The organism is Microcoleus sp. D2_18a_D3 (assembly GCF_036702455.1).
Taxonomy (GTDB): domain Bacteria; phylum Cyanobacteriota; class Cyanobacteriia; order Cyanobacteriales; family Microcoleaceae; genus Microcoleus.
In genome coordinates this window covers 1-53,346 of record NZ_JAUBTK010000054.1, presented here as the reverse complement: position 1 = coordinate 53,346, position 53,346 = coordinate 1, and the positions used below count along the sequence as shown (strand labels likewise).

General features: G+C 46.1%; 36 protein-coding genes and 1 CRISPR repeat array. Of the genes, 24 read left to right on the top strand and 12 right to left on the bottom strand.

Annotated elements, in window-relative coordinates; translation table 11 throughout:
• Window positions 1-373: 373 nt before the first annotated feature.
• Window positions 374-3,025, bottom strand: coding sequence for an alanine--tRNA ligase (alaS, locus tag QUB06_RS22550; protein WP_333437166.1), 2,652 nt, complete (start codon window positions 3,023-3,025; stop codon window positions 374-376).
• A 124-nt stretch (window positions 3,026-3,149) separates the two neighbouring features.
• Here alaS and QUB06_RS22545 point away from each other — a divergent pair, with 124 nt between their 5' ends.
• The 9 genes from QUB06_RS22545 to QUB06_RS22505 all read left to right on the top strand — a co-directional run bounded on the left by QUB06_RS22545 (window position 3,150) and on the right by QUB06_RS22505 (window position 18,707).
• On the top strand, window positions 3,150-4,418 hold the full coding sequence (locus QUB06_RS22545) for a transposase (protein ID WP_333437165.1): 1,269 nt from the start codon (window positions 3,150-3,152) through the stop codon (window positions 4,416-4,418).
• A 657-nt stretch (window positions 4,419-5,075) separates the two neighbouring features.
• Window positions 5,076-5,372 (top strand): hypothetical protein, encoded by a 297-nt coding sequence (locus QUB06_RS22540; protein ID WP_333437164.1) that lies wholly within the window; start codon window positions 5,076-5,078, stop codon window positions 5,370-5,372.
• Window positions 5,373-5,542: 170 nt separating this feature from the next.
• Complete coding sequence (locus tag QUB06_RS22535) at window positions 5,543-6,151, top strand: hypothetical protein (RefSeq protein ID WP_333437163.1); 609 nt, start codon at window positions 5,543-5,545, stop codon at window positions 6,149-6,151.
• A gap of 6 nt (window positions 6,152-6,157) precedes the next feature.
• Window positions 6,158-8,860, top strand: coding sequence for an OmpA family protein (locus QUB06_RS22530; RefSeq protein WP_333437162.1), 2,703 nt, complete (start codon window positions 6,158-6,160; stop codon window positions 8,858-8,860).
• Between the two features lie 2 nt (window positions 8,861-8,862).
• A complete protein-coding gene (locus QUB06_RS22525) occupies window positions 8,863-9,399 on the top strand; it encodes a Rab family GTPase (protein WP_333437161.1) in 537 nt (178 codons plus the stop codon).
• Window positions 9,396-10,952, top strand: coding sequence for a PAS domain-containing sensor histidine kinase (locus tag QUB06_RS22520; protein ID WP_333437160.1), 1,557 nt, complete (start codon window positions 9,396-9,398; stop codon window positions 10,950-10,952). The genes QUB06_RS22525 and QUB06_RS22520 overlap by 4 nt, the downstream gene beginning before the upstream one ends.
• 57 nt (window positions 10,953-11,009) lie before the next feature.
• Window positions 11,010-13,835, top strand: coding sequence for an adenylate/guanylate cyclase domain-containing protein (locus QUB06_RS22515; RefSeq protein WP_333437159.1), 2,826 nt, complete (start codon window positions 11,010-11,012; stop codon window positions 13,833-13,835).
• A 44-nt stretch (window positions 13,836-13,879) separates the two neighbouring features.
• On the top strand, window positions 13,880-17,584 hold the full coding sequence (locus QUB06_RS22510; protein WP_333437158.1) for a PAS domain S-box protein: 3,705 nt from the start codon (window positions 13,880-13,882) through the stop codon (window positions 17,582-17,584).
• Between the two features lie 4 nt (window positions 17,585-17,588).
• Window positions 17,589-18,707, top strand: coding sequence for an ATP-binding protein (locus QUB06_RS22505; protein WP_333437157.1), 1,119 nt, complete (start codon window positions 17,589-17,591; stop codon window positions 18,705-18,707).
• Window positions 18,708-18,714: 7 nt separating this feature from the next.
• Here QUB06_RS22505 and QUB06_RS22500 read toward each other — a convergent pair whose 3' ends face one another.
• Window positions 18,715-19,956 carry an FAD-binding oxidoreductase gene (locus QUB06_RS22500; protein WP_333437156.1) on the bottom strand — a complete coding sequence of 414 codons (1,242 nt, stop codon included), beginning with the start codon at window positions 19,954-19,956 and terminating at the stop codon, window positions 18,715-18,717.
• Between the two features lie 211 nt (window positions 19,957-20,167).
• Between QUB06_RS22500 and QUB06_RS22495 the strand changes: the two genes are divergently transcribed.
• On the top strand, window positions 20,168-20,446 hold the full coding sequence (locus tag QUB06_RS22495) for a hypothetical protein (RefSeq protein ID WP_333437155.1): 279 nt from the start codon (window positions 20,168-20,170) through the stop codon (window positions 20,444-20,446).
• A gap of 50 nt (window positions 20,447-20,496) precedes the next feature.
• Window positions 20,497-21,036: a DUF2231 domain-containing protein gene (locus tag QUB06_RS22490; RefSeq protein WP_333437154.1), complete on the top strand. Its 540-nt coding sequence runs from the start codon at window positions 20,497-20,499 to the stop codon at window positions 21,034-21,036.
• A 567-nt stretch (window positions 21,037-21,603) separates the two neighbouring features.
• On the opposite strand, the gene cutA is transcribed toward QUB06_RS22490, so the two are convergent.
• The 4 genes from cutA to QUB06_RS22470 all read right to left on the bottom strand — a co-directional run bounded on the left by cutA (window position 21,604) and on the right by QUB06_RS22470 (window position 25,843).
• The gene (gene cutA / locus QUB06_RS22485; RefSeq protein WP_333437168.1) at window positions 21,604-21,873 is read right to left on the bottom strand and encodes a divalent-cation tolerance protein CutA; all 270 of its coding nucleotides are present in this window, start codon (window positions 21,871-21,873) and stop codon (window positions 21,604-21,606) included.
• Window positions 21,874-21,917: 44 nt separating this feature from the next.
• Complete coding sequence (locus QUB06_RS22480; RefSeq protein WP_333437153.1) at window positions 21,918-22,814, bottom strand: pentapeptide repeat-containing protein; 897 nt, start codon at window positions 22,812-22,814, stop codon at window positions 21,918-21,920.
• Between the two features lie 254 nt (window positions 22,815-23,068).
• On the bottom strand, window positions 23,069-25,573 hold the full coding sequence (locus tag QUB06_RS22475) for a VIT domain-containing protein (RefSeq protein WP_333437152.1): 2,505 nt from the start codon (window positions 25,571-25,573) through the stop codon (window positions 23,069-23,071).
• A 45-nt stretch (window positions 25,574-25,618) separates the two neighbouring features.
• Window positions 25,619-25,843, bottom strand: coding sequence for a hypothetical protein (locus QUB06_RS22470; protein ID WP_333437151.1), 225 nt, complete (start codon window positions 25,841-25,843; stop codon window positions 25,619-25,621).
• Window positions 25,844-25,873: 30 nt separating this feature from the next.
• On the opposite strand from QUB06_RS22470, the gene QUB06_RS22465 reads away from it, so the two are divergent.
• The 3 genes from QUB06_RS22465 (at window position 25,874) to QUB06_RS22455 (ending at window position 29,501) form a co-directional block, all read left to right on the top strand.
• Window positions 25,874-26,830 (top strand): Rpn family recombination-promoting nuclease/putative transposase, encoded by a 957-nt coding sequence (locus tag QUB06_RS22465; protein WP_333437150.1) that lies wholly within the window; start codon window positions 25,874-25,876, stop codon window positions 26,828-26,830.
• A 106-nt stretch (window positions 26,831-26,936) separates the two neighbouring features.
• Window positions 26,937-28,595, top strand: a complete 1,659-nt coding sequence (locus QUB06_RS22460) for a CTP synthase (RefSeq protein WP_333437149.1) — start codon at window positions 26,937-26,939, stop codon at window positions 28,593-28,595.
• 483 nt (window positions 28,596-29,078) lie between these two features.
• Window positions 29,079-29,501, top strand: a complete 423-nt coding sequence (locus tag QUB06_RS22455) for a hypothetical protein (protein WP_333437148.1) — start codon at window positions 29,079-29,081, stop codon at window positions 29,499-29,501.
• A gap of 151 nt (window positions 29,502-29,652) precedes the next feature.
• Here QUB06_RS22455 and QUB06_RS22450 read toward each other — a convergent pair whose 3' ends face one another.
• From QUB06_RS22450 to QUB06_RS22435, 4 genes are all read right to left on the bottom strand, one after another.
• Entirely contained in the window at window positions 29,653-30,540 is an 888-nt protein-coding gene (locus QUB06_RS22450; protein ID WP_333437147.1) for an ROK family protein, read from the bottom strand.
• A 224-nt stretch (window positions 30,541-30,764) separates the two neighbouring features.
• Window positions 30,765-31,472 (bottom strand): tetratricopeptide repeat protein, encoded by a 708-nt coding sequence (locus QUB06_RS22445; RefSeq protein ID WP_333437146.1) that lies wholly within the window; start codon window positions 31,470-31,472, stop codon window positions 30,765-30,767.
• A gap of 152 nt (window positions 31,473-31,624) precedes the next feature.
• Entirely contained in the window at window positions 31,625-32,848 is a 1,224-nt protein-coding gene (locus tag QUB06_RS22440; protein ID WP_333437145.1) for a murein transglycosylase A, read from the bottom strand.
• Window positions 32,841-33,098, bottom strand: coding sequence for a hypothetical protein (locus QUB06_RS22435; RefSeq protein WP_333040861.1), 258 nt, complete (start codon window positions 33,096-33,098; stop codon window positions 32,841-32,843). Before QUB06_RS22435 ends, QUB06_RS22440 begins: the two co-directional genes overlap by 8 nt.
• Before the next feature lie 431 nt (window positions 33,099-33,529).
• On the opposite strand from QUB06_RS22435, the gene QUB06_RS22430 reads away from it, so the two are divergent.
• The 3 genes from QUB06_RS22430 to carB all read left to right on the top strand — a co-directional run bounded on the left by QUB06_RS22430 (window position 33,530) and on the right by carB (window position 38,052).
• On the top strand, window positions 33,530-33,655 hold the full coding sequence (locus QUB06_RS22430) for a hypothetical protein (protein WP_333437144.1): 126 nt from the start codon (window positions 33,530-33,532) through the stop codon (window positions 33,653-33,655).
• Window positions 33,656-33,749: 94 nt separating this feature from the next.
• Window positions 33,750-33,989 carry a hypothetical protein gene (locus tag QUB06_RS22425; protein WP_333437143.1) on the top strand — a complete coding sequence of 80 codons (240 nt, stop codon included), beginning with the start codon at window positions 33,750-33,752 and terminating at the stop codon, window positions 33,987-33,989.
• Between the two features lie 751 nt (window positions 33,990-34,740).
• Window positions 34,741-38,052 carry a carbamoyl-phosphate synthase large subunit gene (gene carB / locus QUB06_RS22420; protein WP_333437167.1) on the top strand — a complete coding sequence of 1,104 codons (3,312 nt, stop codon included), beginning with the start codon at window positions 34,741-34,743 and terminating at the stop codon, window positions 38,050-38,052.
• A gap of 286 nt (window positions 38,053-38,338) precedes the next feature.
• Here carB and QUB06_RS22415 read toward each other — a convergent pair whose 3' ends face one another.
• Window positions 38,339-38,593: a DUF6737 family protein gene (locus QUB06_RS22415; RefSeq protein WP_333244344.1), complete on the bottom strand. Its 255-nt coding sequence runs from the start codon at window positions 38,591-38,593 to the stop codon at window positions 38,339-38,341.
• Window positions 38,594-38,645: 52 nt separating this feature from the next.
• A complete protein-coding gene (locus tag QUB06_RS22410; RefSeq protein ID WP_333437142.1) occupies window positions 38,646-39,248 on the bottom strand; it encodes a Uma2 family endonuclease in 603 nt (200 codons plus the stop codon).
• Window positions 39,249-39,495: 247 nt separating this feature from the next.
• Between QUB06_RS22410 and QUB06_RS22405 the strand changes: the two genes are divergently transcribed.
• The 7 genes from QUB06_RS22405 (at window position 39,496) to QUB06_RS22375 (ending at window position 47,311) form a co-directional block, all read left to right on the top strand.
• Window positions 39,496-40,158: a VWA domain-containing protein gene (locus QUB06_RS22405; protein WP_333437141.1), complete on the top strand. Its 663-nt coding sequence runs from the start codon at window positions 39,496-39,498 to the stop codon at window positions 40,156-40,158.
• A gap of 211 nt (window positions 40,159-40,369) precedes the next feature.
• Window positions 40,370-41,143 carry a PP2C family serine/threonine-protein phosphatase gene (locus QUB06_RS22400; RefSeq protein WP_333437140.1) on the top strand — a complete coding sequence of 258 codons (774 nt, stop codon included), beginning with the start codon at window positions 40,370-40,372 and terminating at the stop codon, window positions 41,141-41,143.
• A gap of 167 nt (window positions 41,144-41,310) precedes the next feature.
• The gene (locus tag QUB06_RS22395; RefSeq protein ID WP_333437139.1) at window positions 41,311-41,979 is read left to right on the top strand and encodes a hypothetical protein; all 669 of its coding nucleotides are present in this window, start codon (window positions 41,311-41,313) and stop codon (window positions 41,977-41,979) included.
• 151 nt (window positions 41,980-42,130) lie between these two features.
• A complete protein-coding gene (locus QUB06_RS22390) occupies window positions 42,131-42,823 on the top strand; it encodes a hypothetical protein (RefSeq protein WP_333143201.1) in 693 nt (230 codons plus the stop codon).
• Window positions 42,824-43,174: 351 nt separating this feature from the next.
• Complete coding sequence (locus tag QUB06_RS22385) at window positions 43,175-44,182, top strand: ribonuclease III domain-containing protein (RefSeq protein WP_333437138.1); 1,008 nt, start codon at window positions 43,175-43,177, stop codon at window positions 44,180-44,182.
• A 33-nt stretch (window positions 44,183-44,215) separates the two neighbouring features.
• Window positions 44,216-44,911: a Uma2 family endonuclease gene (locus tag QUB06_RS22380; RefSeq protein WP_333437137.1), complete on the top strand. Its 696-nt coding sequence runs from the start codon at window positions 44,216-44,218 to the stop codon at window positions 44,909-44,911.
• Window positions 44,912-45,193: 282 nt separating this feature from the next.
• A complete protein-coding gene (locus tag QUB06_RS22375; RefSeq protein ID WP_333437135.1) occupies window positions 45,194-47,311 on the top strand; it encodes a DNA-binding protein in 2,118 nt (705 codons plus the stop codon).
• 276 nt (window positions 47,312-47,587) lie between these two features.
• A CRISPR array of direct repeats spans window positions 47,588-53,221; the repeat unit is 37 nt; unit sequence GCCGCAATTAACCAAACTCCCTATCAGGGATTGAAAC.
• Window positions 53,222-53,346: the final 125 nt, after the last annotated feature.

The following is a 53,346-nucleotide window of genomic DNA, read 5'->3' as shown; positions in this document are numbered from 1 at the left end:
TTTAATAATTTTAGGAATCGCGTATTAGCTTGCTTTTCTGATTAGATAAACTTATAACCATAAGTTCAGGAGAGCCGTATGATTTTACATTTTTGCGGGGAAATCAAGGGAGTTTTTAACCGCAGATGTTGGCGGATGGACGCGGATCAACGCAGATGTAAGGGCCAAAATATGCGGTAGCAGCCTGCGGAGATTCTGGCAGACGGAAGCGATCGAATTGAGGATTAGGCCTCGATCCCCCCTAGCCCCCCTTAAAGAAGGGGGGGACAAGATTCCGATCAAAGTCCCCCTTCTTAAGGGGGATTTAGGGGGATCGAGACTCGGCGATAAACGAGAGATACAAAGAGTTTTTATTTCCTACAAAAAACCCAGATTAACCCAACCCTTCAAGCAACAAATTGCGAGCACTTTCCAACGCTTCCTGCAACTTACTTGCATCGCGTCCCCCAGCCTGCGCCAAATTAGGCCGCCCGCCGCCTTTTCCGCCGCAAATTTGAGCAATTCCCCCGATAAACTTGCCAGCTTGCAATCCTTTCTTATTAACTTCAGGACTAAAAGCAGCCACCAAACTTACCTTGTCGGGTTCAGGAATTGAGGCCAAAACAACCGCAGCATTTCCTAACTTTTGCTGCAATCTTTCTGCCGCAGTTTTCAGCGCTTCTGTATCCACATCACCCAATTGAGCTACAATGATTTTGAATTCGCCGAGATCCTCAGCCGCACTCAGCAACTGGTCGGATTTCGCGATCGCCAATTCCGACTTCACAGCAGCCAAATGTTTCTGAGTATCCTTCAACTCATTCTGCAAATTAGTAATCCGGTTCGGCAATTCTTCAGGCTTCGCCTTAAATCGATCGCCCAAATCGCGCACTACCTTATCCCGCACGTTCAAATAGTCCAAAACAGCTTGACCGGAAACCGCTTCAATCCTGCGAGTTCCCGCCGCTACCCCCGCTTCAGAAACAATCTTAAACAGCCCGATTTCTGCCGTATTGCTGACGTGAGTTCCGCCGCACAATTCCATCGAAACCCCCGGAAAATCGATAACCCGCACCACGTCGCCGTACTTCTCGCCAAACATCGCAGTTGCGCCTTTTTCCCTCGCTTGGGCGATCGGCATTTCTGCAACGACCGCAGCGTGCGCTTCAGCAATCCAACTATTAACTAAATCCTCAATTTTCTGCAACTCTTCTGCTGTGACAGCGCGCGGAGAATTGAAATCAAACCGCAATCTTTCTGACGATACCAGCGAACCAGCTTGCGAAATCGAATCGTCCACAATTTTTCGCAAAGCTGATTGTAATAAGTGAGTTGCTGTGTGGTTAGCCTGAATTCGGCGGCGACCGCTATTGTCAATCTTCGCAGTAATACTATCGCCAACTTTCAGGGTTCCCCGTTCCACAAAGCCGAAATGCACGAAGAAATCCGATTCCTTCTTCACATCATCAACTCTTACCAACAAACCATCACCATTATCTCCGCTTTTCAAATAACCTTTATCCCCAATTTGTCCGCCGGATTCAGCATAAAACGGCGTTTGGTTCAAAACAACTTGTACCTCAGTGCCTGCGGCTGCTTCCTCCACAGATTTGCCGTCAACCAAGATAACTTCCACCTCAGCTAAACTCGACAATTCAGCATAACCAACAAATTCAGTTCCCTGGATTGTTTCAGCCAACTTATCCAAAGAACCCTGCACGGTTAAATCGATTGTTTGGCGAGCATCTTTAGCGCGAGTTTGCTGTTCCTTCATCGCCCTTTCAAAGCCCTCCAAATCCACAGAAATTCCCTGTTCCTCAGCAATTTCTTGAGTCAGTTCTAAGGGGAAACCGTAGGTATCGTAAAGAGTGAAAGCATCTTGACCGCTGATTTGTTGGTTGGTTTGCTGTTTTGTGCGATCGACAATTTCCTCCAGCAGCTTCTCTCCGCGTTCCAAAGTCTTGAGAAACTGCGCTTCTTCCCTTGCCAATTCCGCCTTAATTTGAGCTTCCCGCTGCCGCACGTTCGGATAAGCAGCTTCCGAAAGGGCGATCGCACTTTCAGCCACCCGCACCGTAAATTCGCCCTGAATTCCAATCAGTCGCCCGTGGCGCACCACCCGGCGAATCAACCGCCGCAAAATGTAACCCCGGCCCACATTCGACGCGCGAATTTCGTCCGCAATCATGTGCACCACAGCCCGAATGTGATCGCCAATTACTTTCAGCGAAACCTTGACTTTTTCATCGCTATTGTGGTAATCAATCCCGGCAATTTCTGCGGCCGATTGAATTATCGGAAAAATCAAATCTGTTTCGTAATTATTGGGGACTTTCTGGAGGATTTGCGCCATCCGTTCCAGTCCCATGCCAGTATCAATATTTTGATTTTGCAGCGGTGTTAAATTACCCTCTGCATCTTTATTGTACTGCATGAAAACCAGGTTGTAGAATTCAATAAACCTGCTATCATCTTCGAGGTCAATATTGTCGCCTCTCTCTGGGTGGAAATCATAGTAAATCTCGGAACAGGGGCCGCAGGGGCCTGTCGGGCCGGATTGCCAGAAATTGTCATCTTCTCCCATGCGCTGAATGCGATCGCCCGGAATGCCAATTTCATCGCGCCAAATCGCAAAAGCTTCGTCATCTTCTCGGAAAACACTAACAACCAAATTAGACGCTGGTAAACCGAAAACTTCCGTGGAAAGTTCCCACGCCCAGGCGATCGCCTGTTTCTTGAAATAATCCCCGAAACTGAAGTTGCCCAACATTTCAAAAAACGTGTGGTGGCGGGCGGTGCGGCCGACGTTTTCAATGTCGTTGGTGCGGATGCACTTTTGAGAAGTCGTGGCGCGCGGTGATTCGGCGGCGCGCTGTCCGAGAAATATCGGCTTGAATTGTAGCATTCCGGCGATCGTCAGCAACACCGTCGGATCTTCGGGCACCAAAGAAGCACTCGGCAATATCTTATGTCCCCGCTGAGCATAAAAGTCGAGGAAGGTTTGGCGGATTTGGCTGCCACTGAGAAACTTAGGAGAAATAGACATGACAAAAACACTTAAGTATTGTAAAAGTTTATTGAGTTCATAAGCAATTATAGACAACAATGGTATCATATTGCTATAAATGTTGAACAAGGAATAAGTACAACTCAAAGAACGGAAGTCTCAAATGCAGCTAACAGAGAGGCATATCATTAAATCGACGGAACCTCGTTTTGCCGAAATAGACCAACTAGCATTAAAGTCCAAAAACCTCTACAATGCCACCAATTACGTCATTCGTCAGAGCTTTATTTATGGATGGGGTTATGTCGGTTACAACGAGATGAACCGACTGATGAAGTCTCATGAAGCATACAAGGCTTTGCCTGCCAAAGTAAGTCAGCAAATATTGATGCTGCTAGACAAGAATTGGAAATCGTTTTTTGAAGCCGTTAAAGCTTATAAGAATGACGACTCTAAATTCACGGGTCGTCCAAAGTTACCTAAATACAAAGACAAGGTTAAAGGTCGAAACCTTCTCGTTTACACGATTCAAGCGATTAGCAGTAAACAGTTGAGAAACGGAATCATTAAACTTTCTGGTACTGAACTTTTAATCAAAACGAAAGTAAATCCAGATCGGATATGTCAAGTTAGACTGATTCCTAAATGTGATTCTTATGTGATTGAGGTAATTTATGATGAACCGGAGTCCACCGCTAAAGACAACAACTTTGTAGCCGGTATTGATTTGGGACTCGACAATTTAGTGGCGTTAACTTCAAATCAACCGGGATTTGTCCCTCTGTTGATTAACGGGCGACCATTGAAATCGATCAATCAGTTCTATAACAAGCGTAAAGCACAGTTACAATCCCAATTTAGAGGAAGCCGCAAAACCTCGTCACGCATTCAACGCTTAACCCGCTGTCGCAACCAAAAAGTTGATAATTATTTGCATCATGCTAGTCGTGCGATCGTCGATATTTTGGTCGCGCAACAAATTGGGACGCTAGTAATTGGCAAGAATGTACAGTGGAAAACTGAAATTAACCTAGGGAAGCAGACTAACCAAAACTTTGTCAGTATTCCTCACGCTCGATTAATTGAGATGTTGGAATACAAAGCTTTCTTAGTTGGAATTGACGTAATCGTGCAGGAAGAATCTTTCACATCACGAGCCAATTTTCTGGGCTTAGATCCAATTCCTGTTTACGGAAAAACAGAAAAAAAGCCTGTATTCACTGGTAGGCGAATCAAGCGAGGTTTGTACAAAACATCGGCTGGTCAACTAATTAATGCCGATGTCAACGGATCTTTTAATATTCTCAGAAAAGCAATCCCAAATGCGTTCAGCGATGGGATAGGGAGCTGCGTAGTTCAGCCGAGGCGGGTCAATCCGCTCAAAGTAAAAGTGAAGGGGGAGGGACTGGAAGCCTCCCATGTCTATAAATGACTATACTTTTACCAGCTATGTAAAGATGTAGCAACAATAGAATTTATAGGACTTACGCACGGGTGTCCAGAAACCCGGTTTTCAAACCAAAATACTTGCTTAAAATCCTCAATCTGGGTAGAAAAACCCGGTTTCTTGGTTACGAGTGCGTGAGTGCTAACTTACATCTATTTGGAGATTCATATCATTATACTTAGTAATGTAAAGACCTATCAAGTTTTGCAAATAGTGCTTTACTCCTCCGAAAGGCCATGCTAACTTAATAATAGACACCGGGACAGGAAGAGAAAGGAGGTCGCTATATTTAGAAAGAAAGTTCGAGGATATAGACATGGTGTCTCCGGTCTAGATTCCCAGGCGCAGCAGAAATTAACCGAACACAACTTGGAATAGTGGCGAACTGCCGATCGAGCAGTCAAGCCAAACCGCAGTCAAGTAAGACTTAGTTGTCGTTGCTGATTAAAAGTAAAGCTGCACAAGTTGTAAACCCTAGTAAGTAACAGTTCTCAATCGGAAACACATCTCGTTTGTTAGAAAAAACAAAGTTCTCATATTATTGGGTCTGATCGCTGTCGATCGGGCCCTATGAATTTTTATAGGGCGATCGCAGGAGAAGAGGCTTCGAGGGGAAGAGAGGGGCCGAGTTCGACTGTATAAGTGCTTTCTGCTCAAAGGCAACATCCCTCGGAGCCGATCGGCGAGCGATCGGTGCAGCTTTTGAGTTATATGTTATATATAATGGGACGTGGAGCGCGCGCCCCGCTTTTTGCTGGGGATCAAGCGCTATGGTATCACGCACTGTCCAGATGCGATATCATTGAGGATGTCAGTCAAGACATTAAGACCGACCCCGCTGTGCTGTATAGCAGCAAAATCTACGCTTCTATGAGCTTGCTGCAAGCCAAGGATAGCAAATCGCCCTTTTTGGTGACAAGACCAGGCTCAAAAATTTGAATCTCAGGATATTTAGAGTCAAGACTCTAAAAAATCCCATCCCCGAGGCAGGGGTAAGATTTCAAAAAATAAAAGCCCGCCCACTCAAAAAAGCTAGTGCCACCAACAACGGTAGTAAATCACTAGCACACTTCTTAAACTCACAATCTGCGGAAATTCTAGGTACAAGCATGGCCGAAATAACTAAAGAAGAAATGCGCGAACGGCTGGGAAATATCGACCAGATTCGCGATATAATTTTTGGAGCGCAGCTTAGAGAATACGACAATCGCTTCGATAAAATAGATTCCGACTTGTCGATGATGCAGCAAGATATGCAAGCTCGCATCGAACAAGTAAAAACAGTTCTTTCGGGAGAAATGAGGGCTGCCGTTGATTCGTTAGAAAAGAAAGTTAAATCGCTCAGCTCAAACACCCAAGAAGAAAGCGCAGATATCCGTCAGCAAGTCGATCGCGTTAACCGAAAATTCTCCAGCAGCATTGAAGCCCTCGACGAGGCTATTGACAATCAAACCCGTTCACTTCGCGACGAACTCTCCCAAACCAGAGAGCGACTATCTGAAGAAACCCGCACTTTGAAAACACAGGTTTTTGAAGAACTCGACCGTCGCTTTTCTATGCTCAGAGATGTTAAAGTTTCTAGAGACGACATGGCAGAAATTCTGTTTGAACTCGGTATGAGGCTCAAAGGAACAGAATTTGTGCCCGAACTTAAAGGCGTTGCTGATAATAAGTTAAATAACGAATTTCTGTTGCCGGAGCGCCACCATCACGGATAATAACGCATGGCTTTACCGAAAGAAAATCCGGCTGACGAAAATGAGTTAGAGGGTTTTGTTTCTCAACCTGACGAGTCTGCTGCCGATGCAGCAACCCAGCTAGAACCCTTGCTGAATCTGTTAGTCGATCTCAAAATTATTGCTGGTTCCAACCAGCAAAATGCAGAGCCCGAAGATGACAGCAGTGGCGAAAACAATCAAGCTGGGGCCCTCGGCGGGTTGATGGATTTGTTAGGTATTTCTGAGCAAGCGCCCGAGGAAGTTGCAGCGAGTGTACCCGAAACTGGCAATCGTCGCCAACCGGAGTCTGGCGATTCCCCGCCTGTTGCAGACGAGTTCAAAAGTTTGCTATTCGCTACTCACAAACTCAACACTTCCGAACTGGAAAAAGGCTATTCCTCAGCTAAAACTATAGATGTTTCCGCGATCGCCCAGCCGGATTTGGAGGAGGAATCACAGCCTGTCCAAGAATTGTCTAACTGGACAAGGAAAGATTCTCTACAGGAAGTACAGGCTCAAGAATCCCACGGGAGCGATCGGCATTTACAGGATGTTTCCGCTTCCGAAACCGAGTCAAAATCCTCGGAAATTCCCGATAATCCCATAGTTTCCACAGTCTCAGACTCACCAGAAACTGGATATTTAGATGCTGCGGCGGCTTCTGGTCTAGAAATCCCAAACTTACTAGAACAGCCGACACAAATATTAGGGCAAATTAAACAGGACTTAAATGAAGCCGACAGCGCGATGGAAAGGCTGCAAAACCTGATGTTCGGCTCAAAAATATCGGAGATCGAGCAAGTGAAAAATCTGCTGGCAGAAAACGATTTGCCGGGGGTTCGCCACCTGATGGCCACAATCGACGATAAATTAGAAAAATTGGAGCACCAAATATACGATCCCCAAGAGTTGATTGAGTTGATGCTGCCTTGGATCGCAGAAATTCTCAGCCGCAAAATTGCCGATTCCAGAGAAGAAGTTGTTAAGGCGATCGTCCCAATTATTGACGAAGTGATTAGGGCAAAAACTCAGGAAAACAAGTCGGCAATGAGTGCGGCAATAGCTGAGCTGCTTCCCGACGCACTTGCTCAACAAATAGTGAATTCGCCAGCGGATATTGCTAAGGCGATCGCCCCAGAAATCGGCCTGGCAATTAAAGAGCAAATTCGCCTCGACCAAGAGTCGATCGCCCAAGCCCTCGCACCGGAAATGGGCAAAGCGATTACAGCCCAAATAAAACTTGAACGCGACTCTATGGTGGATGCGCTCTATCCCGTAATTGGCAGTACAATTGCCCGATACATGGCAGAAGCTATCAAGACAATCAATGAAAAAGTGTCAAATGCCATCAGCGTCGAAGGATTCAAAAGAAAAATTCGCTCCAAAGTACAAGGAGTCTCCGAAGCTGAATTAATCCTCCAAGAATCAGTACCCTTCACCGTTCAAGCAGCATTCTTAATTCACAAAGCATCAGGCTTAATAATTTCCGAAGTTCAAAACTCCGAAAGCTACCATTTAGAATCAGAAATGGTAGCAGGAATGCTCACAGCTATTCGCAGCTTTGTTAACGAGTGCATCGTGCAGCCGGGAGAATCTTCCGAACTAAATCAAATTGAATACGGCGCCTCAAAAATTCTGCTAGAAGTAGCGGGATATTGCTACATGGCAGTCGTGATTAAAGGAGAACCGCCAAACTTGTTCATCCAAAAAATACGACAAACCGTTAGTAATCTCATCCTTAATTATGGTCAAGTAATTCACGAGTTTAACGGCGACCCCGATACTATACCGGAGTCGCTGCACCCGTCTATAAAAACTTTATTCGACCCGCTACAAACAGAAAAACCCAAAAAACCCCCGATCGCCCTAGCTGCTATCAGTTTAGCCGCCTTGAGCTTAATCTTAGTACCTTGGGGAATTTATCAGTACCGCAGCAGCGTTGAGCGCCGCCTCGAAGCAAATGCCGTCGCAGCTTTAGGCTCGACTCCCGAATTAGCAGTTTACCGCTTAGATGTGGCAGTTGATGGCCAAACTTTAAAGCTAACCGGAAAGTTGCCAAATCAAGAATTGCGGGCACAAGCTGCAAAAATAGCCGCATCAACTGCACCGAAATTGCAATTAGATAATAGAATAGTAGCTGTAGATGTCCCCCCTGATCCAGTTTTGACTGCGGCCGAGGTGCAGCGGATTACCGCAGTTTTGAACCAGAGAGAGGGTGTGTCTATTTCTACTCGGTATGGCGATCGTAAAGTGACTGTAGAGGGGACAGTTAGAGAGGGTGCAGACGGACAGAAAATAGCTCAGTCCCTGAAGCAAATTCCCGGTGTTCAATCGGTGATGAGCACAGTTAAATTAGATCCGCTGAAAATTACAACCCGCATCTACTTCCAGCAAGGAACGACAACATTAGACTCTACACATGGAGAAATCATCGCCAGTGTCAAAAATTTCATGGAGCAATATCCTCAAAAACAGATTAAGATAATTGGGCACAGCGATCGAACTGGGGAAATTGCTACAAATCAACAGTTGTCGCTCAGGCGTGCCGCAGCAGTGCGAGATGCTTTAGTGCGGCAAGGTGCTGACCCGAAGCGCCTCCAAACGGTTGGCATCCCCCATCCTCCTGCCGACGTGGAACCCAATCAACCGCGAATTTTAAGCAGATGCGTGGTATTTGAACCAATAACTAAGACCATAAACAGTAAATAATTATGTCAGTTACTATATCTAAAAAAATGTGCATGATCGGCGATTTTGGCGTGGGCAAAACCAGCCTGATCCGCCGTTTTGTCGATCGGCAATTCAGCGACCAATACCTCTCCACCGTGGGAGTAAAAATTTCCCGCAAAAACGTAGAATTAGAAGCCGTAAAACAGCGGGAAAACGTGACTGCACAGTTGCTGATTTGGGACTTAGAAGGGCATACAAAATTCAAAGGAATAGCACCGACTTACTTGCAGGGAGCTAGCGGCGTTTTAATCGTTGCCGATGTCAGCCGCTCCGAAACAGTTGAGCGAATCTCCGAACACATTCAGCTTTATTCTTCAGTCAATCCTAAAGGGTCAATTATCGTCGCTTTGAACAAAGTAGACTTGATTGACCAGGAAAAATTGGCGCTGCTAGTCGAAATGTCCCATTCGATAGGTCAAGACAAAGTAATAGCAGTTTGCACGACATCTGCTAAAACAGGCAAAGACGTTGACGAAATTTTCTACAAACTAGCTTACACAATGGTAGAACAAGTATGAACCCCCTGTTAAGAAAGCTCTTGGGCCCGCGGCAAACACAGTATTTTCTAGTAAATCACCATTTCATCATTCAGGAAACCTCCGCCGAAGTGCAGAATTATGCCGATACTCCGGGCGACGCGATACCCGGTGCAGATGCTCGCCTGAGTTTTCCCGAACTGATTGGCATTGAAAATATCCTCATGTCTATCATTATGGGACGGCTGCCTGGTTTTGAAATCAAAGGTATCGCTCGGTTTGCCGACCACAACCGCCCTTTATACTTTGATATGTTGGCTATCAAATATGAAGAAGAACAAGAAGATGTGCCAAGTAAATTGCTAATTTTGATTGAAGATACCACCGAAAAAATGGTGATGAAGCAATCGTTGATTCAGAGGGCAAATGAAGCTAATCTTTTGGTTAGTGCCTTAGCCGCTTCTAAAGATTATATAGATAAAGTTATTCGTTCGATGGGCGATGCTTTGTTGGTGACAACAACATTAGGAACTATCAAAACAATCAATCAATCTGCACAATGGTTATTTGGGTACAGCGAAGCAGAATTGATCGGCCACCCCCTGTCTTTAATATTAGTCGAAGAAACATTAATTTACCAAGCTCGCCACCGCTATATTTTGTCTCAGAAAGAGCTGCGTAGAGAACTAGAAATAGTCTGCACTACTAAAGCAGGAGAAGAAATTTGGGTAGAATTTTCCTGTTCGGCAATTCAGACAGAATTAGAGGGACTTTACGATTTCATTTATATAGGCAGGGACATCACAGAACGCAAACAACAAGAAATAGAAATTCGCCGCTCTTTGGCAAAAGAGCAAGAACTCAGACAGGTAAAATCTCGTTTTTTCTCGATGATTGCTCACGAATTCGGCAATCCTTTAAGTACAGTATTATTTGCTACTAAAATCCTCCAAGACTACGGCGACGAAATCACCCACGCGGAAAAACAACAATACCTGCAACACGTTAAATCAGCATCTCAACAAATGGCTCAGCTATTAGATGACGTGCGGTTGCTCAGCAGCGCCGAAGCCGGAAAACTCGAATTCTATCCCGCACCAGTTGACTTAAAAAAATTTTGCAGTGAGTTAGTAGAATCAATTAAAATTAGTTATGGAAAAAATCATACAATTAACTTTATTTATCAAGAATTAGTTACGCCCGCGCAAAAAAATGATAACCAGTCGCAGGAAACGCAACAGTTGCCCGCACTAGATCCAAAATTGCTGCGGCACATCTTGACAAATTTGCTGTCAAATGCTGTCAAATATTCGCCCCTCGACAGCCATATTTATTTTGAATTAAATTGTCAGAATAATGAAGAAGCTATATTTAAAATTAAAGACGCAGGCATTGGCATTCCTATAGAAGACCAAGAACAACTGTTTGAATCTTATTATCGAGCCAAAAATGTCGGAAAAATACCCGGTACAGGACTGGGTTTATCCATAGTCAAGCAGTGTGTAGATTTGCACGGAGGCCAAATCCAATTTTCCAGCGAGACCGGGTTAGGCACTACCTTTATAGTCACAATTCCCTTTGACAAACAGAGATAAATAGATTAATCTCAAATAATTCGATACAGAGGGCGCAGTCACTACTCAAAATCCAACATGAAAACCCTGTTAAAAAAGCTGTTGGTTCCCCCCCACTTGGAGTACCTAGCACTGGATAAAGACTTTTTAATCCAAGAAACATCTCTCAAAGTGCAACGGTTTGCCGACTGTCCCGAGGAAGTAGTCGCCGGCAACGATGTTCGTATTCCCTTTCCAGAATTGGTGGGAACTGAAGAAATTTTAATCGATATTTTTGAAAGACGTTTGCCAAATTTTGAATTAAAAGGGGTCACGCGGGTATTAGGAAATGACTCGCGGCTTTATTTTGATATGTATATCGTCGAGTTCACCAATGACGATAATTATCAGAGATTAATTATATTTTTTCAAGACGTAAGCGACAGGATGGCTTTAGAACAAACTCTAGTCCAAGCTACCAATGAAATGGATATTTTATTGAGTACCTTAGCCGCTACTAATAATTATGTTGAAAAAATTATTACTTCAATGGCCGAAGTTTTGTTGGTAACAACAGCATCGGGAAAAATAAAAAAAGTCAATCAAGCTGCTCAAGATTTGTTCGGTTACAGCGAATCAGAATTAGTAGGTCAGCAAATAGACGTTCTTGCTGCTGTTGGCGCATCTTTGCAAGCAGTCAGCCAAGATCCGCCTCAACAATCTCCAACTGACACCGAAGTAATTTGCAGGGCAAAAACCGGAGAACAGCTAACAGTTTCGTTTTCCTGTACGGCGATTTTGACTGAAATTAAAGGCATTTCTGAAGCAAGAGCTGCGGTTCAAGATTTCGTGTACATCGGGCGCGATGTGACAGATAGACAGCGGGCCCGCAAGCGACAAATAACTCAGTACATCACCACTCGCATCCTGTCGGCATCCGAAACAATCAAAAAAGCTATAGCAGCAATTCTCCCCGTAATTTGCGACAGCTTGGGATGGGATACCGCCGAACTTTGGATGCCAGAAGCTGGGGAAAAACTGCTGTCAGGAACTAAGAGAATAACTGCAGTTTCCGACCCCAATTTGCTTCGGTGCGTCGCCACTTGGACAAAACGCTCAGTTTCTATCCCCAAATTTGCCGAATTTACCGAACAAATGACCTGTGCATTTGGCGAAGGATTGCCCGGTTTCGTTTGGGCCAGCGGTTCCTCTCAGTGGATTGCAGATGTCACAAAAAGCGACTGTTGTCTGCGCCGAGAAATCGCCGCAGAAGAAGGACTGCACGGAGCTTTTGGTTTCCCCATTTTGGGCGACTACGACCCGGAAAATTGTGCAAAGTCTGTGTTGGGGGTGATGATTTTCTTCAGCCGCGAAGTGCAGTGTTTTGATGAAGAATTGCTCCAGATAATGGCAACAATCGGTAGCCAACTCGGTCAATATATCAAGCGCAAGGAAGCTGAAATAGCTTTGCGGGAAAGCGAAGAACAACTGCGAGACTTATTTGAAAATGCTACTGACTTAATTCAAAGTATTGGAGCCGATGGTCATTTTTTGTATGTAAATCGGGCTTGGCGGGAAACTTTGGGCTACACCGAAGCAGAAATTGCTCAAATGACTATTTTTGATATCATTCATCCCAACAGTTCCGCAGAGTTTCTGGATATATTGTATCAAGCTATTACCAAAAAAACGGTAAATGAAAATACCTTGTATCCAGGCTCTATTCAAGTAATATTTATGACTAAGTATCACGAAAGAATTTTGCTGGAAGGCAGCATAAGCTGTAAATTTGCGGACGGTTCGCTAGTAGCTATTCGCGCTATTTTGCGAGATATTACTGCTCGAAAAATGGCAGAAGACGCCCTCGGGAAATCTGTGTCCCTGCTGCTAGCAACTTTTGATTCTACTGCAGACGGTATTTTAGCTATTGACAGGAACGGAAAAATAGTCACTTTCAATCGACAATTTCTGGAAATGTGGGGCATACCTAATGAAGTGATGGCACTGCGAGACGACGCCACAACGATCGCCTTTGTGCTGAACCAACTCAAAGACCCCCAAGCATTTGAAGAAAGAATACAATCGCTTTACGATCAGCCAGAAGCCGAAAGTTACGACTTGTTGGAATTTCAAGACGGCAGATTTTTTGAACGCTCTTCGCAACCGCAGCGGCTGGGAGATCAAATTATCGGCAGAGTCTGGAGTTACCACGACATAACGGAACGTAAACAAGCAGAAGATGCCCTGCGGGAAGAACAAGAAAAATCAGAAAAGCTGCTGTTAAATATCTTGCCCAAGGCAATAGCAGAACGCCTCAAGCAAAACGAAACTACTATTGCCGAATACTTTCCTGAAGTGACTGTTTTGTTCGCCGACATTGTGGGATTTACAGCTTTGTCTGCCGTCATGAACCCGATCGACCTCGTGGAGCTCCTAAATAAGATTTTTTCAGGATTCGACCTTTTGTGCGAACGGCACGGGTTAGAGAAAATCAAGACCATCGGCGACGCATACATGGCGGTTGGAGGGCTGCCTGAACCCAGGGCAGACCACGCAGAGGCGATCGCCCAAATGGCCCTAGATATGCAAGCAGAAATAGCCCAATTTAATGCTAGCCATAATAAATATTTTAGCATCCGCATCGGCATTCACAGCGGCCCGGTTGTTGCCGGAGTAATTGGCATAAAGAAGTTTATTTATGATTTATGGGGCGACACGGTAAATATTGCTTCCCGCATGGAATCTCAGGGTTTACCTTGGCGAATTCAAGTGAGCGAAACTACTTATAACTTGTTGGAAAATAAATATTTGTTTCAGGAGCGAGGAATGATTGAAGTTAAAGGCAAAGGGCGAATGAAAACTTATATCCTCCTTGGTCGAAAATCAGGCAGCTCATCAGTCATCAGTCATCTGGCTGATGCCTAAAAGTGTTGCTAAAGTTAATTAGCAATACTTTTTGACCAAGACTAATGGAACTAGCTAATTTGTCGGCAAATTTACGATCGCCTTTAGAATCTGTCGATCGCCATCCTGCCACGGTTGCGCCCTCAACTTGCCTCGGTGATGCGATCGCCCTGATGCGTCGGGCGATCGACCCTTGCCCACTGCCTAATTCACCTGCATTTCCCGACTCAAACGAAACTGGAAAAGCATCGATTAGTTGCCTCTTAGTTGTCGATGAAAATCAGCTAGTCGGACTGCTAAGCCCGGAAGATGTGCTAAACTTAGCCTCCGAATATGGATGGCAAGGCATGAAAGTTGCCGACGCAATGACGCGGAATTTAATTGTCTTAAAAGAATCAGAATTTACAGATATTACTACCGCATTCAAGCTCTTTTGTCAATACTCGATCGATTGCTTGCCAATTGTAGATGAACAAGGTCAGCCAGTAGGTTTAGTCAGCGAAAAAAGGATTCGCCCAGCAATGTATAGCTGGATCGAGGCACTGCATCAAGAAGTGGCAAAACTCCAGGAACAATGCGAACTGTTAGAAGGCAATTGTGAACTAGAAAAAGTCAGCGATCGCCAAAATGCCGAAAATGCTATGCGGCAGAGCGAGGCGCGCTACCTGGCGATTGTGGAAGACCAAACCGAACTGATTTGCCGCTACCTCCCAGACGGTAAAATAACTTTTGTCAATCAAGCTTACTGCCGTTATTTCGGCCTGCCGCCGTTCGACTTACTCGGCAAATGCTTCATGTCCCTGCTGCCAGAAGCAGACCGAGAAATTTTTCAACAGCAATATACTTCTGTGTCTCCCGACAACCCTATTTTTACCTGCGAGCACCAAGTAATTTTGCCGAGCGGGGAAATTCGCTGGCAGCAGTGGATCGATCGGGCGATATTCGACGACAGCGGACAAATCGTCGAGTATCAAGCTGCAGGCCGGGATGTCACGGATCGTAAACAAGCAGAAATCGCTTTGCAGCAGCTCAATGCAGAGTTAGAACGGAGAGTGCAGCAGCGGACACAATGGTACGAACTGGCAGTATCGGCCGGCAAAGTGGGGGTTTGGGACTGGAATTTGGAAACCGATGAAATCTACATTGCTCCGTCTTTGAAAGCTTTGTTGGGCTATCAAGACGCAGAGATTCCCAACCGCATGGAAAATTGGGCGTCTCACGTTCATCCCGACGATCGAGTTGCAGTCGAAGACGCAGTAAATGCTTATCTAGAAGGTTTGACAGAAATTTATGAAGTAGAACACCGGATGGTGCGTAAAGACGGCAGCATCTGCTGGATACTTGCCCGCGGCAGCGCGATCCGATCGGCTTCTGGCAAGGCCTTCCGCCTGACTGGCACTGACACCGACATTACCGATCGCAAATTGACCGAAGAAAAACTCCAAAAATCCGAAGCCGAACTGCTGGCGCTGTTTAACGCCATGACGGATATCGTCCTGGTTTTCGACGCAAGCGGCCGCTACCTCAAAATCGCCCCCACGGCTCCCGAACTGCTGTACAAACCGGCTCCTGAAGTGATCGGCAAAACCCTCGCCGAAATCTTCCCAGAAGCGGAAGCTAATTTTGCCCTCGGCCACATTCGCCAAACATTGGCATCTGGGGAAACCCACAGAATTGAATACAGCATGGAAATTGGCTGCAAGTTATTTTGGTTTGATGCCAGTATTTCGCCGCTGGAGCTCGATCGGGTGATGTGGGTCGCCAGAGACATTACCGCTCGCAAACAGGCAGAAGCTGCACTGCAAAAGAGCGAGGAAAAGTTTCGCAACTTATTTGACGATGCTCCGATCGCGCTTGGTTTGGCAAGCGTGCGCGACTACCGCACGATCAAAGTGAATGAAGCTCACCGCCAGATGTTGGGCTACAGCGATTCGGAGTTGGCTACCATGACTTTTACTGAACTCACGCATCCAGAAGATTTACAAGCAGATGTAGAGGAAGTCAAGCAGTTGATGTGTGGCAATATTTCTCGCTTCCAAAGGGAAAAACGCTTGATTAAGAAGAATGGCGAGCTGATGTGGGCAAACTTGACGGTGACGCTGATCCGCGATCGCGAGGGCATTCCTCTCTACAGCATGGGGGCGATCGAAGATATCAGTTATCGTAAGCGGGCAGAAATCGAATTTCAGCAGTTAAAAGAACGCCTGCAATTTTTGCTTGGTTCTAATCCGGCGGTAATTTTTACAGCCGCACCGATCGGGGACTTTTGTACTACTTACATCAGCGACAACGTTCAGACAATCTTTGGCTACAACCCCCAAGAATTGTTAGCAGATTGTAAATTTTGGTCTAGCAGGATTCACCCTGAAGATCGACCACAATTTTTATTAAACTTTTCGGATTTGTCCGAGGAAAAAAATTGCATTTCCGAGTATCGTTTTCTACACCAAGACGGAATTTACCGCTGGCTAAGGACGGAACTAAAACTATTGGTTGACAGCAGGGGAATTCCGATCGAAATTATTGGTTATGCCGCTGATATCAGCAATTCTAAATACGCCGAACTCGCTAGGGGGCAGCAGTTCGAGCAAGAACGGCTTGTGGAGGCGATCGCCCGTCGTGTGCGCCAGTCTTTGCAATTAGAGGAAATTCTCAACACTACCGTTGCCGAACTCCAGCAAGTATTATTAGCCGATCGAGTTTTGGTTTATCAAATTTTACCCAAAAGCGGCGGCCGAGTCATTGCTGAAGCCGTGGCAGAAGGATGCAGCCCACTGGTGAATAGATGTTTTGGCGAAGAGGTTTTTCCCCCTGAAAGTTATCAGCTTTATTTGCAAGGGCGAATTTCTGCAATTTCCGAACTAGATGACCCCTCCCTTACACCTTGTGTGGCCCAGTTTATGAAACAGATTCAAGTTAAGGCAAAGTTAGTAGTGCCGATTCTTCAGCACAGCCAACTTTGGGGATTGCTGATTGCCCACCAATGCGAGATCCCTCGTGATTGGAAAGAATGGGAAATTAATTTATTTCAGCAGTTGGTGAATCAATTGGCGATCGCCATTCAGCAATCTCTACTTTACCAGCAACTGCAAGCTGAACTGAGCGATCGCAAACAAGCAGAAGCAAATTTGAAAAACTCCCTCAAAGAAAAAGAAATTTTGCTTAAAGAAATTCACCACCGCGTCAAAAACAACCTCTGCGTAGTTGCCAGTCTGTTAGAATTGCAATCGAACACAGTTGCCGACCCGCAAGTAAGCAAAATGTTTGAAGAAAGTCAGAATCGCCTTTATTCTATGGCTCTGATTCACGAAAAACTGTACCGATCGACTAACCTAGCGCAAATTAATTTTGGCGAATATCTCGAAGATTTGGTAAGTAACTTGTTTCACTCTTACAATATTAGCAACAACCGAATTCAGTTGCAGGTATTAGCTGAGCCCATTTCCCTAAATCTTGAAACCGCTACTCCCTGCGGTTTAATTGCCAATGAATTGGTTTCAAATACCCTGAAACACGCTTTTCCTGATGGCACAACTGGTACAGTTAGTGTAGAATGCTATCAAACGGGCGATCGAGAAATCAACCTCTTAGTTAAGGACAACGGCATTGGCTTTCCTGAAAACTTAGATTTTCGGAAAACTCAGTCGATGGGCTTTCAAGTTGTCTGCACTTTAACCGAGCAGTTAGAAGGAACCATCGAAATATCCAGAGGATTTGGTACATCTTTTCACTTGAAATTCAACGAATTAAACTACTTTCAAAGATTGTAATGATATGAGTTTTACAGAACAAAAAATTAATATTTTGATTGTCGAAGACGAACTGTTAATTGCTAAAAACTTATCCCCTAAATTAGAAAAATTGGGATATCAAATCGCCGATATCGTTTCTTCAGGAGCGGATGCCATCCAGCGCGCCCGCGAACTAAGACCCGATTTAATTTTAATGGATATAGTTATCAAAGGCGACATTGACGGCATAGAAACAGCAGCAATAATTAATCAAGAATTAGATATACCAATTATCTATACAACTGCCTATGCTGACGACGAAACTTTGCAGCGAGCCGAAAATACTGGTTCTTATGGCTACCTGCTCAAACCTTTTAAAGAAAGAGAAATGCACGCCACTATCAAGATAGCACTGAGCAAACATCAAGAAGCAGTTAATCTGAAAAAAATAATGGCGTTAGCAGCAGAAAAAAGCGAAAATAGATCGCGCTTTATTTCAATGGCTTACCACGATTTAAACACTCCTTTAACTACCATACAGTTATCTGCTGAAATGCTAGAAGATAGCGACTCGCATACAACCCCCGGAACCACCCATAAAAATGTCGATCGCATTAAAAAAGCAGTCAGTAATATGAGTGGTTTGCTGGAAGATATTTTAATGCTTAGCAAAGCAGAATCAGGCAAAATTTCTTTAAATTTAAATCCGATTAATGCGACGGATTTATGCAATTCTATTTTAGAAGAACTGCAACCCATTGTCACCGACAAACACCTCGTAACTTTCCGCAGCAAAACAAATCCGCTGCACGCCAATCTCGATCCCAAACTACTGCACCACCTCCTGACTAATTTGCTTTCAAACGCTATTAAATATTCTCCAAACGGCGGCAATGTCAGTTTAGACTTAAGCTGCGAAAACCAACAGATAATTTTGTGCGTTCGAGATGAGGGAATTGGAATGACACCCGAATATCAAGGAAAACTATTTCAGCAGTTTGAACGGGGTGCTAATGTAGGCAAGATTAAAGGATCGGGTTTGGGACTCTGCATTGTCAAACACATCGTTGACCTGCACGGCGGTACAATAAGTGTGGAAAGTGCGATCGACAAAGGTACTACATTTATTGTCGCCCTGCCTTTTTTAGTCAGTAGTCAGTAGTCAGTAGTCATCTATTCTTCTTCCTTCTTCCTTCTTCCTTCTTCCTTCTTCCTTCTTCCTTCTTCCTTCTTCCTTCTGCGATAAATCTATTGGGAGACAAAAGCTCGATCGCCCTATCTTCTTCTCCGCCCGCCGCATTCGCAAATCGCTCAGCCAAAACAGGTACAATAGTCAAAGGATTGCTGAGACCAGAAAAAACGTGCAATCCCGGGCGATCGGCAATCGGCCCCATTACAGGCAAATTATCAGCGCTAAATGCCACACTACACGCGTGCCAAGTTGCCGGTAAACCTGCCAAATCGGGCAAAACCTTGCCGATTCCTCCACGAATTGCAGTTTCGCTGGTTTCGCGATCGACTTTAGCATTCAAATCGCTCAAAGTGCGCGACAATTGCCCGATCCGCAAACTCCCATCCTTAAACCCAATTGCACCCGAATCTAAAATCGGCGACAGCAACTCTTTACCAGGTTCATCCCAAAGAAAATCCACCTCAGTTCTACTCGATTCAGCTTCCAATTCAAAACGTTTTAATACCGCAGGCATCACCAAAGTCCTGAGTTTCAAATCCACAGGTGCAGTTTCCAAAATCTCGGTGCGAGTAAAATACACTCCCACAGAAACGCCAGCGGCTTTCAGCAAACTCCGACTCCAACCTCCAGCACAAACCACAGCATTTTCACAACGATAAATTCCCTGGGCCGTCTTGACTCCCGAAATCCGATTTCCCTCTTCTATAAACCCAATTACTTCAGCAAATTCTATCGTTCCTCCCAACCGCAGAAACCCTTGACAATAAGCTTTATTTGTGGAAGTCGGCGAAATGTGACCGTGGCGTACAGTCAGAGCTCCGGCGATCGCACTTTTATTCAGCAAAGGTTCCAACTCGCCAGCTTCTGCAACACTCAAAAGCTGCGGAACAATCGCAAAATGCGCGTAATTAGCCGCTACTTTTTCAGCATCAGTACCTGCATCAATTGTCAGCAACAAATCCAACTCGCGAAACTCAGTATCAGCATCTAATTGGGCTGATAAATTGCGGTGGCGTTCGATACCTTCCCGACACAATTGCCGAGTTAAATCAGTCGTTCCCGACCAATAAGCTAAGCCACCATAACTAAAACGAGTAGCGTTTTGCATGGTAGCATCTCGTTCCAAAAGCAGCACAGCAAAACCTTTTTTTGCCAGTTCGTAACTCAGTGCCGCACCCGTAATGCCACCGCCGACAACAATCCAATCGTAACTTTTCATGGGCAACTCAAAAAGAAGGAAAATATCATGCTCAGATTTTAGCTTACGTTTTTTCGGAACCAATCGAAAAACCTCTACCTACAGGAAGAGGCTGCCTGCGATCGCCATAACTGAAACTTCCACCCGTCGGGAGATGTTTGCGTAGAGATATTTTTCGTTCAATAGTAGGAATTAGAGTCAGCAAAAAATTAGAAATACCAGAGAGGTTTTTATGAGTATCGACAAACCAGGCAAAGACATGGAACGCACGGTCAATCCGGGCGATCGTATTTCCGACGAACCGCAAACCATCGAAGAAAAAGCCAAGCAACTGGCGGTAGACCACGTACCAGACATCGTGGGAGATGTTGTTACAGTTCCAACTTATGTGATCGTCGAAGAACCGGATGGGGAAAAGAAAGCCCTGCACCACGTCAAAGACGCCGACGAAATTTCCGACGTAATTCGGCAGGCCCGCGTTGACGAAAATGGCGAGCGGGTTTGGGATTAAGTTCAATCCAATAAAAACGGCTTTGTTGTACAAAAGTTATCAGAGAAATCATGGAAACAAATCCCAGAAATAGTACGCCCTATCCCAATCTTCCGCCGATTCTCGAAAGTGACGACGCAGAGTACCGCGACGCCGGCATTACGAGTACGCTTTCAATTGCAGGCCATCCAATCCACCCCATCATCGTCATCTTTCCGGTAGCCTTTTTAGTAGGAGCCGCCGGCACGGACATCGGTTATTGGCTGACAAGCGATCCGTTTTGGGCGAGAGCTTCGGTTTGGCTGATGGGTGTGGGTTTTGCTGCGGGGATTTTGGCAGCAATCACGGGCTTTTTAGATTTTTTCAAAGTAAAAAGAGTGCGCGATCGCAGTGCCGGTTGGTTGCACATGGGCGGCAATGTAGCGGTTATGGTACTTACCCTGATTAACTTGCTGTTGCGCCAAGGAAATCCGGCTGAGCCGATCGTATATACAGGTTTAGCAATATCGGTCGTCGTGGCAGCCTTGCTGGGCATTACAGGCTGGTTCGGCGGCGAACTAAGTTTTCGCCACAAAATCGGAGTCATTGGCCCTACCAGCCATAATTCATAGGTTTCTGACCATTTGTAGTAGGGACTTCAGTCCTTCTTCGTTGGAGAATTTAGGGCTAATATCAATTCCGGTTGCACCGGAATGATATAGAGGACACGGCAATGCCGTGTCCCTACCGAAAATAATAGTGTAGGGACACGGCACTGCCGTGTCCTAATTTTGGCTAATAATTCCGATGCTACCGGAAACGATATAAAGTCTTGACTACAAACTTAAAGATTGTCCCGGCCAATTCAGATAAGCATCGCTGCCAGCGATAATAGGAATAGCATTGACACTCCCCGACCTGAAGGTACGGGGATTCTTAAGACATTTCTGTCAAAATATCCCGCGCAAGCGTGGGTTCCCAGGCTGACTACGTTTGCACCGTTGAGTGCGTAGTCATATCTCCTCAAAAATGTTTTGGGCGTAGACTTTCCCCCAGTCCAGGGGTAGGTTTTTAAATCTTGTCTGATGTGTTTATTCTACCATATTCATTTGTGCCAATGGATTTGTTACTTTACTTAACAATGGCAAAAGCCGTCCTATAAGGCGATGCACGCTCGCGTAGCCGAAGTGACGGGGTTTTCAACCCAATTCTCTGATAATTTCGGGAACTTCATAGGAATGGAGTTCCTGAACTTTTGTTTTTAAAGCCTCAAATTTAGCCAAATCAGTTTTAATCAGCAATTGCCACTCAGACTCCGCATGAATCTCGCCTTGCCAAGTATAAATAGAGCGAATGGGTGACAAACTCACACAAGCAGCCAGCTTGTGTTCAACTAGAGATTTCGCGAGATTCTCCGCCTCCGCCTCCGATGCCGCAGTTACCAGCACCACCCCAAAATTAATTGTCATAGTCATCAGTCATCAGTGAACAGTGAACAGTCAACAGTCAACAATCAACCGTTAATCTCATTAACTTCCCAAGAATTGACTCTGCCCGCCCCAGCTAAGGAAAAATAGCGCCTAGTAGATTCCGGCAAAATAGCTCCCGCCAACAAAGCATTATCTAAATTAGCTCCTATTAACGTCGCCTCGCTCAAATCTGCAGCCATCAAATCTGCTTGACACAGCTTTGCCCAATTCAGATTTGCCCCTCTCAAACAACTTCCCCTCAACTTAGCCCCGGTTAAGTTTGCACCCGCCAACTTCACCCCCCGCAACTGAGCCGCGCTAAAATTTGCACCCGCCAAATTCGAGCCTTCCAAATTAGCTCCCATCAGTTTAGCTTCGCTGACGTTAACGCCGCTCAAATCTACACCGCAGAGATTCACCCCTGCCAACTGCGCTCGCCGCAGGCTGACTCCGGTTAATTGAGCTCCAAAAAGTTTTGCACTGTTGAGCCTTGCACCGTAAAGGTTTGCCCACTTAAAATTAGCAGCAGTCAGATTAGCGCCCAGCAAGTTAACTAATTGCAAGTCGGCGCTGCACAAATTCGCATTCCACAACACAGCACCCCGCAGGTTTGCGCCAGTTAAAGTTGCGCCGCTTAACTTTACCCTGGGCATTTTTGCTTTTACCAAAAAAGCACCGCTGAGATTGGCTTTTGTCAAATCTGCACCTGAGAGTTGGGTTTCACCCATTTTGGCAAAACTCAGATTTGTTCTGTGCAGCAGTGCACCTTTGAGTGTTGCTTTGGTGAGAAACGCTCTACTGAGGTTGGCCCCGGAAAGATTAGCTCGCGAAAGGTTGACTCCGATTAAGATTGCTCCGCTGAGGTCTTTCCCGCTGAGGTCGGCTCCAGTAAAGTCTCTTTCTCCTTTTTCGTAATTGTTGAGCAGTTCGCTAACTTCCATAGGGCGTGATACCTTCTATGATTGGGGGGGTTTCGATCGAGAAATCTCTAATCTTAAGGTTGTTTCAGAAATTAGACTGTTTCAGAAATTAGACTGTTCCAGCGTTTGCCTCAAACGGTATAAATCCCAATAACATCACTTTCTGTTTAAAGGCAATCTCTTAATAAAGATTTTATATCTTCCACGCGGTAGCGATCGCCCTTTCGGTATTTTTGAATTAAAAGTTAATGTTTTGTGACATAGATAGTCCTTCCTTAACGCTCAACCGTAATTCGCAACTTCAAGCGCAGCGTGCCCTTGAATCCTGCGGGAGGTTGCCAGGAACTCAAGGCCCTCTTGAGAGCCTCTACGGCGTCTGTTGCTTGCAGCGTCGAGGTTTTAGTGTCGATCGCCAATCGGGCAACGCGGCCGTCTTGTACCAATAACTTCCATACCGTTTCACCGCTAACCCCCGCCGGGAGATGAACAGATTGCAGGTATTGAGTCAAATCCGCGATCGCCCCGGCATCGAACCCTTCGGCGCTAACTACTTGGAGGCGAGAAGCCTTTGGCTGCGATGGTTGCAACTCACCGTAACCTCGCGGCGGCGCCATAGCAGGAGCTGGACTCACCGGTGCCGGGCGGGGAGTCGAGGTAACGCTGCGAGTGCCGCCTCTAGTTGGCTCTGCCGCTCCCGACTCGAAAATACCTTCATAGCTGACACCCTGCGGCAATTCTACAGGCACTTGCACGCGGCGACGAGATCCATCTGGTTCGACTCGCACTTCTTCGCTCACAGCCACAAAAGCCGTGTATTCCGACAGCAAGCGATAAGTCAGAGCAGTATTAGTCACAGCTTCCACCAGAGATTTAGTCTCGCCACCAAACATTTGATTCATTAAATCTTTAATGCGCGATCGCGCCCAAAGTTGAGCTACCGCCGGATTGCCAAAATCCGTAGCGGTTGCTGTGACAGAAGTTGACTCCCGCTGCCGCCCGCCGGATTGAGCAAAATTAACCGGTAAAACTTGCTCGTAAGTTTTGCCGCCCGCCAGAGTGCCGCGAATGCGAAGTTGGCCGTTAGTTCGATCGGTCTTTTTGCCAAACAAAACCAGTGGCCCACTCGCAAACAAGTCTGGGGGTGCGATCGGATAAATCTCCGGTTTTTCCCCCATTCCTTCCCAACTAATTTGAATATTAGTCAATACCGGACTATTAATTTGACGAAAAAACTTTTCTGCTGCTTCTGCTGATGGTTCATCTTGACGAATTACTTGAGACGTACCTCTTCCCACTTCCGCCAAACGGTTGAGCAAAAACCGATTCACCGAACCGCCGACACCAAAACTATAAAGGCGATTTCCTGGTTTCAGACTCTGCTGAACCAGATCCAGCACTTCATTTTCATTACCAATGTAACCGTCAGTAATTAGTACAATACTCCGCAGCCTTCCCGTTGCCGCCGCCGGAAAATTCATCACTGTTTGAATGCCATTAAGCAGTTCACTGCCACCGTTAGCCTGCAACTTTTCGATATAATTAATTGCTTTTTCTCTATTTTCTGCCGTATTTGCTAAAGGATTTGTTGAAAGCGCTTGTGCAGTATTTGCAAAATCAATAATAGTAAAAGTATCGTTGGAATTCAGCCCTTGAATAAAGCGGCGCATCAACTCCTTAGATTTGCTCAGCGGTTCGCCCTGCTGAGAACCAGAAGTATCTATCAGAAACACGACATCTTTGGGTACAATTTCATTAGTTTTGTAGTTTAAAGCCGGAATCAAATAAGTAGCAAAATGACTGCCCCGCTTGTCGGATTGAGTTAAAATAGTTGCCCGAGTATTTTCGCCCGCGACTCGATAGCGCAGAATTAAATCTTTATTGGGAATTGTGTCTGAATTGGCTAATTGGACTTGCACAATATTGCCGCTGCGGTGAGTTGTAATTTGATGGGAAGTAGAGCGGACATCGCCGATCGCAACTCCGGCATCTATTTCTACCGAAACAGCAATATTGTGACCCGATCGCCTTCCAGGAGGCAAGACAGGCGGGTTAATGCGATCGGCACCAGAACTATAGCCTCCCCTTGCTAAGTTGGGGGGGGTCAGATTTCCCGAAATATAACGCGGCCCAACCACCATTGGAAACACAAATTCGTAATCGCCGCCGGCAAACTTGAGACTTTCCGTGTAGCGAATCGTAACTTCAATTTTTTCTCCTGGTTTGATATTAGCCAGAGACTGAGTAAAAATATTGTCGCGTTCTTGTTCCAACAAACCCGCACTCCGGCCTTGCTTTCTGGCTTGTTCGTAAATTTCCAAAGCTTCCTCGCGGCGTTTGATATCAGCTTTAATAATTCGTGAGCCTATTTTAATTTCCATATCATCCACCGCCGCTTCGTCGGGCAAAGGAAATACATAAACAGCTTCTATAGATTCAGGAAAAGGATTTTCAAACTTCTGAACAACTTCGACGCGGGAGATATTGCCAGCTATTTTGGCTTTAACTTCAGTCTGCTTGAGAGGAAAGACTTGTTCTGGGGTAGTATTGGGAGTTTTGACGAACAAACCGCCGACTCGACAGCTAGTTTCGGGCGATCGTCCGTCATTGCAATTAACATCGTTACTAGCGAGGATTTTCGGCGACACAGACGAATAATTTTCCGCAGGATCTTTTGCCCACGCTGCATGGGGAGCAAGCCACGCGCCACACTCTATCGCAGCGAGCAATGCCATACCAGTAGAAAGCAACCGTTGAGGGGATAGAACGCAGACAAACTTCATAGCTGTTTTTTTTAGCAGACTTGAGGTGCTTTGTTTACCATGACTTTACGCTTCGCGAAACGTTCCTGAGTTACCTTTCTGGGAAAAATCACCAAGGGCGTAGGGCTGATTGTAGATTGATTCCACAGGCGCTAATGGGGGACTGGAACTTTTGTCTAGACTGCTGTGGGCTTCCATCCGTCTTGGGGTGATGTCGGTTGGGGCGATCGTCCGCGAACCCAACCTAGAAGATTGTATGATAGTTAAATAATTAAATAACTCTAACCTCAACCTCTCAAGCTCTAATAAATTGAAAAAGCCATGAATTTTATTAACCCCAAAACCGACTTTGCATTTAAAAAAATCTTCGGCTCTGCTGACAGCAAAGACATTTTGATTAGCTTCTTAAATGCCATCCTCTACGAAGCACAGCCAGTCATCGAAGATTTAGAAATTCTTGACCCTTATTTAGCTCCCAAAATCAAAGGAGTCAAAGATACTTACTTGGATGTCAAAGCTAAAATTAGTGGCAGCAAAACAGTGATAATTGAAATGCAGGTATTGAATGTAGAATCCTTTGAAAAACGGATTTTATACAATGCTACCAAAGCTTACTCAGTGCAATTGAAAAGCGGAGAAAACTACAACCTCTTAAATCCCGTGATTGCGTTGACGATTACAGATTTCCAAATGTTTGAGCATTTGGAAACAGTAATTTCGCGGTTTTGTATCAAAGAAAAAAACAATCTGGTCGAGTATTTGGCGGATGAATTAGAATTTGTATTTGTTGAGTTGCCCAAATTTGACAAGACTTTAGCAGAATTAGAGACTCTGACTGATAAGTGGATATATTTCATGAAAACCGCTCGCACGTTAAGGTCTGTGCCGGAAGAGTTGGGAAATGTACCGGAACTCCGCAAAGCTTTTACAATTGCCAATGAAGCAAATCTCGATCCTGATGAATTGGAAGATTTAGAAAGGCGAGAAATTTTTATTCAAGACCAGCGAGGGGCAATTACCAAAGCTACCAGAATCGGGATAGAACAAGGAATCAGACAAGGCATCGAACAAGGCATCGAACAAGGTATCAAACAAGGAAATGTGACATTAATTGTTCGTCAGTTGGAGCGCAGTGTCGGCCTGCTGTCGCCGGAGATTCAAACCCGCATCGCTCAGTTATCCGCTCAGCAATTACAGAATCTAGGAGAGGCACTATTAGACTTTGCCAGCGTGTCAGATTTGACAACTTGGTTGCAAGCACATAACAATCGTCAATAATTTGGTCAAATGGGTGTAGGGGCAATCCCCCGTGGTTGCCCTTATGGATTACCTATGTCACATTTGAGTCTGACCTGACATTGAAACATCTAAAGTCGAAAATCCTATGAGCAAATTTGTGTTTGTGACTGGCGGCGTGGTTTCCAGCATCGGCAAGGGAATTGTCGGTGCTTCCTTGGGCCGCCTATTAAAGTCGCGGGACTATTCTGTCTCGATTTTGAAGCTAGACCCCTATATTAACGTTGACCCCGGCACTCTGAGCCCGTTTCAGCACGGAGAAGTCTTTGTCACGCAAGACGGTGCGGAAACTGACCTGGATTTGGGGCACTACGAGCGTTTTACCGATACTTCCATGTCTCGCCTCAATAGCGTCACCACAGGTTCCATTTATCAAGCGGTGATCAACAAAGAACGCCGCGGCGAGTATCAGGGGAGCACGGTGCAGGTGATTCCGCACATCACTAACGAGATTAAAGAGCGAATTCATCGGGTAGCAAAAAATACTAATCCCGATGTGGTGATTACGGAAATCGGCGGAACGGTGGGAGATATTGAATCTTTGCCGTTTTTGGAGGCAATTCGCCAGTTTCGCAAGGATGTCGGCCGGCAAAATGTTGTGTATATGCACGTGACGCTGATACCTTGGATTCCTTCGGCTGGGGAGATGAAAACTAAACCGACTCAGCATTCGGTGAAGGAATTGCGGTCGATCGGCATTCAACCAGATATTTTAGTCTGTCGGTGCGATCGCCCGCTATCTTTGGGCATGAAACAGAAATTGTCGGAATTCTGCAACGTACCCGAAGAATGTGTCATCACCGCTCAAGATGCCAAAAGTATCTACGAAGTACCCCTGATGATGGAACAGGAAGGTTTGGCCCAACAAACGCTCAATTTGCTGCAAATGGAACATCGCCAGCCAGATTTGCATCAGTGGCAAACTTTAGTCAACAGGCTTTACAGTCCCAATCACAAAATTGATATTGCTTTAGTTGGCAAATACGTGCGGTTGAACGATGCTTATCTTTCGGTAGTCGAAGCTTTGCGGCACGCGGCAATTGCGATCGGCTGCGACCTGAATTTACACTGGATTAACTCAGAAGATTTAGAATCGGGAAACCTCGATAATTATCTCAAAGGTATCAACGGCATTCTTGTACCGGGAGGTTTTGGGGTTCGGGGAGTTGACGGCAAAATAGCTGCGATCGAATATGCTAAACACCACAAAATTCCATTTTTGGGATTGTGTTTGGGGATGCAGTGTGCTGTGATTGAATGGGCGCGCAACATCGCCCAACTACAGGATGCCAACAGCGCTGAATTTAACCCAGATACAGCAAATCCGGTAATTAATTTATTGCCAGAACAGCAAGATGTAGTCGATTTGGGCGGTACAATGCGACTGGGTTTGTATCCGTGCCGTGTCAACCCAGACACGCTAGCTTTCAAACTTTATCAGAAAGAAGTGATTTACGAGCGACACCGCCATCGGTACGAATTTAACAATGCCTACCGCAATCTTTTCTTAGAATCAGGTTATGCAGTCTCCGGTACATCTCCAGACGGCCGCTTGGTAGAAATGATCGAATTTCCCAACCATCCCTTTTTCATAGCCTGCCAATTTCACCCCGAATTCCAATCTCGACCTAGCGCCCCCCACCCATTGTTTCAAGGGTTTATCCAGGCCGCTAGCATCCAGGGAAAGCAGGATGTTTTAGAAGATGAGGGTCGCGACTTGGTGGCTGGGAAAGTTGTCGCAAACTGATCTCATATCATGTGCGATCGATTAGTTCTGATATATTAGAGGTCTGTAGGGGCGGTTCCGAGTAGACAATATTCAAATCGCCTCGACAATGGACATTACAAAACCCACCCAACAGACCAATAGGATTTGATAGGGGTCGCACTTACCGGACTAGATATCGGGCAGCATTCTCAACGAGTGAAAAACCTCCCCCCCAACCCCTATGCTAGGGCTGGGGGGCTAGTACCACAAGGGAGAAGGCAGAAGGCAGAAGGCAGAAGGCAGAAGGCAGAAGGCAGAAGGTAAAAATCTCATATTTTTACTTAACTTTTTACGGATTTCAAGGGTGATACCAGTTTCCCCAAAAAATGCAACTTTAGGCAACTTCCCAACCCAGATAGTCATCAGTCATGCCCAATCTAAAATCTAAAATCTAAAATCTAAAATGGTATGAGTTGTCAAACTATCCTAAAATACCAAGAAACACAGGTTTGAGGAGGCTTTGTGGCTTATTGGAGCAAAATTACTTATGAGAAAAGTACATACATAATTGACCTTGACACTATTAGTGCTTTTTCTAGCGAACTGGATAACAAGCGTATCACCTTTTGGCTGCCTAATAGCAGTCAGCCGATTATCCTCAATCCCCAAGGCAATTCTGAGGCTTACAAGCAAGTTCTCGATTACCTAAAAAAAACCATCGATCGCAATTCTAGAGGCTGGTGGATTAAAATTCATTATGACCGCAAAGAATTTGCGATCGATATGAGTCGAATTAGCTCTTTTGCTTGCGAACAGAACGGTCGGCTAAGCTTTTGCCTGCCTGACAGCGCAACTAATATTATTATCCTGCGCCAAAGCAACCCGGAAACTTATCAAGAAATTCAGGAATACATTAAAAATACGACTGGACAATCTCTGCCGTAAAAAAGTCATTAGTCATTGAAGGATGAAGGGAGACTATGTTGAGTAACTCCTCACATTCATTTTATTTTTTTTGAGCTAAAGTTCTTAGGTTGCACCCTAATTTTAGATATAAAAAAAGCGCAGTAAAATGCGCTGATTTTTAAAATTTTAACTATTGAACAAGCTGCCAAGCTAATTTGGCCGCGCCTACCATGCCTGCTTGATTGCCCAATTCAGCAACCAATAACTGCAAATCTTCGCGAGAACTCGGCAGTACACGTTGCTGAATTTCGGATTGAACCTGCGGCAAGAAAAATTCTGCACCTGCACTAATTCCACCGCCGATAATAATAGCTTCCGGCGTCAAAATATAAATGAGACTTGCCAAACCGATACCCAGATAGCGCCCGTAATTTTGCCAAAATTCTAAAGCTTTGGCATCTCCCGACTTAGCTAAATTTGCTAATTCTATAGGTTCCAAACCCGTTTCGCGGCGAATTGCTTGCACGGAAACATATTGTTCTAAAGAACCGCGATTGCCGCTGTTGCACTCCGGGCCATCGGGATTTATAGTAATCAATCCTAGTTCTCCGGCCGCGCCTTGATGACCTACAAATAGTTTGTCGTCTAGGATAACTGCACCGCCGACTCCTGTACCTAAAGTGATTAAAATTAGGTCTTTAAAGTGCCTTCCTGCGCCCAACCAAGCTTCTCCCAATCCGGCACAGTTGGCATCATTTGCTAATATTGTCGGCAGTCCGGTTTTAGCTTCCACCCAGTCAGCTAGGGGGACGTTATGCCAGTTTTTGAGGTTAATTGCTACTCTGGCTATGCGGCCGGCGGCGTCTGCGGGGCCAGGAGTGCCGATGCCGATCGCACTTACAGCATTTTCGACTGGATTCAGTTGTAAAATAGCATCGGTCATCGCGACTAAAACTGCCTCTGGCGTTGCCGGTTGAGGAGTTGGAACAGTTAAGGATTGATAACAAATACCGTCTTCGCCGAATCTGCCGAGTTTAATTGCGGTTCCGCCTAAGTCAATGCCGATTACTTGTGTCATTCGATTGGGATTTTGGATGCAATAATTTAGGACTAATTTTAATAGTATAAACCTATTGTATGTGCCCCTAACACACCTTACAAATTAAGTTTGTAGTGAGGACTTCCGTCCTCAAACTTCTATTTTAGATGTATGATATTTGGTTCCGAAAACGACCATTAATTTTTAATAGTATCATGTCGCTCGCAATACCTAGTAAAAATTGTATATAAAAGCCAGTTAGCCTATTTAATTTCGCCTAACTTACGTTGCGCTACCTCTCGGTTGTGCAAAGCATCGTGATAGTCTGGTTTGAGAGCAATTGCCTGGTTATAAGATGCGATCGCCTCCTCAAATCTTCCTAAATTATACTGGTCATTCCCTCGATCGCACCACGCCTCAGCATCTACATTAACTTCCGATTCTGCCTCCGCAGCCTCAGCGCCTGTGCGGTTCACTTCCCCAGAAAAACCCAAACCATTCCCAACAAACACCGCCTCAATCACCCTCCCCTTTGTATCCTCCTCCTCAACCTCCGGCAGCGGAAACCGTGTCAATATCTCCCGCCCAATTTGCCTCGCCACCTCTGACAATTCCCCGCTGGCAATTCTACCTAACAATACCAGCCGCTGCGCCAATTCCTGAAACGATGCCACGGCATCCGTAGGGGCGGTGCCCCCGTGCCCGCCCTCGTCAAACAATCGAGTCCCAAACCGTCGCAACCAAGCCGCCAATTCACCATCTTTAAGGCGTTTTGCGATTAAGAATCCCGCTACATCCCCGCGACTCCAGCCGGCATTCACCCCTTCCAGGATTTCCATGAATTTCGACTCGTATTCCGCGTCAGTTAGGGTGGGGCGGATGGCGGTATTTCCCGGCGGGGTGGGTGGGGTTGGGGTTCCGAATATTCGCTGAAATAGGCGTTTGAAGAATTGCAGAATTTTGTTGAGCATTTGTGACGTTGGGAGGGTGGGGTATTTTCTATTTTATAGCAATTATCAAAAATAGATTACATATTGATTGCCGGCGATATCTGTATGGACACGGCGCCGTGCCGTGTCCGGGATTCGACCCACAGCAAACAATCATATAAAGTAGAATTAATCTACTTTAAAAGCGGATAATACAGTTCTCCTGTTGAGTTGATAAAACCGGCCCGATCGCCCGCTAAATCTCCCGTTCCCATAAATACGTCAACTCTCCCCGCGCCTTTGATTGCACCGCCAGTATCTTGATCCAAAACGTAGCGATTCACGGCGTTTTGTTCGAGTTGTCCCGCCGCATTCGGATAAGGGAGTTTTGTACTAATTAATGCTAGTGCGCCGGGGGGCATTAAAGCTTTATCGGTGGCGATCGACCTTTCGGCAGTTACGGGTACTCCAATGCTTCCTGTGGCTGGAACTCCATTACTATCCCGGAAGAATACAAAGCTTTGATTTTTCGGCAAATATTTGTTCATATCTGCGGGAAAGTTGGTGAAATATTCCCTCAGTTTCGGCAAATTTAACTCTTCTAAAGTAAACTTTCCGTCTTTAACTAATTCTCGCCCGACACCTGTATAACTGTGACTGGTTTTGCCTGCAAAACCGACTGTCATGACGCTACCATCTGTTAGCTGCAATCTCGCAGAACCTTGGACGTGCACGAGAAATGCTTGGAATCGATCGCGCAACCAAACTAATTCTAATCCCCGCAGCAATCCTTTGCTTCCCTGCAAAGCATCTGCGCCTTCTAATTGCAATCTTGTCGGGTGAGGTTTCGGCCAAGATGCCATGTTTGGCGGCATCCGGTACAGGGGATAACGGTATTCGGAATTAGGCGTGCGAGATGCTGCGTAAGTCGGCTCGAAATAACCCGTAAATGCGACTGTTCCTTTGCCATCTTTGCCCGTGGATTTGTAAAATACAAATTCGCGCTTGACAGATTCCTGAAGTTGTGCTGGGGTTGTGGAACTGACAACTAATTGGCGAAATCGATCGAGAGAACGCCTAACTCGATCGCGCGTAACTCCTGCTACTGGATAGCGGCTGTAAGCAGTGGCGGCGGCCGATGTATTGAGATAGCGGAGGCTGTGGTCGATCGACTTTAACAGCAATTCTTTATCGCCCGGTTTGCCATTTTCGCCCCAGATTTGAGCGTCAAAGGCGAGATCATCCGCCTCGCCAGCTTGCAATTGATTGATACTAATGGGTTGCAGCGACGGAACTGCAACTGCGGGCACTGAAAAAGCGATCGCCAAAACGCAACAGGCGATGGCTAATAGCTGATAGCGAAAAATCTTGCTCAATTTCCAATCTTCCCTACTGAATTGATTATTTTCCTTATTCATCGAATCGTTCGACGCTAGAAGTAAATATCGGTTCTACGCGAATTGCGAGAACGCTGGTAGGCCGAACTACCATGTATTCGCCTTGAATATTTTTGATCGGGACGTTAAGAAATTCTCTTGAATCTTGTTTCGGCACCAGTGTACTGCTGTACCACTTTTGAAAATCTTGCAGCGTTGCGAAACGCACTTCTTCGCGGTGGCCGCCTTCAAGCAGCAGGTGCACGGAATATTCGCTGGGAGTTCTAGGCATAGGAGATAGGAAGAGTTGTTGGAGTACAATCTAAAATCTAAAATCTAAAATTGATGTGGTTGCCATCAAGCAGCAGGTGCACGGAATATTCGCACTTGTGTTCTAGGCATATCTGTATTTTAGTTTTTTGATTTTAAGCTTTTGGAACGATTCCATATTTTACCTCTTCCTCGGCGCATTCCCTCATCTAGTAGGTTGGATTGAGGGAGAGGGAGAGGGGGGGAGGGGGAGAGGGGGAGAGTGGGAGAGTGGGAGAAGGGGAGGGTGGGAGAGACCAGAGAGTTGTTGCAGGAAAATCTCAATCTTAAATCTTAAATCTAAAATCGATTGAGTTGCAGGAGGAAAATCTCAATCTAAAATCTAAAATCTAAAATCTAAAATCGATTGACGGCGGCCCCCATCTGCGGCTACGCTGTGAAATTAAGGCTGCTTTGCTCAAAGAGGAAGCAGCCCACGTCGCTCAAAAATCTAGTTGCACTGCCCAAAGCTGCTACCAACAGCAATGGACAGCTAACCGCCAAACTGATAGCAGCAGTCTGGAGGCTAACGGAGTATGATAACACTCTCTGTAGCCGCCCTGCTCTGTGTTAACGTGCGGGGCGGCTGGGTTTTTGGGTTTTCCTAGAAAACCAAAAACCAGGAGACCATATTATGTCACAGGAATTCGTACCTGACGATAACTTTTCCGATCGTCCAAATGACGCCTCAGCAGTATCGGAACAGGAAGTCGTGCGGATAACGGTTGTCGGTTCCCGCGCAGCCGTGTTAGAAACCATCCACACCTTGTACCGACTGGGATTTGCCGCCGTCGGGGATTGGAGTCCGCCACAGCGAGGTGCAAAGCCGGGACAAGTTATAAGCGTACTCATTCGCCGATCGCGCAAAGCCTAAAAATAGGATGAAATACGGTAGGGACACGACACCCTGCCTTTCGTCCTGTCAACAAACACGTTAAACCCGCAGTCCGAGAGGGGTTGAAACCCCTTCCTCAAAACTCAAGTCCTTGCTATGAGGACTCAGAAGAAGACTTTTAAACTCATTAGTCCTCTTGAGAGGACTTTAGCTATTAGACAGGGAATTCATTCCCTGGCGGACTGACGGGCGGGTGGGAGGACTGGCGGACGATGGGCTTAAGTTGACACGCTTTGCACAAGGTATTGCCGTGTCCTCCATCGCCCCGGCTACATGGCTGGATCTGTGATTGTCACATCCTCCGAGGGCGATGGCGTCCCGCCCTCGCCCGTGCTACGGGAAATTTCATCATCCAACCCCGTTAATTTTATCCGTTCCCCACAGTCAGGACACGCCTTGGCCGAAGTCTCTACAATGATTAATCAGGCGGAATACAGGGATTGTGTATTTTAGAACACGATTTGACCGCAACACTTAAAATAGTCTTGATTTACCGATCGACTGCACCCTTTTCTCATCAATATTTCTGGTTAGCTGGGGGTGTCTGTGGGCCGGAGTTGCGAGGTTCTGCTTCCAAAATGCTGAGAATGGTGCACAATTTCAAATTAACAACAAAACTTGCACTATTTTGAGTAAGCTTTGGGGGGAACAGCTTAGAAAGCCTGTTTCTAAGACTGATGCAAAATATCAAATTAATCCTCCACCTTGTCCAATTACTAATTACGAACCTATGCCCCGTCGTCAAGACTTAAAAAAGATTCTTCTTATTGGTTCCGGCCCAATTGTTATCGGTCAAGCGTGCGAATTTGACTATTCAGGGACACAAGCTTGCAAAGCTTTGCGAGAAGAAGGTTTTGAAGTAGTGTTGGTGAATTCCAACCCGGCAACGATTATGACAGACCCGGAAACTGCCGATCGCATTTACATCGAACCTCTAACGCCGGCCATCCTCGAACAAATCATCGCTAAAGAAAGACCTCAAGCAGTTTTACCGACTATGGGCGGTCAAACGGCGCTAAATTTAGCAGTGGCAGTCGCTAAAAATGGCGTTTTAGAAAAATACAACGTCGAGTTGATTGGTGCTAAGTTGCCAGCAATTGAAATGGCAGAAGATCGGCTATTATTTAAGGAAGCGATGGCGCGAATTGGGGTCGCCGTTTGCCCTTCGGGAATTGCCAACACTCTCGACGAAGCCAAAGCAATTGGTCACCAAATCGGCAGTTATCCGTTAATTATTCGTCCTGCTTTTACGATGGGCGGCACGGGAGGCGGCATTTCTTACAATCAAGAAGAGTTTGAAGAAATGGCACAAGGCGGGATTGATGCCAGTCCAGTATCGCAAATTTTGATCGAACAATCTTTGATTGGTTGGAAAGAGTACGAACTCGAAGTAATGCGAGATTTGGCAGATAATGTGGTGATTATTTGTTCGATCGAGAATCTCGACCCGATGGGCGTCCACACCGGGGATTCTATCACCGTCGCCCCGGCGCAAACTCTCACAGACAAAGAATATCAGCGCCTGCGGGATGCTTCGGTGAAAATTATTCGCGAAATCGGAGTTGAAACTGGTGGTTCCAATATTCAATTTGCCGTCAATCCTGTCAACGGAGATTTCATCGTTATTGAAATGAATCCTCGGGTTTCCCGTTCCTCCGCGTTGGCCTCGAAAGCAACTGGTTTCCCTATTGCCAAAATGGCGGCCAAATTAGCGGTAGGTTACAGCCTAGACGAAATTTCCAACGATATTACCAAGAAAACTCCGGCGTCTTTTGAGCCGACAATTGACTACGTGGTGACGAAGATTCCCCGATTTGCCTTTGAAAAGTTCCCTGGTTCCGAACCGACTTTGACAACGCAAATGAAGTCTGTTGGGGAGGTAATGGCGATCGGGCGCAGCTTCAATGAATCCTTCCAAAAAGCCCTGCGGGGATTGGAAACAGGCCGCGCGGGTTTCGGGTGCGACAAACCGGAAAAGTTGCCGAGTTTGGAACAAATTCGCGCCGGATTGCGGACGCCAAATCCCGATCGCATTTTTACAGTTCGCCACGCGATGATGATGGGAATGTCGGTGGAAGATATCTTCGAGTTCACAGCAATCGACCCTTGGTTTTTGGATAAAATGCAGGAATTGCTGGAAACTGAGAAGTTCTTGAAACGAACGCGGTTGGAACAGTTGACAAAAGAGACAATGTTTGAAGTAAAGCAGTTGGGTTTTAGCGATCGCCAAATTGCTTACGCCACCAAAACATCGGAAGATCAAGTTCGCGCTTACCGCAAACAGTTAGGCGTAATTCCGATTTACAAAACAGTCGATACCTGTGCCGCTGAATTTGAAGCGTTTACACCGTATTATTATTCCACCTACGAAGCGGGAGCGGCAATTTGGGAATTGGGCGATGAAGAAAAGAAAGTTTCGCCTGTAGGCCACAGTCTCGCGCCGGAGTCGGAAGTTTTGCCTTCTACCAAACGAAAAGTGATGATTTTAGGTGGCGGCCCGAACCGGATCGGACAGGGAATTGAGTTTGATTACTGCTGCTGTCACGCTTCCTATTCCCTAGGAGAAGACGGCTTTGAGACTATTATGGTCAACTCGAACCCGGAGACGGTTTCGACGGATTATGATACGAGCGATCGCCTGTATTTTGAACCGCTAACCAAAGAAGATGTTCTCAACATCATCGAAGCAGAAAATCCAGAGGGAGTAATTATTCAGTTTGGCGGCCAAACGCCTCTGAAATTAGCGGTTCCTTTACAAAAATCTCTGGAAAATCACCCCGATGTACAAACAAAAATCTGGGGAACTTCGCCGGATTCCATTGATACTGCTGAAGACAGGGAGCGATTTGAAAAGATTCTGCGGGAATTGGATATTCAGCAAGCTGCTAACGGTTTGGCCCGGAGTTTTGAGGATGCTTTAATAGTAGCTCAACGGATTGGTTATCCGGTCGTGGTGCGACCTAGTTACGTGTTGGGCGGGCGAGCAATGGAAATTGTTTATTCCGATACGGAATTGGAACGTTACATGACCTATGCCGTCCTGGTAGAACCCGATCATCCGATTTTAATTGATAAGTTCTTGGAGAATGCGATCGAGGTGGATGTAGATGCGATCGCCGATCTTACTGGCAATGTGACGATCGGCGGTATTATGGAGCACATCGAGGAAGCGGGAATCCACTCCGGCGACTCTGCTTGTTCTATCCCTTACCAAACGCTTTCTGATGCAGCTTTGGCAACAATCCGCCGCTGGACTGTAGAATTAGCAAAATCGCTGAAAGTTATCGGGTTGATGAATATTCAATTTGCGGTTCAAGGGGAAGAAGTTTTCATTTTGGAAGCTAATCCGCGAGCTTCTCGAACAGTGCCTTTTGTGTCCAAGGCGATCGGAGTTCCCTTAGCAAAAATGGCCTCGCGAGTCATGTCTGGCAAAACTCTAGAAGCTTTGGGTTTTACTGAAGAGATTATACCCACTCATGTTTCGGTAAAAGAAGCTGTATTGCCCTTTGCTAAGTTTCCGGGCGCTGATACTTTGTTAGGGCCAGAAATGCGATCGACCGGCGAAGTCATGGGAATTGACACCGATTTTGGCAAAGCATTTGCCAAAGCTCAACTCGGCGCGGGACAAATGATGCCGCTGTTTGGAACTGTGCTGGTTTCGATGCGCGATCGGGACAAACTAGCAGTTGTACCCGTTGTCAAGGAATTCTTAGAATTGGGTTTCAGAGTAGTCGCAACCCACGGGACACGCAAAGTTTTGCAAGAGCAAGGTTTACAGGTAGATTTGGAATTGAAACTGCACGAAGGGCGGCCGAATTTGTTGGATTCGATCAAGAATGAGAAAATTCAACTAATTATCACCACACCTTCGGGCGAAGAATCCCGGGCCGACGGAATCTTTATCCGCCGCACAGCTTTGACTTACAAAATCCCGATTATTACCACAATAGCCGGTGCCAAAGCGACAGCAGCCGGAATTCGATCGCTCAAATCCCACCCGATGGAAGTAAAAGCAATTCAAGACTATTACCCGCAAACCTAGACTGAGAAACACCCTATGTTTAGGGTGTGCAGGGCGCACTATTAGTGTCAACTTAAGCTTTTAGTCCGCCAGTCCTCTCGCTCACCCGGCACTCCGCCAGGGAATGAATTCCCTGTCTTATAGCGAAAGTCCTCTCAAAGAGGACTGAAGAACTCATTAGTCCTCATAGCGAGGACTTTCGCTTTGAGGCTGTTGTTTCAAACCCTGCCGGATTGAGGGTTTAATGTTAAGTTGACACCAATGGTCGCGCACCTTACCCTAAACATAAGGTGCGCGTCACCAAAACCTAATCTGCATCGGAATCCAAAACTCCGCTAGACAGCATCAACCTCGGCCAAACTAACAAGAAAAAACCCATCCAGGCTAATAAAGGAATCGCGACTAAAACAGTTATCCAAACAGTTTTTAATAAAAACCAACTACCGCTAATTAGGCTAGTACCAGTTAAAAGAATCGACCAAGGCTGACACCACCAAGGTTTGTAACTCCAAGGACTAATAGCTTTTTGATTAGAAAGTTTTTTATCAGAAAGAGATTTCATATTGTCAGTAATTTTTTATGGATAATAGTCTGGCTAGCTGGATTAACCGAAGTTAAGCATTCATCACCTGTTCTGCTGTGAGCGTTAATTCGGGAAAAGTTCGCGACACAATTCGTTCACTGCCTTTAAACGCGCTTCTTTGATAGTTACCATCTGCATCCAAGAGGTGAACAAATACAGTTGGAACTTTGGGATTTCCCAGAAATTCCCTGCTGCCAATTGCTAAATAATCGACAATCCAATACTCAGGAATTCCGAGGCGCCGATATTCGTCCAATTTGTCTATATAATCGTCCTCCCAATTTGTCGATGTTACTTCCAGTGCCAATTGAATTGGTTCCCGCAATGCAGCATAAGCAGAACGGTTCGATCGCCACAAATCGCGATCGATTACGCTGACATCCGGTCTCCGCCCTTGTTCGATTCCGGCTTTAGTTACAGTTCTGATAACGGCGGTATTGTTGACTACATAATTCAAATTTAGTCGCCGGATTTCATCATTGAAGCCAAATAACATGAAATTAGAAACATCACCATAATTTCTTGTGGCATTCCTCTCTACAATTTCTCCATTTACCAGTTCATAGAGTCCATCTTCTGGACATTCTACAAGGAATTGGTCAAAGGTTAATTTTTGCGTGACTGTTGCAATCATAAGATTTCTCCTTATTTTGCAGTAATACTATTAGTCTATATTACCACAGGCAGGAATGAATTTGTTTTTTTGACGGCAGACATCCAATTCTCAAATCTAAAATATACAATCAAAAATCAAAAATCGATTCAGGTAAATGGTAAAATACGATCGCCAGCGGGCAGATTGAGTTAAATATGTCACCTAGTTGCTAGGGTAGAAAGTAACAAACCTAGAAATCGAGCCACTCCCAGGTCAACCCCGAACCATGAGACTAGACGAAGCCGTAGAATTTGCCGAAAACCCAGAGCCGCGCTGTCCCTGCGTCCTCCTGCTGGACACCTCCGGCTCCATGCAAGGCGCACCGATAGATGCCTTGAATGAGGGGCTGGAAATTTTTAGGAATGACCTAATTAAAGACGAACTAGCTAAAAAGCGAGTCGAAGTAGCGATTATTTCATTTGACAATCAGATCAAAGTCGTGCAAGACTTCGTTACCGCCGACCAGTTCGAGACGCCACTGCTGACAGCTCAAGGACAAACCCACATGGGTGCAGGCATTCAGCTAGCATTAGATACCATTGCCGCTCGCAAATCCGAATACCGCAACAACGGCATTACCTATTACCGCCCGTGGGTATTTATGATTACCGACGGCGAACCTCAAGGTGAATCCGACGATGTTGTGGAAATAGCAGCACAGCGGATTAAAGAGGAAGAAACTAACAAGCGCGTGGCATTTTTTGCTGTCGGAGTGGAAGGTGCTAATATCACCCGTCTGGCGCAAATTGTCGAGCGCACGCCTGTAAAATTGAGAGGATTAGACTTTAGAGAGATGTTCATCTGGCTGTCGGCTAGTATGCAGAGAGTTTCTCACTCAAAAATTGATGAACAAGTAGCACTGCCGCCACCCGGATGGGGAACTGTTTAGTTATTAGTCATTGGTCATTAGTCATTAGTTATTGGTCATTAGTCATTAGTCATTGGTCATTAGTAAGAGTGCCGTAGGGACACGGCACTGCCGTGTCCCTACAAGGGCTAGTACCTACGAACCCAGAAAAGTGCTGTAATTAGGGATAAATAAACCCGTCCAGACTTTGCATAGTTGTGAATTTACGAAGTTTTGAGTTAAAGAGTTATTAATGCAGAATTCATCCTTTAATTGGCAAGTTGTAGCGGCATCGGTGATAGGTACGAGCCACGAAAAAAGATCGCAGCCTTGTCAAGATGCCCACTGCTGGCGTCTCTTGCCAAACGGTGTTTTAGCAGCAGCGGTTGCCGACGGTGCGGGTTCGGCAGCACTCGCAGAAGTTGGGGCAAAAATTGCTGTGGAAGCGGTTGTCGAAACGATTTCCCAGCAACAGGAAAGGCTGCCTGAAACTGACGACGAATGGCAGGTATTCTTGACGGCATCACTGCAAGTTGCGCGGGCGCAGGTGGAAGCAGAAGCGGCAGTGCGGGAAGTGGCTGCGAGAGATTTAGCCTGCACTTTGATTGCGGTTGTTGCTACACCAGAATTAATCGCAGTTGCTCAAATCGGCGACGGTGCGGCGGTAGCAGGTGATAGTGCAGGAAATGCGATCGCCCTGACAGTACCCCCCTGCGGCGAATACATCAACGAAACTATCTTTTTGATTTCGCCGAATGCGATCGAAACAGCCCAATTTCAGGTACTGCGGGAAAAACTGCCGCACTTAGCCGTTTTTTCCGACGGCTTGCAAATGCTAGCTCTCAAAATCCCAGAAGGCACGCCGCACAAGCCGTTTTTTGCGCCTTTGTTTCGGTTTTCTGGCGAGTGGAAAGAAGAGGAAGATGCGAAACAGCAATTAGAGTCATTTTTGCGATCGCCCCGCGTTTCCGAACGCACCGATGATGACTTAACATTATTGTTAGCAACTTTTTCGACCAATGTCTAGTCTGTTCAACTTGAGATATTGCACCATTCTCAAGAACAGGCAAGATGCCTGTTCCACAAAAGATAAATTTTCTTGTGGAACAGGCATCTTGCCTGTTCAGAAAAGGCTTATTGAGAATGGTGCAAGATGTGATCTCAACTCCACTTACAAAAAGCGGATAAAAAATTATGACAGGTTCACGAATTAGTGCCAGAAGCTTGTTGCGAGAAACATTTGCTACTACGAAACCTATATACGCTCCCCTGTTGACAATCAATTTTCCCAATTTTATATTGGTCGCGCTCAATAGTTTGGGCAATCTCGGTTCAGCAGGTGTTCTTTTCTTTATCTACTCGTTCGTGGCAGTTCCTTTATTTTCGGGAGCCATGATTTTCTACACTTACCGAAGTTTGACTCGAAATCAAGTAACTGTGGGTCAGGCTTTCAATCAAGCAAGCAGAAGATTGCTGCACCTTATTTTGGCTTATATTTTGTTTGTGGGGGTGGTGTTTGCAGGCTTCATTGCACTAATAATTCCCGGTCTTTATGTATCATATCGCTTAACATTTTCATTGTACGCTACCGTCATTGATAACTCTTCGGCGGTGGACAGTCTTAGCAGCAGTTGGAAATTAAGTAAAGGGCGCTGGTGGTTGCTATTTCGAGCGATTTCTCTGATGGTTTTGCTTGTTTTTGTGCCAATAATATTGATTTCCCTATTAATCGATCCGACGGCCAAATCCGTAGGATATCAGCTTACAAGTAATCTACTCGGATTTTTAGCCGGGCCGTTGATGAATGTTTATTTGGTTTTATTGTACCTGCGCCTGCGGGAATCGGCAGCAACTATTCAATAGACATCTCCGAAAAATCAAGTCAAGGGCTGTCAGGATACCTACCCCACAAAAATTGTTAGCGCTGTCTCGCGAGCGGTGAAAATTTGGTGCGGTTCTATAATAAAATCGAGGTGTCAACAATTCTGCTTTAGTTTGTACAGTAGGTCGTCATTTGCAAGCACAAGAGATTAAGGATCAGCTCAACTCCCTAATTAGCGACGCAGATCTAATAGATCCGAGTTTAGCGAGAAGATTGGATGAAATCAATCGCTGGGTGAAAGATATTAAACCCGGTTCGCTAACGGCTAAAAAATTTGTGATGGCTTTTTTGCTGCAGCTTATCCGAGATTCTCAGGTTTGGCTGGCAGTTCAATCTCTACCTTCGGAAAGAGAACAGCAAGCCGCGTTTGAGTTAATGACGCCGGGAGAAAGGTATTGGTACAGCTATCTATTTCCTAAATGGCTGAGCGAAAACGATCGCAAATTTTACATCTGGAAACAAAAACTCAAGGCCGGCCAATTCGATCCGGGAGATGATCTCGTGATTCGTGCGATCGCCGCCCGAATTGTCGATCGGCAAGGCACTGTTTTGTATCGATATGTTGCAGACCTTTCTATGGCAACCGATTCCATCGTTAGCAACCGCCAACAGCAGCCCCTCTGCATTCAAGTCACTACTCTTTCGGATGAGTTTTCTGAACTAAAATATCAAAATTGGCAACAAACTCTTCAAGCTTGGGGGATTGACAGAGGATTATTCTTAAGTTATGATAAAAATGATGCAAATTTCTTGAACCAGTTAGTTAACATTGCATTATATAATAGTGATAATTTGCCCGCAGGTCGTTACCTCAAGTTCCCGTAAATCAAGCAGATATGCTGCTGAGAATAGTTCGACAGCTCCAAACTCCGTGAAAAAAAAAATTTGACTAACTCACATATTGCACAATTCTCGACAATGGCAAAAGCCTAGTCCCCAGACAGCTTCCCGCAAAAGGGAAGGCGGAGCAAGATTCTTCCTCCCCTTTTCTGGTTTCGGGAGGGGTCTGCCAGACGGCGACAACAGGTGCTTGATACCAAGGCTAAGCAGGGAAGATTTACCGCAGCAATCAATCTTGTTAAATAACTAGCAACTCGGCCTAAATTGAATTGAGATTTGATTTAATCGCCGTGGAATTGTGGGAAAAAAAATCAAATTACATCAAAATCAAATACTATGACTGTACAAGGTACGAGCATCGTTGAAAATAACTTGCAAAAAGTCTGGGAAGAACTGGAAGCAGCCCGAAAAATGCAGGATGACTGGATGAATTACGGGGTAGATTTTGTGGATTTGTATGTGGAAGATGCTGGCGGTGATTGGTTGGAAAAGTGGGGAAAATGTGAAGAAGAATTAGAGCTAATAAAAAATAAAAAGGTAGATATTGAAGCAGTCAAAGCAGCGATCGACCTTTCCAGCTTTCAGCAGACAAAACTGCTGGAAATTGCCTTGAATTGCCGTTACTCTACCAGCTATTACCCCGATCGCCCCCAGGAGTCTCCCGCTTGGCAAGAGGTTAAGTACAAACGGCTGTCACTCTTAGGCGCAGCGATTTTCGGTGCTGTTGTTACCGATTACCTCTACCGCGAATATCCAGAACTCGATCCCGATGCTATCTCAACCTTAAAAGCTCGTTTAGCAGATCCGAAAAAACTTGCGGATTTTGCACAAAATCTGAAATTAAACGAACTCGGTTGGCGCGTCTGGAATGGAAAAGACGCAGACAAAAGCGAGCACACTAGGAATTTTTTGGAGGCTTTTGAAGCTTTGTTTGGCGCGATTTACTTGGAGTTTAATCGCGATTTTTTCCGTGGGGGAAACTGGCTGATTCAGCACTTGATTGAACCAAACGTTAGCCAGCATGAGGATCTAACTCAGCCGCGACAAATTGGGCCAGAAAACGAGGTGAAACGGCGGGAAATCCTCGGTGCGGATATTCTAGATGCGATCGCGATCGACTATTTGTACAACCGCTTTCCCGAACGCAACGCCAGCCAGCTAACTCGCTGGAAAAATATGTTAGTGGCCAAAGAGATTTTCCCCAAAGACTTTAAGGCAAAACTAGGCAGTCAGTACCTGGAATTGAGAAGCAATTTCTCGCGTACCCGCGACTGGTTGGTGGATAACTTTATCCAAACCGCAGTTGACGAACTGGAAGAGGAAACAGGCGATCGACTAAAATAAAATCAACTTGTCAAAAAAATTGGGGAAACAGCAATGGTTACACAACTGCAATCTCCCGAAAAATCAAATATCATCTACCCGGACGATAACGGCGAACCGATGTCAAACAATACGGATCAGTTTCGATTAATTGTTTGGATTAAAGAAAACTTAGAATTGCTGTTTGCCGATGATCCAAATGTTTTTGTAGCAGGTGACTTGCTTTGGTATCCGGTGGAAGGCAATAACAAACTGTCTCAAGCACCAGATGTAATGGCAGTTTTTGGCATCCCCAAAGGATATCGAGGTTCCTATCAACAGTGGTATGAAAATGATATTGCGCCACAAGTCGCATTTGAAATTTGGTCGCGGGGAAATCGTCTGACTCCGATGATGCAAAAATTTCAATTTTACGAACGCTATGGTGTGGAAGAATACTATTTGTACGATCCAGAAAAATTGGAACTGATAGGATGGTTGCGGGCTGAGGGAAAATTAGAACAGATCGAACAAATTGATGGTTGGGTAAGTCCGAGACTGGGAGTGCGGTTTCAATTATCAGAAACAGGACTCGAAATGTTCGGGCCCTCTGGAGAACCGTTTATGAGTTTTGTGGAACTCGATCGACTGCGACAGCAAGCCGAGGCGCGGGCCGAACAGGCAGAAATGCTGCTGGAACAAGAACGATCGCGATCGCAAGCTTTGGAATCAAGACTCCGAGAAATGGGCATCGATCCCAATCAATTGTAAGCACAACTGCAAAATTGAACTATTGTGGAACAGGCCCTCGTAGCCTGTTGTTGAGTTTTCCAGGGCGGGCTCTCCTGCCCAACCCACAATAAAATAGAATTATCGTGGAACAGGCCCTCGTAGCCTGTTGCTGAATTTTCAAGGGCGGGCTCTCCTGCCCAACCCCTACTCCCCACAATAAAATAGAATTACGGATTTATCAGTGGGGTAGCTTTCTTTAATCTAAAATCCAAACTCTAAAATCTAAAATCGATTGATGCCCCCATACCCTAAGCGAATTCTATGCAGTTGCAGCGCCAATTTAGCGGACAACTGATTGCGATCGACACCAAAAGCGCGATCGCCAGTGGGGGTGAAGGTCGCATCTACCCGATCGCCCAAGACTCGTCCCTTGTAGCAAAAATCTACCACAAACCGACAGACGAAGACGGCGACAAACTCACAGTCATGTTCAGTATGCCGCCGGATGCGCCGATCGCGGAACCGGGGCACGCTTCTATTGCTTGGCCGCTCGATTTGCTGCATACTGTCGGCGGGCGAGAAAAAATTGTCGGTTTTGTGATGCCGCGCGTCAACAAAGTGATGCCGGTACACACTTTCTACACTCCCAAAACCAGGCGCGAACAAAAACCGCTATTTAGCTATCTTTACCTCCACCGTACCGCCCGAAATCTCGCCTCGGCTGTAAATGCCCTCCACGTCAGGGGTTACGTCATCGGCGACGTAAACGAGTCGAACATTCTCGTCACGGATACGGCGTTGGTAACGCTGGTAGACACGGATTCGTTTCAAGTGCGCGATCCTTATACGGGTTACGTTTATCGGTGTCCCGTGGGGAAACCCGAGTTTACGCCGCCGGAGTTGCAGGGGCAGACTTTCCGCGATATCGATCGATCTCCAGAGCACGATTTGTTCGGTTTAGCGGTATTAATTTTTCAATTGCTGATGGAAGGTACGCACCCGTTTTCGGGAGTTTATCTCGGTAGCGATGAACCGCCCCCTTTGGAAGCGAGAATTCGATCGGGCCATTTCCCTACAGGTACGAAACGGATTCCCTACCGCCCGATGCCGGCTGCGCCTCCTTTTGAGATGCTGCATCCGCGACTGCGGCAGATGTTTATCCGCTGTTTTGAGGAAGGGCACGCCAATCCTTCGGCGCGCCCGGATGCGAAAACTTGGGTGAATGCGATTCGGGAAGCCGAAGACGCTTTAGTTACTTGCAGCAAAAACAGTCAGCATAAATACGGAAATCATCTCAGTCGGTGCCCTTGGTGCGATCGGGCAAAACTCCTCAAAGGCCGCGATCCGTTTCCTTCGCGGCAAGCAGTCAGCAACGGATTGCACTTGCAGCCTGCGAAAATCAAGCGTAAAAAGCCCCAACCACCCCCTGTCGTACCCCAGCCCGCAGTGCGCCGGCAACAGCCCGCCACGGGGCTGTCGCGCCCAATCGGCCAGTACGCAGTGCCGTTGCTACCGATGCCGATGTCTTCTCGGAGTCGGACTCCTGCGCCTCAGCTTCCAGTGGGCAAGTTTGAGCGCATTGTTCAGGATGCTGCTTGGGGAGGTGTTTGGGGTAGTTTGTGTTTGGCGGCGATCGGGGGGATTTATTCGGTAATAGCTGAGGGCGGCGGCGCTATTTTGGGGGCGATTTTTGTTGGTACGATTTGGGGCTGTTTTTTTGGGATGATGTGGGGCGTTTTTACTTTGCCGCCGAATCAGATTTGGCGGAAGTGGGGCGGAGTTTTGGTGGGGGCGTGTTGGGGGGCTTTTTTGTTGGCGGCGATCGGGGGTGCGGTGTTTGGGGCGATCAATAGCACTCCGGGAATCGGGGTGAGCATTTTGGCTGGGGCGGGGGTTGGTGCTGTCTGGGGCTGTGTTTGGGCGAGTTTTCGGCCTCCTCTGGCGCTGCCGGCGGGGAGGGTGTGGGGCCGGCGGGGAGGGTATTTGGGGGCGGTCTGGGGCTCGTTTGTGGGGACTCTGGCTGGTGTTTTTTTGGGGGCTGGGTTGGTGGTTTGGCAGCAATACGGTGTCCAGATGCGGCCGGTGAATGAGTTTGGGGGTTTGCTGCTGGGTGTGGCGATCGTGGCGGCTGGTGTGGGTTCTGTTGGGGGTGTGGTTTCTGGGGGTTTGTTGGGTTTTTGCGGGTTTGCGCCGAAGTTGCCGATTTCGTTTCAGCCTTCGGGGGTGAGGGGTGGGACTTTGGGGGCGATTTGGGGCAGTTTTTTGGGGACTTTTGCGGGTGCGGTGTTGGGTGCGGGGGTGTCTGCGATGTTTCCGGCTGTCAGCGCTGGGGTGCCGGTGGAGTTGGGGCCTGTGGCGGGGGCGATCGTGGGGGCTGGTTTGGGGGCAATTTGGGGCGTGGTTTCGGGTACTGTTTGGGGGGCTTTGGGCAAGTGGTGATCGGTTGATGTGTTTTTGGGTGGAAAATGCGTCTATGCGTAGGTGTAAAAATCGAGGTGTTAAATTTGGGGGCTATAATGTATATGCTCTAAGGGTTAGAGGCAGTTCAAGCTTAAAAATGGTAGACGCAATCGCTGAAATCAATGCAGGATAATGGTTTGAGGGCTGTATGAAAATTGGGGTATTGACAAGTCGAAGGCTGAAATGGTACTTTTGTTTTATGCAGACGCAAATGAACGTTGAAAACCAAATACAGCAAGGCTTCTGGAACGGGCGGCCGCAATTAACCAAACTCCCTATCAGGGATTGAAACAGAGCCAGTTAAGGGAAGGGCAGCCCCACCCAAGCCGCAATTAACCAAACTCCCTATCAGGGATTGAAACGATCACTCGATCGTGCTTGAAGACCTTCAGTGCAAAGTCGGCCGCAATTAACCAAACTCCCTATCAGGGATTGAAACATCTATTTTTGAAGGTGTGTCAGCATTTGTTAGTGCCGCCGCAATTAACCAAACTCCCTATCAGGGATTGAAACCTATCTATTTGAACTCTTGAACCATTGAGCGGAGGATGCCGCAATTAACCAAACTCCCTATCAGGGATTGAAACTTTGCGATAGCCAAAGACTGGGAAAATTTTTCCAACTGCCGCAATTAACCAAACTCCCTATCAGGGATTGAAACAAGCCCTTTCTGTTCCGGTATGTTATCATACTTCCGCCGCAATTAACCAAACTCCCTATCAGGGATTGAAACCCCAATCTGCCTGCATCTATTTATACCTCTGCAGCCGCAATTAACCAAACTCCCTATCAGGGATTGAAACGCTATCCGCAGCGATTCCTCGCCTGTTCATCACCGCCGCAATTAACCAAACTCCCTATCAGGGATTGAAACCTAATATTTTCATCACATCTCCCGACATCTTGCCGCAATTAACCAAACTCCCTATCAGGGATTGAAACTTAATGCACATAGTTTTTGTGATGGTGTGAGTAGCGCCGCAATTAACCAAACTCCCTATCAGGGATTGAAACTAGACAACCACTAGACAAGGTAGCAACAGATGACGCCGCAATTAACCAAACTCCCTATCAGGGATTGAAACAGGCAAGACGCTGACGGCAATAATCCCTAAAGCCGCAATTAACCAAACTCCCTATCAGGGATTGAAACGGAAACCCTACGGCCTTCCAAGCAAGCAGCACATATCGCCGCAATTAACCAAACTCCCTATCAGGGATTGAAACGAGTTTTGAGAAAATTAAGACACTGTGTAAGCTGCCGCAATTAACCAAACTCCCTATCAGGGATTGAAACCCTTTAATGTGCCCTTCAGACTCTTGAATTAATGCGGCCGCAATTAACCAAACTCCCTATCAGGGATTGAAACCGAACTTTGCCGCCGTCCTTGTAAGACAGCCGATAATATGCCGCAATTAACCAAACTCCCTATCAGGGATTGAAACTTCTGCTGCTTTTTTGGGTGAGATTTTGATGCCGCCGCAATTAACCAAACTCCCTATCAGGGATTGAAACAGGTGAGAAAAAAGCTTGACAGATAAAAGTAAGTGGCCGCAATTAACCAAACTCCCTATCAGGGATTGAAACTGGATCTACTTGCGGGATAGGCTCCATCAACCACAGCCGCAATTAACCAAACTCCCTATCAGGGATTGAAACTCTACTATTTGCCATCAATGAACTAATTGCCACTGGGGGGCCGCAATTAACCAAACTCCCTATCAGGGATTGAAACCGAAATTTCGGACACTTTTTGGTTTCGGGTATTGGGCCGCAATTAACCAAACTCCCTATCAGGGATTGAAACGCTCAAAACTTTCCGTACCAACATTTTTGAAGCTGCCGCAATTAACCAAACTCCCTATCAGGGATTGAAACTCAGAATCCGCCATATTCGGTGCTTTCCAGCCTTTAGCGCCGCAATTAACCAAACTCCCTATCAGGGATTGAAACAAAGTTGGATTTATGGATTACGGGGGAATATTTAAGCCGCAATTAACCAAACTCCCTATCAGGGATTGAAACGAAAATGACCTTATCCCTTTTAATTATGACGGGCCGCAATTAACCAAACTCCCTATCAGGGATTGAAACTGCGGGAGGATTTACCTCCAATTATAAAAAGTGCCGCAATTAACCAAACTCCCTATCAGGGATTGAAACTTTTCTTTCCCAGTTTCTTGCTAGAATCCAACAAAAGCCGCAATTAACCAAACTCCCTATCAGGGATTGAAACCAAACCAGCTCCACTGCAAAGGGCATGGTGAAGCCGCCGCAATTAACCAAACTCCCTATCAGGGATTGAAACTCAGGTCGGAGAGTTCCTCCTCAAGCTCATCCAGCCGCAATTAACCAAACTCCCTATCAGGGATTGAAACCCAGCTCTATCCTAGCTGTAGCCATTTCCTCGCACAGCCGCAATTAACCAAACTCCCTATCAGGGATTGAAACTTGGGACTGGGTGAGAGACAATAATATCCCCGTGCCGCAATTAACCAAACTCCCTATCAGGGATTGAAACTTTTTAAATGGGACGGTTGACACCAGGACTGGAAGCCGCAATTAACCAAACTCCCTATCAGGGATTGAAACCTTCAGTGAGCCTTTTTGCTAAAGCTTCTGCCTGCTGCAAAGCCGCAATTAACCAAACTCCCTATCAGGGATTGAAACAAGTCCTCAAAAAGTATCCAGATGCGTCTACTATACCGCCGCAATTAACCAAACTCCCTATCAGGGATTGAAACATGTGGTGCATCTGGTATACCACTTGTACCATCTGGCCGCAATTAACCAAACTCCCTATCAGGGATTGAAACATCTACCTTGGGCAACTCTACAGAATTACCCGCGCCGCAATTAACCAAACTCCCTATCAGGGATTGAAACTCAGGTTCAAGAGGCTTCTGGGGTAACAAAGCCTGCCGCAATTAACCAAACTCCCTATCAGGGATTGAAACGCTACATAAGAGCTTCCTGAGTATACCTAAAATCTTCTCAGGCCGCAATTAACCAAACTCCCTATCAGGGATTGAAACGGGAAATATAAGCAGATGTCGAGATTTCATCAATTAGCCGCAATTAACCAAACTCCCTATCAGGGATTGAAACTGCAAAATCTACATATGTGCTGGATAGTTACAAGCCGCAATTAACCAAACTCCCTATCAGGGATTGAAACACGGCGAAACTACTAGCAAGGGATGACAAGTGCTGGCCGCAATTAACCAAACTCCCTATCAGGGATTGAAACCCCTGGGCTGGCGATTTCGGAGTTATTTTCTAGCAAGCCGCAATTAACCAAACTCCCTATCAGGGATTGAAACGAAAAAATGCACCGCTGCTGATTTATGCCATTAAAGCCGCAATTAACCAAACTCCCTATCAGGGATTGAAACCTTCCTGGCCCCATGCCTCCAGCATTTTCCCCGAAGGCCGCAATTAACCAAACTCCCTATCAGGGATTGAAACCTGCAAATCTTCGCGGCCCGACCGAGCTAAAATCCCAGCCGCAATTAACCAAACTCCCTATCAGGGATTGAAACCATCCTGCTGCCAGGGCTTGCAGAAGCTGGGCAAAGGCTTAGCCGCAATTAACCAAACTCCCTATCAGGGATTGAAACAGGGCATCAAAGTGTATTGCCGCCGAGCATTCATCCAGCCGCAATTAACCAAACTCCCTATCAGGGATTGAAACGCAGTGAGAGAGGATATTGAACCCGACGAAGGTAGCCGCAATTAACCAAACTCCCTATCAGGGATTGAAACAAAAAATTACAGGTTATCCCCCCGCCACAAATGGGCCGCAATTAACCAAACTCCCTATCAGGGATTGAAACGGTGGCAGTGTAGCTGGTTTTGTGACAGGCGGGAGCCGCAATTAACCAAACTCCCTATCAGGGATTGAAACACACCGGGATATTATCTACCCATACTTTGACAAAGCCGCAATTAACCAAACTCCCTATCAGGGATTGAAACGGGCGGCTATACTCAGAAAATACACTTTACCTGCTGAGCCGCAATTAACCAAACTCCCTATCAGGGATTGAAACATTGCAAACTTGCCGGGGGCTTCTTTGGTCACAGCCGGCCGCAATTAACCAAACTCCCTATCAGGGATTGAAACTTTCCATAATCCCTTTGTCTCTCCACACCTAATGGCCGCAATTAACCAAACTCCCTATCAGGGATTGAAACATGTACTTTTTATTGACTGAGGAGTAGTGATTCTCGAGCCGCAATTAACCAAACTCCCTATCAGGGATTGAAACCATTCCAAAACTTGAAACTGCCATTGGTCGGATGAAGCCGCAATTAACCAAACTCCCTATCAGGGATTGAAACACATCCATGCTTGGCCCCTGCGGTTTGTGCCAGGGCCGCAATTAACCAAACTCCCTATCAGGGATTGAAACCACGGAATTATCACCAATAACTTCTGAGTCTGTTTCTGCCACAATTAACCAAACTCCCTATCAGGGATTGAAACCTACTTACGATCGCTCTGGGCAACGTACCGATCGCATCGCCGCAATTAACCAAACTCCCTATCAGGGATTGAAACTAATTCCAAGCTATCTTGACTATTTCTTCCACAAGCCGCAATTAACCAAACTCCCTATCAGGGATTGAAACAGCCTTTTCGACTGAAGGCATTCAACCCGGTAAAGCCGCAATTAACCAAACTCCCTATCAGGGATTGAAACTTGGTTGCAAGCGCAATCGCAAACCCGAATAGTGTACTGCCGCAATTAACCAAACTCCCTATCAGGGATTGAAACTTTTTAATCTATGCCTCGTCACCCTTTGCTTAGGTGCGCCGCAATTAACCAAACTCCCTATCAGGGATTGAAACTTTCCGGGCGGATTCGGGTGAGATGTGCTCCGAGCTTGCCGCAATTAACCAAACTCCCTATCAGGGATTGAAACTCGGCCCGCATGTAGACAAATCCCCCGTTGCCGCTAGATGCGCCGCAATTAACCAAACTCCCTATCAGGGATTGAAACATGAGTATTTATACTCACTCTGGGTAATTTTGGCGCAGCCGCAATTAACCAAACTCCCTATCAGGGATTGAAACTTGTTTCAGAGGCGGTAAACCCGGCGTTGATAATGCCGAGCCGCAATTAACCAAACTCCCTATCAGGGATTGAAACAGGACGCGCCGGGGTGACGACAATTCGCGGTAGTGTCGGGGGCCGCAATTAACCAAACTCCCTATCAGGGATTGAAACCTTCCTTCTTTATTCAGCCAATTACTTCCAATTTACTTAAGCCGCAATTAACCAAACTCCCTATCAGGGATTGAAACGTATTGACTCATCGCAAAGGCAAAACCACCAGCGCCGCAATTAACCAAACTCCCTATCAGGGATTGAAACGCTCAAATTCCTCCACCCCGACATTTTCGATCGCATGCCGCAATTAACCAAACTCCCTATCAGGGATTGAAACTTGCACGTTTAGAATTCTCTGAGCTAGTGACCTTTGCCGCAATTAACCAAACTCCCTATCAGGGATTGAAACCCAAGGTAGAAACCTCTTAGGGCTGCACCTGTGAGCCGCAATTAACCAAACTCCCTATCAGGGATTGAAACCGTGAGATTAGGTGCGCTACCTGGAAATTGAAGTGGGCCGCAATTAACCAAACTCCCTATCAGGGATTGAAACAACAACGATACACAATATTTTGGAAATGGCAGCGCCGCAATTAACCAAACTCCCTATCAGGGATTGAAACATCACCTATCACGCCGGTGAGGATTTTTTGATATTTGAGCCGCAATTAACCAAACTCCCTATCAGGGATTGAAACATCGACGAAACCCGAAGAAACCAGATTTTAGAAATGCCGCAATTAACCAAACTCCCTATCAGGGATTGAAACCAATTACCGTTCCTGCCAGGGTAAGCTCATCTAATTTGGTATAAATTTTACTTGACAAAACAAACAAAATACACAGGAGAACCCGCTCGTCATTAACGGTTCTATAATGCCTCAAAAGCTAAGTC

What these genes read in the sequence shown, in the direction of transcription:
- alaS (WP_333437166.1), bottom strand. Translation starts at nt 3,025, where the DNA reads ATGTCTATTTCTCCTAAGTTTCTCAGTGGCAGCCAAATCCGCCAAACC.
- QUB06_RS22545 (WP_333437165.1), top strand. Translation starts at nt 3,150, where the DNA reads ATGCAGCTAACAGAGAGGCATATCATTAAATCGACGGAACCTCGTTTT.
- QUB06_RS22535 (WP_333437163.1), top strand. Translation starts at nt 5,543, where the DNA reads ATGGCCGAAATAACTAAAGAAGAAATGCGCGAACGGCTGGGAAATATC.
- QUB06_RS22530 (WP_333437162.1), top strand. Translation starts at nt 6,158, where the DNA reads ATGGCTTTACCGAAAGAAAATCCGGCTGACGAAAATGAGTTAGAGGGT.
- QUB06_RS22525 (WP_333437161.1), top strand. Translation starts at nt 8,863, where the DNA reads ATGTCAGTTACTATATCTAAAAAAATGTGCATGATCGGCGATTTTGGC.
- QUB06_RS22520 (WP_333437160.1), top strand. Translation starts at nt 9,396, where the DNA reads ATGAACCCCCTGTTAAGAAAGCTCTTGGGCCCGCGGCAAACACAGTAT.
- QUB06_RS22515 (WP_333437159.1), top strand. Translation starts at nt 11,010, where the DNA reads ATGAAAACCCTGTTAAAAAAGCTGTTGGTTCCCCCCCACTTGGAGTAC.
- QUB06_RS22510 (WP_333437158.1), top strand. Translation starts at nt 13,880, where the DNA reads ATGGAACTAGCTAATTTGTCGGCAAATTTACGATCGCCTTTAGAATCT.
- QUB06_RS22505 (WP_333437157.1), top strand. Translation starts at nt 17,589, where the DNA reads ATGAGTTTTACAGAACAAAAAATTAATATTTTGATTGTCGAAGACGAA.
- QUB06_RS22500 (WP_333437156.1), bottom strand. Translation starts at nt 19,956, where the DNA reads ATGAAAAGTTACGATTGGATTGTTGTCGGCGGTGGCATTACGGGTGCG.
- QUB06_RS22495 (WP_333437155.1), top strand. Translation starts at nt 20,168, where the DNA reads ATGAGTATCGACAAACCAGGCAAAGACATGGAACGCACGGTCAATCCG.
- QUB06_RS22490 (WP_333437154.1), top strand. Translation starts at nt 20,497, where the DNA reads ATGGAAACAAATCCCAGAAATAGTACGCCCTATCCCAATCTTCCGCCG.
- cutA (WP_333437168.1), bottom strand. Translation starts at nt 21,873, where the DNA reads ATGACAATTAATTTTGGGGTGGTGCTGGTAACTGCGGCATCGGAGGCG.
- QUB06_RS22480 (WP_333437153.1), bottom strand. Translation starts at nt 22,814, where the DNA reads ATGGAAGTTAGCGAACTGCTCAACAATTACGAAAAAGGAGAAAGAGAC.
- QUB06_RS22475 (WP_333437152.1), bottom strand. Translation starts at nt 25,573, where the DNA reads ATGAAGTTTGTCTGCGTTCTATCCCCTCAACGGTTGCTTTCTACTGGT.
- QUB06_RS22465 (WP_333437150.1), top strand. Translation starts at nt 25,874, where the DNA reads ATGAATTTTATTAACCCCAAAACCGACTTTGCATTTAAAAAAATCTTC.
- QUB06_RS22460 (WP_333437149.1), top strand. Translation starts at nt 26,937, where the DNA reads ATGAGCAAATTTGTGTTTGTGACTGGCGGCGTGGTTTCCAGCATCGGC.
- QUB06_RS22450 (WP_333437147.1), bottom strand. Translation starts at nt 30,540, where the DNA reads ATGACACAAGTAATCGGCATTGACTTAGGCGGAACCGCAATTAAACTC.
- QUB06_RS22445 (WP_333437146.1), bottom strand. Translation starts at nt 31,472, where the DNA reads ATGCTCAACAAAATTCTGCAATTCTTCAAACGCCTATTTCAGCGAATA.
- QUB06_RS22440 (WP_333437145.1), bottom strand. Translation starts at nt 32,848, where the DNA reads ATGAATAAGGAAAATAATCAATTCAGTAGGGAAGATTGGAAATTGAGC.
- QUB06_RS22435 (WP_333040861.1), bottom strand. Translation starts at nt 33,098, where the DNA reads ATGCCTAGAACTCCCAGCGAATATTCCGTGCACCTGCTGCTTGAAGGC.
- QUB06_RS22425 (WP_333437143.1), top strand. Translation starts at nt 33,750, where the DNA reads ATGTCACAGGAATTCGTACCTGACGATAACTTTTCCGATCGTCCAAAT.
- carB (WP_333437167.1), top strand. Translation starts at nt 34,741, where the DNA reads ATGCCCCGTCGTCAAGACTTAAAAAAGATTCTTCTTATTGGTTCCGGC.
- QUB06_RS22415 (WP_333244344.1), bottom strand. Translation starts at nt 38,593, where the DNA reads ATGAAATCTCTTTCTGATAAAAAACTTTCTAATCAAAAAGCTATTAGT.
- QUB06_RS22410 (WP_333437142.1), bottom strand. Translation starts at nt 39,248, where the DNA reads ATGATTGCAACAGTCACGCAAAAATTAACCTTTGACCAATTCCTTGTA.
- QUB06_RS22405 (WP_333437141.1), top strand. Translation starts at nt 39,496, where the DNA reads ATGAGACTAGACGAAGCCGTAGAATTTGCCGAAAACCCAGAGCCGCGC.
- QUB06_RS22400 (WP_333437140.1), top strand. Translation starts at nt 40,370, where the DNA reads ATGCAGAATTCATCCTTTAATTGGCAAGTTGTAGCGGCATCGGTGATA.
- QUB06_RS22395 (WP_333437139.1), top strand. Translation starts at nt 41,311, where the DNA reads ATGACAGGTTCACGAATTAGTGCCAGAAGCTTGTTGCGAGAAACATTT.
- QUB06_RS22385 (WP_333437138.1), top strand. Translation starts at nt 43,175, where the DNA reads ATGACTGTACAAGGTACGAGCATCGTTGAAAATAACTTGCAAAAAGTC.
- QUB06_RS22380 (WP_333437137.1), top strand. Translation starts at nt 44,216, where the DNA reads ATGGTTACACAACTGCAATCTCCCGAAAAATCAAATATCATCTACCCG.
- QUB06_RS22375 (WP_333437135.1), top strand. Translation starts at nt 45,194, where the DNA reads ATGCAGTTGCAGCGCCAATTTAGCGGACAACTGATTGCGATCGACACC.